This is a genomic window from Gordonibacter urolithinfaciens, from assembly GCF_900199375.1.
Taxonomy (GTDB): domain Bacteria; phylum Actinomycetota; class Coriobacteriia; order Coriobacteriales; family Eggerthellaceae; genus Gordonibacter; species Gordonibacter urolithinfaciens.
This window is the reverse complement of the sequence record NZ_LT900217.1, coordinates 1030882-1087586: the sequence shown is the minus strand read 5'-3', so window position 1 is coordinate 1087586 and position 56705 is coordinate 1030882. Positions and strand designations below refer to the sequence as shown.

The following is a 56705-nucleotide window of genomic DNA, read 5'->3' as shown; positions in this document are numbered from 1 at the left end:
AACGAGAAGTTCGGGCGCCACTACCTGCTCAAGGACAAGGTCGTGGACTGGGAGGGCCGCCCGGCCCGTTTCGAGGTGGCGTTCGACATGACCGCCGAGCAGGAGCAGCGCCGGGCGTTGGAGACGAAGCTGGGCCTGGAGACGCTGCTCGTGCGCTGCGCCATGAAGCTGCAGAACATAGACGGGTTCGCGGGCGACATGACGTCCGTGCTCCAGATGATAGGCGAGTTCATGGAGGCCGACCGCGTGTACCTCTTCCAGGTGTCGCCCGACGGCACCTCGTTCAGCAACTCGCACGAGTGGTGCGCCGAGGGCGTGGTGCCCCAGATCGACGAGCTGCAGAACATGGACCTGCATTTCGTGACGCAGTGGATGCCGCTGTTCCTGAAGCGCGAGACCATCGTCGTCAAGAACCTGGAGGATTTGCGCGAGACTTCGCCGAACGAGTACGAGATGCTCGCCCCGCAGGGCATAACCACCCTGGTGGACGCGCCGCTGCTCGTGGAGGGCGAGCTCATCGGCTCCATCGGCGTGGACAATCCGGCCGCTATCCACCTGGACCACTGCGGGGAGTTCTTCAGCAGCCTTTCCTACTTCCTGTCCATGGAGCTGGAGCGCTACCGCACGAAGGAGCGGTTCCGCCAGCTCAGCTTCACGGACACGCTCACCGGCCTGGGGAACCGCAACCGCTTCATCGCCGACGTGGAGGAGCTCGACGCCGCGGGCCCGCGCAACGGGTTCGGCGTGGTGTACGTGGACATGAACGGCCTGAAGGACATCAACGACCGCGACGGCCACGCAAGGGGCGACCGCGCGCTGATCGCGGCGGGCAGCGCGCTCGCAGACGCGCTCCCGGGGGCATACGTGTACCGCATGGGCGGCGACGAGTTCCTCGCCATCGTGAAGGACGTCTCCGCAGACGGCTTCGACGCGCTGGTGGAAACGGTGCGCGCCCGGCTGGCCGACGCCTCGTGCCCCATGGCCATGGGGCTGCACTACGCCGCGGAGCCTTGCCTTGTCGACGAGGCCGTCAGGTGGGCCGACGGTGCCATGTACGAGGACAAGCGGGCCTACTACAGCTCGCATGCCGCCTCCGCGCGCTACCGCGGCTGATGCGAGGCCAAAGGTGGCGGAATGGCGAGAAATAATCGTGGGGCCTTGTGAATAGTGGTTCTGGGGACGTTGCCTGTGTGATATACTAATGCGGCTTATCGGGAATCCTCCCGGAAGCGCACGTAACTGTAGGCCCCCGAGACATGTTTTTGTTGCACAGCTGAGCGAGCAAGCTTTTGCAGAGCGAACATGGTGTAAGCAATCAATCATGACGAAGGGTCCCCGACTTAAGTTTGAAAGGGGTCCGTTTTGACCGACATTAAGAACACGTCCGTCATCGACTTCAGCGACATCTCCGACGAGCAGATGAACGAGATGATCGACGGCACGCTGACCGAGTTCGACGAGGGCGACCTGGTCGACGGCACGGTCGTCAAGATCGAGCACGACGAGGTGCTCGTGGACATCGGCTTCAAGAGCGAGGGCGTCATCCCCTCCCGCGAGCTGTCCATCCGCAAGGACGCCGACCCGTCCGACATCGTGGAGCTGGGCGAGAAGATCGAAGCCCTCGTGCTCCAGAAGGAGGACAAGGACGGCCGCCTGATCCTTTCCAAGAAGCGTGCCGAGTACGAGCGTGCATGGATCCGCGTCGAAGAGAAGTTCAAGGCCGGCGAAGTGGTCACGGGCGAGGTCATCGAAGTCGTCAAGGGCGGCCTGATCCTCGACATCGGCCTGCGCGGCTTCCTGCCGGCGTCGCTGGTCGACCTCCGTCGCGTCAAGGACCTCGACATGTACCTCAACACCGAGATCGAGGCCCGCGTCATCGAGATGGACCGCAACCGCAACAACGTCGTCCTGTCCCGCCGCGTGCTGCTCGAGGAGGGCCGCAAGAACGAGCGCGCCGAGATCCTCGCGAAGCTCTCGAAGGGCATGCGCCTCAAGGGCACCGTCTCCTCGATCGTCGACTTCGGCGCGTTCGTCGACCTCGGCGGCATCGACGGCCTGGTGCACATCTCCGAGCTGTCCTGGAACCATGTCAACCATCCGTCCGAGGTCGTCAAGGTGGGCGACGAGGTCGAGGTGGAGGTCCTGGACGTCGATCTGCAGCGCGAGCGCATCTCGCTCGGCCTCAAGCAGACGACGGAGGATCCGTGGATCAAGCTCGTCGAGAGCTATCCGGTGGGCACCATCGTGGACGGCAAGGTGACGAAGATCGTGCCGTTCGGCGCGTTCATCGAGCTGGGCCAGTCCATCGAGGGCCTCGTGCACATCTCCGAGATGTCGCAGCGCCACATCGACACCCCCGCGCAGGTCGTGAAGGCCGGCGACGAGGTGAAGGTCAAGGTCATGGAGATCAACCCCGAGCGTCGCCGCATCTCCCTGTCCATGAAGGCCGCCGCCGAGGAGCTCGGCTTCGAGATCGAGGTGGACGAGTCCATCCAGGCCGAGGAGAAGCCGGCCAAGAAGAAGGCCGAGAAGAAGGAAGAGGCCGCCCCGGCTGCCGCTCCCGCCGAGGAGCCGGCTGCGGAGTAGCTTCCCCGCCGATTGTACGAGGGCCCCTCGAAAGAGGGGCCCTCTTTGCTTTATACGGAGTCGTTGGCGCAGCCGGCCCGTTCGGCCCTTGAGCTAAATGCTTAGCGCTCGATCGACCCGAGGAGGTCGCGGGATGCCGCGTCCAGCGCAGAGCGGTAAGCTCCCTCGATTTCAGCGAGAGCCAGGTCGATGGGGGTTTGCACGGCGGGCGCGGCAGCATCTTCGGCATGCTGCGGCAGGTAGCTGGCCACGGCATCGTGCACGAGGTCGATATAGACGCGCGCGCCCTCCTCGGTCAGATGGGTGCCGTCGCCGTCGAAGAGCTCGTCGCGTCCGGCGCTCGCGCCGAACCAGTCGATGAGATGGACGTTCCCATAGCGCTCGGCAGCGCCTGCCAGCACGTCGTTCGTGGAGGATACCCAGTCTTGCGGGCTGCGGGTGTTCACGAGCCAGAGCTGCTTGTCGGTTCCCACGTCGGCGACGATATCGTCCAGCTGCCCATCGGTAGCCGGCCCGTTCGTGCCCAGCGCCAGCACGACGATGCCGCCTACAAGGCCCTGGTCGCGATACGAGTCGTACACTTCCCTTCCCACGTAGATCTGGCGGTTCACGGCGGCGTCGATGGCGCCGTGGGGGAAGCGCTCTTGGAAATAGGGCACGGAGCGCACCGATACCGAGTCGCCTATCATGAGCACATCGAGCTTCGGTTGCTCGTCGGCGACGGGCGCGGAGCCTTCGGGCTCCTGCGGCGACTCCTCCGCCAACGGTTGCCCCGACGGATCTGCCTGGGCCTGGCCCGAGGGGCTCGTCTGGCCCTGCTCGGCCTGCTTCAGCAGGTCGCCGCCCTCCAAGGCCGAGGTGGGCGGCACGAGCGCCAGCCCGCCTGCGGCCACGATCACGAGCGCGCCGGCGCCCACGGCAGGCACGGCGTGCGTGCGCAGCCAGTCCGGCAGCGACGCCTCGCCCGAGCGTACCTTCCTCACCAGACGGCCGAAGGCCCCGTGGCGGAAGGGGTTCTCCACGAAGCGGTACGACAGCGCGGCGCAGCCGAACACGGCCGCCAGCTGCAGCAGGTAGAGCCACCAAGGCGTGTCGCCGATGCCGCCCGGGTCCATGAGCAGCAGCAACGGGTAGTGCCACAGGTAGATGCCGTAGCTGCGCTTGCCTATCCACACGAGCGGCCTCGCGCCCGCAACGCGCCCGATGATGCTGGCCGGATGCACCATGACCGCGATGACCAAGGCGGTGAGCATCGAGCACAGCACGAGCCCGCCCCGGTACAGGAAGGGCGAGAACCCGTTCGAGAACACCACCAGCAGCAGCAAGCCCGCGAGCGCCGCGGCCCCCACGCCGTCGAGCACGGAGCGCTCGCGCTTCGTCAGGCGCACGCCGCTTTTGGCGCCCAATAGGTGCGACGGCCACACGAACGCCAGCCATGCGCCGATGAGCAGCGAAAACGCCCGTGTGTCGGTGCCGTAGTACACGCGGCTCGGGTCGGCGGCGGGGTCGAACAGCAGCGCCATCTCCAGTGCGGAGAGCGCGGCCAGCACGAGCACGACGTTGCGCACCGTGCCCTTCCTCGCTCCCAGCTTCAGCGCGGCGAGCAGAGCCACGGGCCACACGAGGTAGAACTGCTCCTCGATGGCCAGCGACCAGAAGTGCGCAAGCGGCGACGGCGCGCCGAGCGCCTCGAAGTAGGACACGTCGTGGAATATCTGCCACCAGTTGTTGAAGAAGAGCAGAGACGGCAGGACGTCGGGGCGCATCTTCGTGAGCAGGGCGTGGTTGAACAGGGTGCAGAGCACGGCCGTGCAAACGACGACGAGCACGATGGCGGGCACGAGCCGACGGACGCGGCGCAGCCAGAAGCGCGGAAGGTCGATCGTGCCCGATTCGTCGTGCTCGATGAGCAGCAAGCTGGTTATAAGGTAGCCTGACAGCACGAAGAAGACGGTGACGCCCAGCAGGCCGCCGGGTGCCCAGGGCATGCGCATATGGTAGGCGATAACGGCGAGCACGGCGAAAGCTCGCAGGCCGTCGAGCGCCGGTATATAACGGGATTTCGAGCCCGACACGTGCGATCCCCCTTGTTGCGTTTGCGGTCGATGCGCGGGATGCGCAGGATCCAGTATAGCGCTCCGTCAAGCGCCGAGAGCGTATCATACCGCGCTGCGCTCCTTCTGCGTAGGCTCTTCACGTATAGTTGAAGCGCTGCGCTGCACGGGCATCGCTTCCTTTATACTGGCGACGAAAGAAGATGCAAAAGGAGGGAAGATGGCAACGGGCGAGAACGGCGCACGGCGCGTTGCGCTGGGTATGAGCGGCGGGGTGGATAGCGCGGTATCCGCCGCACTGCTTATGCGCGCAGGCTACGAAGTGGTAGGCGTCACCTGCCGCTTCACCGACGATGCGGCGGCCGACCGCGCCGCCGACGACGCGGCGGCGGTGTGCGCCCGGCTGGGCCTGCGCCATGTGGAGCGGGACTGCGCAGCCCTGTTCGAGAGCGCGGTGGTCCAGCCGTTCGTGGATGCCTACGCGGCAGGCCTCACGCCGAGCCCCTGCGTGGGCTGCAACGCCTGCTGCAAGCTGCCCTCCTTGCTGGACGCGGCCGACGAGCTGGGCTGCGACGTCGTGGCCACCGGCCATTACGCCCGCATCGCACAGCTTGCGGACAACGGACGTTACGTGGTGAAGTGCGCGCTCGACGCCCGCAAGGACCAGAGCTACATGCTGGCGCTGCTCTCGCAGGAGCAGCTGGCGCGCCTTGTGCTGCCGCTGGGCGGCACGACGAAGGCGGAGGTGCGCGTGCTGGCCGCCGACCTAGGGCTTCCCGTGGCCGAGAAGCCGGAGAGCCAGGATGTGTGCTTCATCGAGGGAGACTATCGTGCGTTTCTGCGCGAGCGGGGCGTAGACGATCCGCCGGGCGCCATCGTGGACTGCGCGGGTGCCGTGCTCGGCCGGCATGACGGGCTGTCAGGTTTCACCGTGGGGCAGCGCAAGGGCATCGGCGTGGCCGCGCGCGAGCCGTACTACGTAGTGGGCAAGCGGTCCGAAACGGGCGAGCTGGTGGTGGGGTTCGCCGACGAGGCCCGCATTGCGAACGTGCTCGTGGGCCCGGTGAGGTGGCAGGCCTTCGTGTGCCTGGACGAGCCGCGTGCCGCCAGCGTGAAACTGCGGTACCGTAGCCGGGCCGTTCCGTGTATCATAGAGCCCGAACCCGAAGGGCGCGTTCGCGCAGTGCTGCGCGAGCCGCAGCCGACCACGGCGCCGGGACAGTTCGCCGTCTTCTCCGTGGGCGACACCGTGCTCGGAGGCGGCATGATCGAGGAGGTAGCATCGGTATGAAGAAGCTGTTCATCATCGGCGGCATGGGCGCCGGGAAGTCGACTGCCCGCAAGGCCCTTGTGGATGCGGGCCTGCCGTACATCGACCTCGACAAGGTGGGCCACGACGTGCTCGCCTGGGACACGGTGAGGGAAGAGCTGGTGGACACGTTCGGCGTCGACATCATGGACGGCGACGAGGTGAACCGCAAGGCGCTCGCCCACAAGGCGTTCGTGAGTCCCGCCGAGACGCGCAAGCTCAACCGCATCACCGTGCCGCGCATCGAGGACGCCTACCGCGACAAGGTGGCCGAGCTGGAGGCCGCGGGCCATCCGGCCGTGGTGGTGGAGCATTCCGTGTTCAAGAACCGCACGTCCTCGCTCGCCTACGATGCCGATGTCGTTATCGCCGTGCTGGCACCGCTGGACGTGCGCATCGAGCGCGCCGTGGCGTCGGGCTTCGACGAGGCCGATGTGCGCCGCCGCATCGCCCGCCAGATCACCGATGCCGACCGCATCGAGGCCGCCGACGTGGTGTTCAACAACGACGGCACCCCCGAGGAACTGCACAACCAGGTGATAGCCTGGTGGGGAGAGTACGAGAAAGGCCTGTAAAGACTAGACGGCGAGGATGCCCCTTGGGCGGGCCCTTCCCGAGCTTTTAGTCGCGTCCGGCGTGGGCCAGCATCATGTTCGAAAAATTATATTAGAACATCCGTTTTATAAGTACGGATGTTCTTTTTTGTGCTACCATGTGATTTGTCGAAAAGAGCCAGTGCAAGCGCCTGCCCGATGCCGCAATGCGGGAGGGCGGCCCATAGATGGCGACGGTGTTCCGCGTCCGCCCGTACCACGCTTGCAAGATCCTCTCCAGCTTTCGGAACCGGAAGAGGGGTCTGCCATGGAAACCTTCATCTGAAAAACGACGAGAGGAAGTGCGGGTCGCTCTCCGTGCCCTGCCTTCCTTGACGCTGCGCCATTTACGTTTTACAATTTCGTTTAACAAAAAGGAATAGGTGATCGCCCGATGGAAGTGCTGGTTGATTTGCACGCGCTCAAGCATGGGTTGACCGAGGAAGAGATCCTGTATGCTTGGAAGAACTACGCGAGGAAGCAACATCGTAGGGCACCGAAAGAGGATCGTGTGGTAGCCCTTGGGTTTTGCAGCGATGGACGCCTCGTCCAGATGGTCGGCGTCGACAAATGGTACGGTGTGCTGATATACCATGCAATGACGCCGCCGACAGCGAGCGTTTTGGCAGAGTTCGGGCTGACAGGGAGGTAGAACGTGAAGACAGCGAAAGAGCTTGAGGAGATGTTCGGGGTCACCGCCGAGCAGCTTGATGAATGGGAGAAGGAAGCAGCGCAGGGCATCTTGCCTGGCGAGCAGGTGGGCGAGATCATTGTGGGGCGACCCCTCAAATTCGGGGAGCCGTTGCAGTTCGTCGGGTTTAAGGACACGCCGCAGAAGGTTGCGGCTATGGACGAGCGGGCGTCGAAGCTGGGCATGAGCCGGTCGGATTACCTGCGCAGCTTGGTTCGCAAGGATTTGGCAAGCGCCTAGGCAGCTCGACATCATCTCGAAAGATGGGGAAGATAACGGTTGAATCACGAACATATGTTCATTTTGCTTCTGCTGTGCTAGACTGAGTGGTCGATGAACCCTCTCGTCGGTGTCCTTCGGCATGCGGCGTTCTCTTCGGGAAGGAGCTTACGTGGCGCATCTTTCGAATATCGAGGGCCTCGAGATGGAGGGCAAGCTGCCGGAGGTGCGGCTGGCTACGACGCCCCTCAAGGTGGTGTCGCCCTACGAGCCGTCGGGCGACCAGCCGCAGGCCATCGAGAAGCTGGCCCGCGGGGTCGAGGACGGCCTGCGCTACCAGACGCTCCTGGGCGTGACGGGCTCGGGCAAGACGTTCACCATGGCCAAGACCATCGAGGCCGTGCAGAAGCCCACGCTGGTCATGGCGCCGAACAAGACGCTCGCGGCCCAGCTGGCCAGTGAGCTGAAGGAGTTCTTCCCGAACAACTCCGTGGTGTACTTCGTGTCGTATTACGACTACTACCAGCCCGAGGCCTACGTGCCCTCGTCCGACACGTTCATCGAGAAGGACGCCTCCATCAACGAGGAAGTGGAGAAGCTGCGCCATGCGGCCACTTCGGCCCTGCTTTCGCGGCGCGACTGCATCGTGGTGGCCTCGGTGTCGTGCATCTACGGCATCGGCTCGCCCATGGACTATGCCGGCATGGCGGTGTTCGTGGACAAGCAGAAGGAGATGGACCGCGACGACGTCATCCACGAGCTCATCGACATCCAGTACGACCGCAACGACTACGAGCTGAAGCGCGGCGCGTTCCGCGTGCGCGGCGACAACCTGGACGTGTTCCCGCCCTATGCGGACAACCCGTTGCGCATCGAGTTCTGGGGCGACGAGATAGAGCGCATTGCGGAAGTGGACAACGTCACGGGCGAGGTGGTGAACGAGTTCGAGGCGCTGCCCATCTGGCCCGCGTCGCACTACGTGGCCACGCGCCCGAAGATGGACCGCGCGCTCGGCACCATCCGCGACGAGCTGCGCGAGCGCCTGCAGCAGTTCAAGGAGGAGGGCAAGCTGCTCGAGGCGCAGCGTTTGGAGATGCGCACGAACTACGATCTGGAGATGATGGAGACAATGGGCTTCTGCTCCGGCATCGAGAACTACTCGCGCCACATCGACGGGCGCTCGCCGGGCGAGCCGCCCTACACGCTCATCGACTACTTCCCGAAGGACTTCCTCTGCATCATCGACGAGAGCCACGTGACGGTGCCGCAGATCCGCGGCATGCACGAGGGCGACCGCTCGCGCAAGATCACGCTGGCCGAGCACGGGTTCCGCCTGCCCAGCTGCCTGGACAACCGCCCCTTGCGCTTCGACGAGTTCGAAGAGCGCATTCCGCAGTTCGTGTACGTGTCGGCCACGCCGGGCGATTACGAGCAGAAGGTGTCGCAGCAGCAGGTGGAGCAGATCATCCGCCCGACCGGCCTACTGGACCCCGAGATCATCGTGCGCGGGAGCGCCTCCCAGATCGACGACATCATCGACGAGTCCAAGGACCGTGCCGCCCGCGACGAGCGCGTGCTCATTACCACCCTCACGAAGAAGATGGCGGAGGATCTGACCGACCACTTGCTTGACCAGGGCGTGAAGGCGCGTTACATGCACTCGGACATCGCCACGCTCGAACGCGTGGAGATCCTGCGCGAGCTGCGCCAGGGCAAGTTCGACGTGCTCGTGGGCATCAACCTGCTGCGCGAGGGCCTGGATTTGCCCGAGGTCTCGCTCGTGGCCATCCTCGATGCCGACAAGGAGGGGTTCCTGCGCAACCACCGCTCGCTCATCCAGACCATCGGCCGCGCCGCCCGCAACGTGTCGGGCCAGGTCATCATGTACGCCGACAAGATGACCGACTCCATGGCGCTTGCCATCGACGAGACGAAGCGCCGCCGCTCCATACAGATGCAGTACAACGAGGACCACGGCATAGAGCCGCAGACCATCCGCAAGGCCATCAACGACATCATGGACTACGTGACCGACGAGGTGGGCAACACCACGGCCGAGCAGGTGAACGCCGAGCTGGCCGCGCTCTCGCGCGAGGAGGTGCTGCGCATCATAGCCTCCATGGAGGACGAGATGGCCTCGGCGTCCCAGAGCATGGACTACGAGGAGGCGGCCCGCCTGCGCGACCAAGTGGTGAAGCTGCGCGCGAGCGTGGAAGGCGCGAGCGAGGAGGACGTGCTGAAGGACTTGAAGAAGGCCGCCCGCAAGGGCAGCGCCTTCGGCAACCGCAAGAACGCCGCCTACGGGTCGAGCCGCCGCTCGTAGGCGCGGGGCCGGCGACGGATGCGGGGGCATCGAAGGCCGGCGAGGAAAGGGGCAGGGGAAATGGGCGGGATATCGGTCATGGTCATGCTGTCGGTGATGGGCGCCGTGGCGTTCGTCATCTTGGGCGTGGTGGCGCTTGCGCTGGCGATGTTCGTGGCGGCAACCGTGGTGAGCATCGTGTTCGCGTGCCGAGCGAAGGCGCGGCGCGAGCAGGGCAAGCGGCTCAAAGGCCTTGCGGCCGTGCCCATCGTGCTGTACGCGGTGAGCGTCCCCGTGCTCATATGGTTCGCAGTCGTGTGGGTGGTGCCGCTCTCCACCGATAGAGAGGGTGACGAATTCGTCGACTTCTCCCAAGCCGTCACGCGGCACGATCCGGAGGCGTTGCAGGCATGCTTTGACGCCGATGAGTTCGCGTTCCCGGAGGAGGGCCCCGAGTCGCTTGCGGCTCTGCTGAAGATCGCGCGCGACTACGAGGACGAGGAATGCGCGTCCATCGTCATGCGCGAGGCAAGGGCAGAAGGCGTGTTCCTGGCGCATGACGGCCCGGTTTCCCTTGGTCTGCCGGAGTGGTCCGGGCCTGGGCAGGCGCCCGAAAAGGGATCATCGGACGCGGCCTGACCTAGCACCTGGACCGAACCGGGCGATGGGCTCCGCCTGCCCGGGCGCGCAGCACCAGGGCAGGCAAGCGCCGCTAGGCCTCGGCTTCCGCCGTCTGCCCGCCGGCCGTCTCCGGCTGGACGGCCGGCGCATGGTCGAGGGCGCGCACGCTCTTCGGCAGATACACCACGAGGCCCAATACCAGGCAGATGGCGCCGTCTACCACGAAGAACGGGGCAACTCCGATGCTCTCCGCCAACATGCCGCCAAGCGCGATGCCAATGGGCGATGCCAAGCCCATAGCCGCCATGGACAGTCCCAGCGCACGACCCGTCTTCTCCTCGGCCACGTTGCGCTGGATGAGCGTGATGAGCGGCCCGTTGAACCAGGCGCAGGCGATCGCCATGACGGCGCAGAGCGCAACGAACGCCCAGAACATGCTTGGTGCAAGGAAACCGCAGGCCATGGTGGTGGCGCCTACGATAAGGGCCGCCACGCCGATGAGCAGAGCGAGTCTCTTGTCGCCGCCCCAGGCCATGAGCACGATGGAGCCGCACACCATGCCGATGCCGAACGCGGCCTCCACGAGCGAGGCCGCGTAGCCGTCGCCGCCGAAGTGGTCGAACGTCATGAGCGGGAAGATGGCGCCCAGGGGCGCGAACGCCACCATGCCCACCGTCACGCCGGCTATGAGGATAACCAGGCCGCGGTTTGCCGACAGAGCGCGCCAGCCGTCGCGCAGGTTCGCCAGCACGTGCTGGTTCTCGGCCGCCTTGTCGATGACGGTGGGTATCTTCGCCAGGGCGAGGCCCGCCACGGCTGCGAGCGCGCCGAAGAAGTCCAGGAACATGACGGTATGGAAGCCGAGGGTGGTGTACAGGAAGATGCCGAACGCCGGAGCGCCGATGGACGCCACGCTCATGAGCAGCTGGTCGAGCGTGTTGATGCGCAGCAGATGCTTCTCGGGCACGAGCAGCGGCATGGCGGCCATCATGGCCGGCCCGTGGAACGCCTGGCCGATGCTGCGCACGACAACCAGTATCATGAGCAGGGCGAACGATACCTGGCCCAGGAGGATGGCCACGCCCAGCCCGAGCGACACCAAGCCGACTCCCAGGTCTGCCACGATCATGACGGTCTTGCGGTTGTGCTTGTCGGCGATGACGCCGCCGAACGGCGAGAGCAGGCCCTGCGGCAGGTAGGCGCAGATGGCGGCGGCAGACAGCATGAGGGCGCTGCCGGTGGTCTCGGTGATGTACCAGACCACCGCGTAGCCTGCGGCGTAGCTGGTTATCATGGACACGGCCTGGCCGATCCAGATGGTGGCGATGACGGCGAGCCAGCGCTTGGGAAGCGGATGGCCCGCGGCGCTCAGGGTCATGGCAGATTCGGTCATGGGAGAGAGCTCCTTCAAGGTCGATGTATTCGTCGGCCGCGCAACGGGTGTTGGACGGTGTGCATTTCAGTGTGGGGTTGCGAACGCGGCCGCGCCAGCCATTTCGGTTGGCAAAAGGGGTGCAACGGGAAGTTGCGACGAGGTTCGGCGCGCGTGGGCGTGCCGACTACTGAAATACGTAATACATCGAAACAGAGCTCCTTGGTTGGTTCCAGTCCGCACAGTCTACTGGCGCGTCTGGGCCCTGTCAAGTACGAATGTGCTGTTTTGGGGTTCGAAGCCGCGCTCGGCGAGGGCTGCAACCGATCGTTGCGGTTGGGATACGGCCGGCAGGCTTCGGGCGATGCGGCGTCAGCCTGCGGCGGCGAAGCGGATGTTCAGGTCCACACGGGTGGATATGCCGGCCACCGTGCCGGCGCTCGTGTACTGCCACATGACGAAGTCGAACTGCCCGGTGGGCACGGCCATGTTGTACTCGGCGAACCACACCGGACGGCCGTCGAGGTCATCGCCGCCGAACCGGGCGATGTCGCGCTTGTTGCCGTAAACGAGCGTGTCGTAGCCCGCCTGCTCGATGCGCTCGCAGAACGCGCGGGCGCAGGCGGCCAGCTCGGGGCCCGTGAGGCGGTTCGCGCGTCCGGCGTTGTCGGAGACGGGTTCGTGGTCGAAGGCGACGGGCAGGTCGAGGGGGCGGCCGGCCAAGAGCCCGAGCACGAAGTCGGCCTCCTCGCGGGCTTCGTCGGGCGTGACGGCCTGTGAGAAGAAGTAGACGCCCGTGGCCAGGCCTGCCGCCTTGGCGCCATCGACGTTCTCCGCGAAGCGCTCGTCGGCGTACAGCGCGCCCTCGGTGTAGCCGCGGTTGCCTGCACGCACGATGGCGAAGTCCACGCCATCGGCCGCCACGGCCGGCCAGTCGATGGCGCCCTGATGGCTGGAAACGTCCACGCCAAGGTCAGAACGCAGCGCGCCGTCCTCGTAGTAGGCGAGCCGGTCGCCGTTGCGCTCGAGGCCCGTCCAGTCGTAGGGGCTCACGTATGCGGCCGGCGCCGCGGCGTGCGGGGTGCCGGCGCACCGCCCGGCCAAAAGGCCCGCTGCGAGGGCGAGCAGAGCCAGGGCGAACAGCCCGATGACGACGCGCCGCGACGACGCACGTCTCTGCACCGGCCGCGGCCGGGGTGCATGCGCCCGCGCGGTGTCGCGGCGCGATGGTCGGGGCGAGAGGGTTTTGTTCGTGTTCATGCCGCCATCCTAGCAAACCGCTGCGCGCTGCCGCCCCCGCCCCCGCGCTTCCCATGCGAATACCAGAAGTCCCCGATTCTCGCCTTGGCGGGTACTCTTGCCGCCTCCCTACGCCCCCGTGCCCTGCGCGCCGATGCGGCGGGCGTCGGCCTCGTCGAGGTAGTCGTAGGCCACGAGCTTCTTCAGCACCTGGTATTGCCGCTGGCGGGCGAGGTCGGGGTTCTCGGAGAGCGCGTAGGCGCTCGGCGCGTTTGGTATGCCGGCCAGCAGCGTGCACTCGCCCGCATCGAGTTCCTGCGGCTCCTTGCCGAAGTAGCCTGCGCTGGCATTGCCGATGCCCTCGTAGCCGTCGCCGAAGTAGATGGAGTTCACGTAAAGCTCCAGTATCTCCCGCTTCGTGAAATGCTGTTCCATGGTCAGCGCCATGAACACCTCGGCCACCTTGCGCTCGATGGTCTGCTCCTGCGTGAAGTACTGGTTCTTCGCCAACTGCTGAGTGATGGTGCTGCCGCCCTCTACGATTGATCCGGCTTTGAAGTCGTTCACGAGAGCGCGGCCGGTGGCGATGGCATCGAAGCCCGGGTGGGCGTAGAACCGATGGTCTTCCACGGCCACGACCGCCTGCAGATACAGGTCGGGCAGCTCCTGGATGGGCGTGAAGCCGGATGCGCCCTCTATGCGCTGCTCCATCTCGTCCAGCGGGAGTGCGGCCAGGGCCTCGCGGTACTGGTTGAAGCCCCGTGCCACGAAGAACGTGGCGGCAAGCGCCACCAGGATGATAGCGAAGATAAGCAGGTTTCCGACAAGCCGTGCGACCGGCCGGTCCGGGGTGGTGCGCTGCATGCTCGGTGCCATGGCGGTGCCTTTCCCTTGCCTTGTTTCCCTACGCTTTCCGTTATACCAAGCCTTCCTTAACGCAACCTTACCGACCGCTTGCCCGGGCCTTACATTCCTGAAAGGAAGATCGGCGCGGATATGCTACCGATGCGCTATACTTACGGCGGTTGAACGGCTGCCCGCAGGTGGAGACGGGCGCGACGGAGCGGTGAGGACGGTGGCGGACATGATGATTTCGACGAAGGGGCGCTACGCCCTGCGGCTCATGATCGACATTGCCAGCCGCGGGCAGGACGGCTCACCCGTGACCATGCGCCAGGCGGCCGCGCGCGAGGACTTGTCCGTGAAGTACCTCGAGCAGCTGGGCGGTGCCTTGGTGAAGGCCGGCATCCTGAAGAGCATCCGAGGCGTGAGCGGCGGCTACCTGCTTGCCAAGCCCGCCGAGGACATCACCGCCGGCGATGTCTTGCGCGCCACTGAGGGCAGCTGCGCCCCCGTGGCCTGCCTCGAGGACGGCGCCGAAGCCTGCCCGCGCCGCAGCGAGTGCGTGGCCGTGAATTTCTGGCGAGGCCTGGACCGCACCATCGAGGGCTACGTGGACGGCGTCACCCTGGCCGACCTCGTGAAGATGGGCTAGCGAGGCCCCGGGCGCCCGCTTGACGCGCAATCCGACGGAGACGGCGGCCGAGTCGCGCAGACCGCCTTGCCCTGCATGGGCGCCCCTTCCCCGGTGCGGGGCTCTGGGAACCGGTGGCTTCGGCTAGAAATCGCGCCGGCGGTAGGCGGCGAGGCATGCGGCGCAGGATACGGCGTAGAGTGCGAAGGCGCTCGCCGCCAAGGCGCCCGCCACCGCGAGGAACGTCTCGGACGACGTGGCGAGCGAGACGAGTCCGCCGAGGAACGCGGGTGCCGCCTCCGGCCTGGCCCAGACGTTGACGATCGGGCTGATGGCAAGCACGGAAACCATCATGACCAGCGCCATCGCGTAGCGCGGGCCGTTTCCCATGCCGAAGCTGAAGAACGTGGGCAGCATGATCCCCCCGACCACGAATGCGAGCGCAAGCGACGCGGCAGCGGACCAGGCGAGCCCGATCGCGTCGAAGCCGCCCGGGCGGAGCACGAGCGCCGCATAGGCCGGCACCCCCTGCACGGCCAGCGTGGCAGCCAGGTAGACCGCCACGCCCATCAGCGTGCCCGCCGCGGCGACGGCCGCGAGGAACGCGTAGCGGCCGAGCACGACGCCCGTGCGGGTGAGCGGCATGGTCAGGCGGAACCGGCTCCAATCGCGCCGGTCGTCGTAGAGCGCGAGCGCCTGCGCGACCGAGACTACGGAAATCATGCCGAAATACGGGATGATGCCCGGATGGCTGCCCATCATGAGGGCGGCCGCGCCTCCCATGCCCAAAAGCAGCAGCAGGTAGCGCCGCAGCAGCTTCTTCACGGTGATGAAATCCATCAGGAACATCGCTTTCATGGGCTGGGCTTCCTTTCCCTTGGTCGGTGCGCTCCGGCGCCCGGCAGAAGCGCCGCCTGCTTGCCGGGGCGGTGCAGGCGGCGCGGGGGTGCTGCTTAGAACTCCCGCCTCTCGTACAGCTTCACGGAAAGCATGCACGAGAGCACGGTGAGCACGGCCATGACGGCCAGCACCGCGGCGACCAAGGCGACGGTGCCCGTCGGCGTGCTCGCCCAAGCGGCCAGGTCGAGGACGAATGCGGGCGGCGGGCCGGCTTTCTGCACGAGCACCGTCCCGATGGGCAGCAGGATGATGAACGCCAGCGGAAGGTAGCGCACGGCCTTCGTCATGCCGAAGCGCGCGACGAGCGGCAGGGCGACGAGCCAGAGGGCGAGCGAGAACGCGATGGAGGCTGCAACCATGCCCAGCACTATCTGCCAGTCCATGCCCTCGAAGAGGCCGGCAAACAGCTCGGTTTGCGGAAGAGCGAGCGACAATCCGTACACGATGGCGGTGACCGCCACGCCCAGCACGAGCCCGACCAGCGTCATGACGACGAACGTGGCGTAGCGGCCCTGCACGACGTTCGCACGCGAGAGGGGCAGCGTGAGGCGGAAGCGCTCCCAGTCGTTGCGCTCGTCGAAGGCCACCAGCGTGAAGCCCACCGAGTAGGCCAGCATGAGCGCCATGATGGGCATGATGCACAGGGCGGAGCCGGTGGATACCGTGAGGACCAGGGCCACCACCACGCCCAGCAGCAGCTGCGACCGTGCGAGCTTCTTGGCCGTCAACAGGTCGAACATGAGCATGGTCTTCATCGGGCCTCTCCTTTCAGCATGAGCGACATGTACGATTCGATGTCGGCCCGCTCCAATACGATGTGGGGGAACCTCGCTGCGAACGCCTGGCGGTCGGGAACGAGGACGGTGGTGCCGTAGGTGCTGCGTTCGTAGCGCATCCCGCCGCGGGGGAAGAAGCCGCTGTCCACGATGGCGTCGAACTCGTCCGCGCGGCACTGCGCCACGCCGGCCACATCGGTGATGACGTCCTTCTCCACCGAGAACACGATGCGGCCCGCATCGATGCACACGATGTAGTCCGCGATCTTCTCCAGGTCGCTGGTGATGTGGCTGGACATGAGGATGCCGCGGCCCTCGTGGCCCATGTACAGGCGCAGCGTGTCGAGCGCCTCCTCGCGGGCCATAGGGTCGAGGCCGGCCGTGGCCTCGTCGAGCACGAGCAGGTCGGGGTTGTGGGCCAGCGCGCACGCCAGCGACAGCTTCATGCCCATGCCGCGCGACAGTTCCTTCACCGTCTTGTCCTGGGGCAGCTGGAACGCGTGGGCGAACGTGCGGAACGCGCCGGGGTTCCAGTCCTTGTAGCTTTGGGCCATGAGCTTGCTCACCGTGTCCACCGTGAGCTCCTCGGGGAACGAGCACGTGTCGAACACCACGCCGATGCGTTGCTTGAGTTGGGCGAGGCGCTTCTCGGGCGCGCCGGTGACCTCCTCGCCGAAGAGCGAGATGGAGCCGCCGTCGGGGCGGATGAGCCCGAGTATCGCCTTGATGGTGGTGGTCTTGCCGGCGCCGTTGGAGCCGATGAAGCCCACGACGCTGCCGGCCGGCACGCTTAGGGAGATGCCTTCCAGATCGAAGTCGTCGTAGTGCTTTTCCAGATTCTGTATGCGCAAAAGGTCGCTCATCAGTCGTCACTTTCTTCCGTGGTCGAACGGTTTGGGGATGGTGCCCGGCGGGCGCCTTCCCCGGTCAGTCCTCCATGAGGAGGTCGAGCATGTCGTGGAGCTCGCCCGGCGCGACGCCCGCGCTGCGGGCCTCCTCCACCGCGCGTGCCATCAGGTCCTCGATGTGCTTCAAGCGCTCCTCGCGCAGAAGCTCCATGTTGCCGCCGGCGACGAAGCTGCCCTTGCCCTGCACCGTCTCGATGAACCCTTGGGCCTCGAGGTCGGCGTAGGCGCGCTTGGTGGTGATGACGCTGATGCGCAGGTCGTTCGCCAACGCGCGCATCGAGGGAAGCTGGGCGCCCTCCGCGAGCGTGCCGTTCAGGATGAGGTTCTTCATCTGGGCGGTGATCTGCTCGTAGATGGGCTTGTCGCTTGCGTTCGAGATGATGATGTCCAACGGTGCTCCTCGTCTTGTCCCTTGAGGGGGCGCCCGGCGTCCCAAGCGCTCCCGGCGGCGGAGCCGCGACGTCTCGCCGCTTCGCCCGACGGCCGGGAAACACGTTCTTCCCCCGCCGCCCCGAGGGTTCCCCGCCTTGCACCCCGCCTCGCGACAGTGTGCAAAGTGTATATACCCTCTATGCACACTATAAACACCATGCATGCACACTGTCAAGGGATGGCAGGGAGATTTCACGGGTATTGAAAGTACGGCTGCATTACGTTATAACGAGGTGTCGGAGCGGCCTTGTCTGCTTGCGCATGCCGCCCCTGTCCCTAGATGAGTCCTCCAGCTGCTTGGAAAAGGACAGCGGACTCGTTTACGGCATTGCCTATCTTGTGGAAATCCGGTAAGGGAAAGAGGTTCTTATATGGCTAGCGTGCTGTTCTTGGAGTACCCGAAGTGCTCCACCTGCAAGAAGGCGAAGGCATGGCTCGATGCGCACGGCGTGGCGTATGCCGACCGGCACATCGTGGAGGACAACCCGACGGCCGACGAGCTGGCGGTGTGGCATGCGATGAGCGGGCTGCCGTTGCGGCGCTTCTTCAACACGAGCGGCATGGTGTACCGCGAGCGCAACGTGAAGGCGCTCCTCGATGCGGGCATGGGCGACGAGGAGGCGTACGCGCTGCTTGCGGAGGACGGCATGCTGGTGAAGCGGCCGCTCGTGGTGGGCGAGGGCTTCGTGCTCGTGGGCTTCAAGGAAGCGGAATGGGAGCAGGCGCTGCTGGGCTAGCGGGCAGTCTGGCGGCGTCGGCGCTTGCGGCGCCGGGCCGGATATATCATGGGACGGCAAGGCGCGCGCCGGAAAGCTACCTTTTTGGCAGATTTCGAAGGTTATTCGTCATCGACGGCCGCCCGGCTAGCCCCTGTGTCGCGTTCCGACGGCGACAGGCTGCGTTTCCCCAGTTCAAATGAGGTTCGTCTGCGATGTGTTCTCGGAGCCTGTCCAAGCGACGACGAATAACCTTCGATTTCTACCACGAACGATGGCTTTCCTCGCCCAACGAGTTTTCTTGCTCGCGGCTCGGCGATGCACGACGGGCTTGTGCGCATCAGAGCTCGTCGGTGTCGAGCCAGAGCGTGAAGGGGCCGTCGTTCACCAGGGACACGTCCATGTACGCGCCGAAGCGGCCCGTTTCCACGCGGGCCACGTCGCGTCGGGCGCGCTCGGCGAACCACTCGTAGAGGCGGTTCGCCTCGCCGGGCGCGCCCGCTGCGGTGAACGAGGGGCGGTTGCCCTTCCTGCAGCTGGCGTACAGCGTGAACTGCGACACCACCAGCACCTCGCCCCCGACGTCGGCCAGCGACAGGTTCGTCTTGCCGTCGTCGTCCTCGAAGATGCGCAGGCGCGCGATCTTGCTCCACAGGCGCTCGGCCTGCTCCTCGCCGTCGCCATGGCCCACGCCCAGCAGGATGAGCAGGCCGTGCCCGATGCTGCCAACCGTCTCGCCGTCGATGTCCACCTGCGCGCTGCTCACACGCTGAATGACTGCCCGCATGGATGCTCCCTTTCCTAAGCCTGCTTCTTTGCTGCGGCGCAGGGGCGCGCTTGGCGCGTTGCCGCGAGGTGCGCTGCCATCGCAGGATCCGGCGCCGCTGCGCCTACTTCGCCCTGCCGCCGCTTTCGCTTGGTGCCTGCGATGCTGTTGTTTTGCCGTTCGGTTCAGTATAGCGGGGTTTACATGGATGCCGGGCGGGCGTATAACGATCTGCATCCGAACAGCGGCGGCACTTGCGCCGCCGCCCCGACGTAAGGAGCGAAGCCTATGACGTACGCGATCGTCTACGACAGCAGGACCGGCAACACCGAGGAGCTCGCGCGCGCCGTGGCCGAGGCACTGCCCGCCCAAGGGCGCCTGGCGTTCGGGCGCGTGGGCGAGGTGGACGCCGCCTCCGTGGCGCAGGCCGACCGCGTGTACGCGGGCTTCTGGACGAACCGGGGCGACTGCACCGACGAGATGGGGGAGCTGCTGGCCGGCTTGGCGGGCAAGGAGGTGTTCCTGTTCGGCACGTGCGGGTTCGGCGCCGACGAGACGTACTTTGCCGGCGTGGCGGCCCGAGCGGCCGCGCATCTGCCAGAGTCGGCGCAGCTCATAGGCACGTTCATGTGCCAGGGCCGCATGCCTTCGAGCGTGCGCCGCCGCTACGAGCGCACGGCCGAGGCGAATCCCGTGCAAGCCGCGCGTATGGCGCAGCTCATCGAGAACTTCGACGAGGCGGCCGCGCATCCGAGCGACGACGACCTTGCGCGCCTGCGCGCCAAGGTGCAGGCCTCGCTGCCAGCTTGAGGCTTCGGGGCTAGCGGCCCCGCGCGCACGTGCGGACTGCTATCGTCACAGCGAGAAACGGAGAATATCATGGCGAACCTCACCGATCTGCCGAACATCGGCCCCCATGCAGCCGAGCAGCTTGCCCAGGTGGGCATCGCGACGCCCGATGACCTGATAGCCGCAGGGGCCGAGCAGGCATGGCTCAAAGTGCAGGCCATCGACCCCGGCGTGTGCCTGCACATGCTCTACGGCTTGGAGGGCGCGGTGCAGGGCATCCCGAAGAAGGAGCTCGACCCCGCCCGCAAGCAGGAGCTCAAGGCGTTCATGGACGCGAACAGGCCGGCGTAGGGGACGCGGCGCGGGAAGGAGCGCGGCAGGCGCGGCGGGGCACCGGTGGAAACGTCGTGCTGATTGTCGCACGACAAAATGGTATGCTGTGCAGGAACGCGTCCCGGCGGGCGCGGCGGACGGCGGAGACGGCGAGAGGGGGAGCGGTGGTCTTCGGCGAGCTCATCGTGTGGTACCTGTTCCTCGGCGGCACCGCTGCCGGGAGCTTCGCGGTGCTCTCCGCCATCGACCTGTACACGGCCTTCTCGCATGCGAACGACCCGCACCTCGCCCGCACGCCCCGCGGGTACCGCGGCCGTCGCGCGCGCTCGATGACGCAGCGGCGCATCGCGCGGACGGGCTACGCCGCCGCCTTCGTCCTGCTGGTGGCGGGCATGCTGTGCCTGCTGGCGGATCTCGGCCGGCCGGAGGCGTTCTACCTGCTGTTCCTCTATCCCACCGGCAGCTTCGTGTCCGTGGGGACGTTCGCCCTCACGCTGTTCGGGGCCTGCCTCGTCGTGGCGCTCGCTGAATCCGTGCTCACGCTGGGCCCTGCGTGGGAGAGGGCCGCGCTCGTCGCGAAAGCGCTCGGGGCGGTGCTGGCCGTCGTCGTGATGGTGTACACGGGGCTGCTCCTGAAGAGCGTCGTTGCCGTGGACCTGTGGCAGTCGGCGTGGCTGCCCGTGCTGTTCCTGTTCTCGGCGCTCTCGTGCGGCTGTGGTGTCGTGCTCTTGAGCACCTGCTTCTGCGTAGCCTCCCCGGGCGTGCTCGCGTGGATCCGCGGGCTGGCCATCGCGGACGCCGTGTTCATCGTGCTCGAGGCGCTCTCGGCGGCAGCATGCGCGGTGACGGTGAACGCCGCGAGCGCCGGCCGGCCGTTCGACGCGCTGCTTGCGGGGGAGCAGTCCTGCGTGTTTTGGCTCGGCTTCGTAGGATGCGGTATACTGGCGCCTCTGGCTATCGAAGCATCTGCGTTGGCCGCCCGACGCAGCCATCGGAGCAGCGTCGTCGCCGTGTTGGCGGTGCTCGTCCTGGTCGGTGGCCTGAGCCTGCGGTTCGTGCTCGTGAACGCCGGCGTCCAAACCGCAGTGTGAGAAACGACGGGACCGATGGCAACGAAGGACATACCCCCCTTTACCTTGAGCGACCAGAGCGACCTGCCGTTGTGGGTGCAGCTGCGCGACCGTATGGCGTACCTCATAAACTCGGGGTTCTACCAGCCGGGCGAGAAGCTGCCCACCGTGCGCAAATACGCCGCCGACCTGCATATAGCCTACAACACGGTGAGCAAGGCCTACATGGGCCTGGAGCGCGACGGCTACGTGACCACGGTTCGCGGCAGCGGCGTGTTCGTGAGCGACCCGGGCGCGTTCCCCCGGGAGGGCGGCCAGGCGGACCTGCTGGTCGAGGAGTTCGTGAAAAGCTGCCTTGAAGAGGGGATGGCCTACGACGACATTCCCAAGCTCGTGTCGAAGCACATACGGAAGATGAAGAGGGAGCATGAAGAGAAGTAGCAAAGAGCGCATCGCGCGGGACGAGCGGGACTCCTATCGCCGTTCGGAGATGGAGTTCGGCGTCGCCGCCGACGCCTATCGTTCCGATCCCAGCAGGAAGGCCACGCGCAACGGGGCCGTGATGGTGACGGTGGTGCTCGCGCTGGCCGCCTTCCTCGCGGTGCTGGCGCTGTGGTACGCGGTTGCGGGCGGCTTGAGCCTTGTCGGCATCGCCGTCGCGCTCATCGTGGGACTCGGGGTGCTGTCCTCGGTCCACGTGTGCCTCGAATGGGAGCGCGCGGTGATCATGCGCCTGGGCCGGTTCAACCGCCTGGCGGGCCCCGGCATCTTTTTCAGCATCCCGCTCATCGAGTTCAGCACGCTGCGCGTCGACCAGCGCACGACGGCCACCCCTTTCGGGGCGGAGGAGGCGCTGACCAGCGACCTGGTGCCGCTCGACGTGGATGCCGTGCTGTTCTGGATGATATGGGACCCCGAGAAGGCCTGCATGGAGGTGGAGGACTGCCGCTTCGCCGTGGCGCTGACCGCCCAGACGGCGCTGCGCGACGCCATCGGCCGCGCGTCGGTGTCCAACGTGGTGATGCGGCGCCACCAGCTTGACCAGGAGCTGCAGGAGGCGGTGGAGGCGAAGGTCACCGATTGGGGCATCGCGGTGCTCTCGGTGGAGATCCGCGACATCATCATCCCGAAGGAGCTGCAGGGGGTCATGTCCCTCGAGGCCCAGGCCGAATGCCGCAAGAACGCGCGCATCACGCTCATGGAGGCCGAGCGCGACGTGTCCGCCATCTTGCAGGAGGTCGCGGAAACCTACTCCCACGACGAGATAGCGCTCTCGCTGCGCAAGATCCACCTGGTGTACGAGGGCATGCAGGACAACGAGGGAACCGTCGTGGTGCCGAGTGCCTACAGCGAGGGCTTCACGCTCGACCCGAACAAGGACGCCCCGAAGGCTAACGGAAACCCCGCGACTTAGTTATACCTAAAATAGTATAAAGACAGCAAAAATTGTCGTGCGACACTCTTGATTGTCGCACGACAATTTTCCATAATAGGCGACAGAGGGATCGGCCGATTTCCTGCAAACACGCATCCGAGCGATCGCTGCGCCCACGCCCCCTTCCCAGGAGGCGGTGCGCCCGAGAGGCTTGGGCGAGGCGTGCGCCATCGCGGCGCGCGCCGCTAAGCGGACGCCTGCAGAGGGCAGGCGTATGGGAAGAGGAGGCTTGAGTATGGGGCTTGAATCTTTGTATCTGTTCACTATGCTGGGGGGTATGGCCGCCGGCGCGTACGCGTTCGACGCCGGTCTGCGCCGCACGCGCGAGGGCAGCCGTCCCTGGCTGGTTCCCCTGGTCGTCGTGGCGCTGTTCGCCGTGGGCATGATTGCGGCAACCACGCACGTGCACAGCATCCCGCGTGCGGTCGAATCGGTGTTCGGCGGCACGGTCAACTTCGGGTCCGGCATGATCCAGGAGGTCGCCGTAGCCGGGTGCTTCTTCGTGCTGGCGATCATCGACCTGGTGGTCACGCTGGTTCGGAAGGGCAGCCCCTACGCGCTGCGCGTTGTGGGCGCCGTGGTGGGCGTGATCTGCCTGGTCATTATGGGCGTTGCCTATATCGATGTCTACGGGAACCCTGTCTGGTGCAACGCGCCGGCGACCATCCTCGCGTTCGTCGCGGGCGACCTGGCCATGGGCCTGGCGCTGTTCGCCCTGCTGGCCTCGGCAGACTACGCGGGCAAGCCGTTGCGCTTGGCGGCCTACATCGTGAACGCCGTGCTGGCCGTGGGCCTCGTGCTGGAGGCCGTCGCGTTCTCGGGCGAGGGCTTCAGCCCGATCACCCAGATCGCGGGACTCGTAATCGCACCGGTCGTCTCCGTCGTGCTCGTGGCGCTGTCGTCGAAGATCAACAACAAGAAGGCGCTTGCGATTGCCATCTGCGTCGCCTCGATCGTCGGCGTCGCCATCGCGCGCTACGCGTTTTACGCAACCTGCACGGTGGCGTAGGGAAGCAAAGGGGGATTCATCGTGAGCATTCAATCCAAGAACATTTCTCGTCGCGGCTTTCTGGGGGCCTCGGCGGCGGTGGCGGCGAGCGCTGCCCTGCTGTCGGCCACGGGCTGCTCCGCGGAGGCGAGCCTCGACGCCGCCGACAAGCACGAGCTGCCCGTCGACCCGGCTGAAGGCGGCGAGTGGGTGGCGGCCGCGTGCTGGCACAACTGCGGCGGGCGCTGCATGAACAAGGTCATGGTCAAGGATGGCGCCGTCGTGCGCCAGAAGACCGACGACACGCACGAGGACTCGCCGGACTACCCGCAGCAGCGCGGCTGCGTGCGCGGCAAGGCCCAGCAACAGCAGTGCTTCGGGGCGGATCGCGTTCTCTATCCGCTCAAGCGAAAGGGCTGGAAGCCGGGCGGTGGAGAGAATTCGAACGGGCAGATGCGCGGTAAGGACGAGTGGGAGCGCATCAGCTGGGACGAAGCCATCGACCTGGCATGCCAGGAGATCAAGCGGATCAGCGACGAGTACGGCCCGACTGGCTTTTACTGCAAGTCTCCGGATGCCAGCATCAACGTCATGTGCGGCTGCGTGCGCGGATGGGATACCACTTCGCACGGAACCTACACGCTGGGATGCGACATGATCGGCCTTCCGCCGACCGATTGCGGCAAGGCGAACGACCGCTTCGATCTGAAAAATGCCGACTACATCATCCTTTACTCGTCGAATCCCACGTGGTCGGCAGCCGGTACGCCGACGTATTACTTCATCCAGGCCAAGGAGGCGGGCGTAAAGTTCGTGACCGTCGACCCGCTGTACAATGCAACGGCGCAGACGCTCGACGCCGACTGGGTTCCGGTGCGAAACGGCACCGATATGTCCTTCATGCTTGCCGTGGCTTACGAGATGCTGCGCCTCGACAAAGAAGAAGGCGATATCGTCGACTGGGATTTCATCCACAAGTACACGGTGGGCTTTGACGCAGAGAGCATGCCTGCGGATGCAAAGCTCAACGAGAATCTTATGGACTACCTGCTGGGCGTCTACGACGGGGTTCCGAAAACACCCGAGTGGGCCGAGCCCTTCTGCGGTGTTCCGCCCGAGCAGGTAACGGAGTTCGCGCGCATCTTGGGCAAAAACAACAAGACCATGCTTTTGCACAACTACGGAATGGTGCGCTGCAACGGGTCCGAGATGATCCCCCAGATGCTCATGACGCTGGGTGCAATGGGCGGCCATATGGGCAAGTCGGGGCATGCCTGCGGCGGCAACTACCATGCCAACGCGGGCAACTACGGGCCCAACCTGGTGACCGCAGGGAAAGCCAAGACCCCCAAAACGAAGAATCCCTGCTCGACGGGCGTGCGCCAACCGCAGCTCTACGACATCATCCTCAACGGCGGCGGGTCCTTCTACGACGTGTCGAATTCTTACGGGAGCTTTCACGAGCCTATTCCGACGACACTCGGTCCCATCAAGGGCATCTTCCATGTGACCGATGCAACGCTGCAGACTTCGCTGCACCAGAAGGCGGGTATCGAGGCCCATCGCGCCGTGGACTTCGTGCTTACGCGCGCCCAGTTCATGACGACGAACGCCCTCTTCTCGGACATCGTCCTGCCCGTCACGACCGAGTGGGAGCGCGTCGGTTCGGTGACATCGTGCAACCGCGAGTTCGTGTACTGCTACTCGCAGGTGACCGAACCGCTCGGTGAGGCGAAGACCGACCAGGAGATCGGCACGCTGCTGCTCGAGGGCATGGGAATGGATCCGACGCTTGCCTACGATACCTCGGAAAAGCAGCAGTTCTTCGAGCAGATTTCCGGTTGCAAGGTAATGGGCGACAACGGCAAGATGGGCCCCCTCGTTACCATCACCGATTCCGATATCTCGGAATGGGGGGTGAACGGAACACCCCAGAAAGGCGTGATCTCGCTTGCTGATTTCATCGAGAACGGCGGGTACCAGTTCGAGCGCAAGCCCGATGATGGGCACGGCTTTATCGGCTACGAGGATTTCGTAACCGATCCAGTTGCCAATCCGCTCTCGAGCGCGAGCGGTAAGCTCGAGATCTACTGCCAGGCTCGATACGACCTTATGGCGTCGTTCGAATACGATGGCATCGAGCAGTTTAAGCCGTACCCCACATACGTCGTTCCGTGCGTTGGGTACGAATCCACGTTCAAGGACGAGAAGGTGGGCGGCGAGAAGGGCGAGTATCCTTACCTTATGTACAACCCTCACTATCTGCGCCGCTCCCATACCGTGTTCGACAACTGCCCTTGGCTGCGCGAGGCGTGGCCGAACCCGGTGTTCCTTAGCCGCCAGGATGCGGAAGAGAAGGGTATCGAGGAAGGGGACACGGTTCTCATCAGCACCCCCGCCGGGAAAGGCTTGCGCAAAGCGGCGGTAATGGACATCCTTATGCCGGGAATCGTCGGTGTGCCGCACGGTGCATGGGTCGATGTCGACGAGGAAACGGGAATTGATCGTGCCGGTTCGGATAACTACCTGATCGGTGCTGAGTACGGTGGCATGGGCGTGTCGGGCTACAACAACCAGATATGCAACATCGAGAAGTACGACGAAGAGCAGCTGGTACCCGATTGCGAACTGCCGCCTCGTTGGAGCAAGAACTAGGGCTGCGGATAAGGAGGTTGGATCATGAGCGTTGGATTCTATTTGGATCAGAACCGCTGCACGGGTTGCCGTGCGTGCCAGGTTGCGTGCAAGGATAAGAATCGCCTGGAAGTGGGATTGCTGTATCGGGAAGCGCATACGTATTCTGTTGGGGAGTTCCCGAAGTCGAAGGCGTACAGCTACTCGTTCGGCTGCAACCATTGCGAGGAGCCTATCTGCTTGAAGAACTGCCCGACGGGGGCCATCTACCGGGCGCCCGACGGGACGGTCGTGCAGGACCAGAGCAAGTGCATCGGGTGCCGCATGTGCGTCATGTCGTGCCCGTACGGCCAGCCGAAGTACTTCCCGGACGAGGGCGTGTCCGGTAAGTGCGACGGCTGCTACGGCCTGCGCGAGGCCGGCGGCGAGCCGGCGTGCGTGGCGGGATGCCCCAACCGCGCGCTCAAGTTCGGCGAGATGGACGAGCTGCGCGCCGAGTTCGGCCCCGACTTGAACGAGGGCAGCATCGCCGTGCTGCCGTCCCCGGACGAGACGCACCCGAACATCCTCATCAAGGCGAAGGACTGCGCCCAAGATGCAGGATACCGGGAGCTTACCTGGTAACCTACCCCCTTTCTTGCCGCGTCGCAGATCCCTCCCTGCGGCGCGGCAACCATGTTTGCCGGAGCACCCGCCAACCTGCCCGCGGGCTGCCACGAGAGACGGGAGACCGCTATGCCGAACGAGGAGCGCGAGAGCGCGCTAGCGATGGGGCTGGCCCGTCGCACGTACCTGTACCGCCTGTTCCATGTGGTGTTCGGAAGCCGCCCGACCGGCGAGGGCGTCGCGAAGGTGCTCGGCGGCGAGACGCCGGCCCTGCTCGGCTCTGTGGGCGAGGCGCTGGCCCGGGACGGCTTCGCCGATCTGGCGGGCCGGACGCTCGGCCCGTCCGGGCGCAGCCTTGCCGCCTGCGCCGAAGACGCCCGTGCCTGGGCCGAGCGGGCGCAGGGCGAAGCGGGCGACCCGGAGCGCGCCGAGGCCCTTGCCGCGCGCCTGCGCGCCTCCTACGACCGGCTGTTCCAGGTGCCCGGCGAGCATTACGTGCATCCCTGGGAATCGCCGTACACGGGCAAGGAGTCCGTGGTGTTCCAGGAGAGCACGCTCGACGTCCGGTCGTTCTACCATGCGGCAGGGTTCAAGCTGCGAGCGGAGAAGCGATTCCCCGACGACCACATCGCTGCTATGATGGACTACCTGGGCGCTTTGAGCCAGCGTGCGTACGAGGCGTTCGCCGACGGCCGCGACGACGAGGCGGCCCGGACGCTCGCGACGCAGCGGCAGTTCGTCGACCGGCACCTGCTGAACTGGGTCGACCAATTCGCAGCCAAGGTCATCGAGCACGATGCGCAGGGGTGCTATGGTGCACTCGCGGGCGGCATGGCGGCGTTCGCCACGCTCGACCGCGTGCTGTCCGAGCAGGTCGAGGCAGAGCTGGCCGAGCCGGAGTAGGCGGGGCCGATAGAGTCGGCCGCCCGCGCAGCAGGGCCGACGTTTCTACAGGAGGGTACCGTGGATCTTCAGGGCTACAGGCAGGCGTTCGACGAGGCGGAGCGCGACTTCGAGGCTGCGGTGGAGGAGTACGGCCTGGCGTTCGAGCGCGAGGAGACCTCCCCGCGCGAGGCGCGCGTGCGCACGGCGGCATCGTGCGGGTGCCGCTGCGAGAACGGCGCCTCGTCGCTGTGGCGCAACTGGATATCGCCCGCGTGCCTGGCCTGCCGCACCGGCGACGAGACGGCCACGTTCTTCGTCGATTTGCGGTGCGTGAAGAAGTGCTATTTCTGCTTCAACCCGAACCAGGACCACTACGAGCACTTCCTCTCCCATGAGCGCGACATCGTGGCGGAGCTCGAGCAGGCGCATGCCATGGGCGCGCGGTTCCGCTGCCTGGCCATCACGGGCGGCGAGCCGCTGCTGCACCCCGAGCAGGTGAACGCCTTCCTTCAGCGAGCCGCCCAGCTCTACCCGGACGCCCACACGCGCCTGTACACGTGCGGCGACCTGCTTGACGAGCGCAGCCTGCAGGAGCTTGCCGAAAGCGGCCTGGACGAGATCCGCTTCAGCATCAAGCCGCCCGACGCGGGCGACGGCCAGGACCGCGTGTACGAGCTCATGGAGCAGGCGGTGGGCACGATTCCGGCCGTGGTGGTGGAGGTGCCCGTGATACCGGGCTCGCTCGATCAGATGAAGGACCTGCTGGTGCGGTCGGACGCCCTCGGCATCAGCGGGGTCAACCTGCTGGAGTTCTGCTTTCCGCTGCACAACGCCGCAGAGTTCGCGAAACGCGGCTTCCAGCTGCGCAAGCATCCCTTCAAGTATCTCTACAACTACTGGTACGGCGGCGGGGTGCCGGTGGCCGGCAGCGAGGCCGAGGCCTTGGAGCTGCTGGCGTTCGCCGAGCGCGAGGGCCTGCGGCTGGGAATCCACTACTGCAGCTCGGACAACAAGAACACCGGCCAGATATACCAGCAGAACAAGGCGTTCTTCGCGGACCCGGCGCTGCGGGACGCGCACCCGTGGATGCGTGCGGACGAGGAAGACCGGTTCCTGAAGTGCGCGAAGGCCTTCGGGGAGGATGCGCGCTGGGCGAGGGAATGGGCCGAGGGCGCCGGCGTGGTTTGCGGCTACGACCCGGACGTGCCGAGCCTTGCGCTTGCGGACGACGACGCCGCGGCGCTGGAGGAGGCCTGCCCGTCCATCGTCCTGGCCGAGAGCGTGAACGTGGTGGAGGAGCGCGAGCCGGACGGCGCGCCCAGGGCGGGACGCGCCGGCGCGCGCCCCGCCCTCTACCTGCGGGAGGTGGCCGTCGAGCCTAGAGCTTGACGTGCCCGAACGTGACGATGGAGTAGACGAGCCCGGCTATGCCCAGCGCCACCACCACGGCCACGATGACCTTGTCCGAGGTCTTGGCGAACAGCTTCGCCTTGGGGTCGTGCTGGCGCACGCCCACGATGTAGAGCGGCAGGCCGACGGCGTACACGATGCACGCCACCATGAGGTAGTTCAGCCCGGCGGCGTAGATGAGCCACAGGCCGTAGAGCGAGCCGGCCGCGCCGGTGAACACCGCCATGTTCCGGCTGGCGAAGATGCCCTCCGGGTATTCTTTCTTGATGGCGATCTTGAAAAGGAAGAGCGTGCAGAACAGGTAGCACGGCAGCGCCATGACGCTGGTGATGCTGATCATGGTGGTCCAGGCGTTGCTGCCGATGAAGAACGAGATAACGAGCACGATCTGCACGATGATGGTGGTCCACAGCAGCGCGGTGGACGGCGAGCCCTTCTTGTTCTCCTTCACGAACGCCTTGGGGAAGATGCCGCTCTTCGAGGCGGCCAGCGGCATCTCGCCCAGCATGAGCATCCACACGAGCCAGGAGCTCAGCACCGACACGATGACGCCGGCGTTCACCAGGATCTCGCCCCATTTCCCGAACTTGTCCAACATGATGGCGGCCATGGAAGGGTCGGCCATGGCGCCGACGTCGGCCTGCGAGTACACGCCGAGCGGCAGCAGCGACACGATGATGTAGAGCGCGAGCGTGACCAGAAAGCCGATGGTCGTGGCCTTGCGCACGGCGGCCTGCGACTTCGCCTTGCCCGACACCACGACGGCGCCCTCGATGCCCAAGAACAGCCACAGTGTGACGAGCATCGTGGCCTGCACCTGCGGCATGACGTTGTCCCAGCTGAACGTCAGGTCGATGGTGCCCTTCATGCCCCAGAAGCCCTCCATGAACACCGAGAACTTGAACACGGTGGCCACCGCGATGATGAAGATGGCCACGGGCAGCAGCTTGCCGATGGTGCCGATGATGTTCAGGAAGCTCGTGGACTTCGCGCCCTGCAGGGCCAGCAGGTACATGATCCACGTGATGATGGAGCCGCCGATGATGGACGGGATGTTGTTGCCGCCCGAGAAGTCGGGCACGAAGTAGTCGAGCGTGGCCATGACCAGCACCGAGTACGCCACGAGGGCGAAACAGTTGCAGATCCAGTAGCCGTAGGCCACGAAGAAGCCGATGAGCTTGCCGAAGCCCTTCTCGGCGTACGTGTACAGGCCGTTCGTGAGCTCCGGGCGCGCGGCCGAGAGGATGCGGAACGTGTTCGCGATGAACCAGATGCCGATGCCCGTGACCACCCAGGCGATGATGATGGCTCCAGCGGAGGCGTCCGCGGCCATGTTCTGGGGGAGGTTGTAGATGCCTCCGCCGATCATGGCGCTGATGACGATGCCGACGAGGCCGATCAGCCCTACCTTCTTCGAGCTGTCGGATGCCTTGGCGGCGCTTCCGCTGGAACCGGTCGAGGTATTGTCTGCCATGATTCCAGTCCTTGTCATGAGAGGCGCGCCCGCTGGGAGGCGGGCGCGCGGCGATCTTCGTTGCGGCGGGGGCAACGGGCGCCCGCCGTCATGCGATAGGGGAGCTCCGCGCTACTTCGCGAGGTTCGTGAGCGACTCGAAGTCCATTTCCTTCAGCCAGTCGGAGAGGTTGAGGTCGTTCAGCGACGTGAATCCCGTGGTGGGCACGGCGTTGCGGGCCAGCGTGACGTAGGGGCCCACGGTGATGGCGTTGCCGATCTCGCCCGGCTTCATCATGCGGTGCGCGAAGCCCACGTACGTGCGGTCGAACAGCACGTTGGAGTCGCGGCCGCACTCCACCACGGACCAGACGATCTCCTTGCGGTGCTGCTCGAGGAAGGCCATCATGTCGTCCTCGTTGTCGTTTTCGGTCCATACGCCGGCGTCCTCGATGAACAGGTCGGCAGAGAAGTCGCGGTCGGCGGACAGCGAGATGGCGATGAACGACCAGATGCCGTAGGCCTCGCCGGCCTTGAGCGGGCGGTCCTCCTTCGGGCGGTAGGCGGTGACGCCCTTGTTGGCGCAGATGGTGTGCGCGCCGGGGATGGGATGGTAGCGGCGGTTGTTCTCGGTGCCGAACAGCTCGACGCCGGCGTTCAGCAGCGGGGCGGCGTCGAACACCTTGAGCTCGGAGCCGTCGAACTGCTTCTCGGTGAACAGCGGCTGGCTCTTGCCCGACGTGATGTCGTCGTGACGGGCCAGGTCGTAGCCCCACACCTGGCCGGCCATGCCGCAGAACGAGGAAGCCGTGAGCATGTTGATCTGGCCGATGTAGGCATCGGCCGTCTCCGCCTTGTCGTAGGTGACGATGGTGTCGATGAGCGCGTCGTTGGTCTTCTCCACCGTGCCGGCCGACACCTTCAGCACGGACACGTAGCCGTTGCCGTAGGCGCCCGGCATGCCGTAACCGTCGCAGTAATCGTCATAAGGGCTGATGGCCGTCTTGTCGATGTGCGGCGCACGCATGCTCGCGTGGTAGTTCGCCTCGCGGGCGATGGTGCGGTTGCGGCGTTCCTCGATGTTCTTCAAAACAGGTCTCCTTTCGCAGGTGTTCGATTCAGCGCCGATTGTAGGGCCCGAGACTCGCGTTTGATTTCGCATAACGGTTCCGAAAGGGAGCCGTGCCTTTCCCGATGGCGGATCGTTGGGGAGGTGAAACGAGGGCGTTTCCAAAGGGGCCCCGTTCCCCCCGATGGGCGTCCTGCCCCGCCTCTTCCCTTGACCGGCGGGCGCGGGGGTGATATATTACAACTGTCATATAACATATGTTATGTTAGGGGGGGCGGCCATGCCGGAGCAGCGGGTGGGCAGGGAGCAGGTGCTCGACGCGGCGCTTGCCGTCGTGCGCGAGCAGGGCGAGGCGGCGCTGAGCGCGCGGTCGGTGGCGCAGCGGGCGGGGTGCTCGGTGCAGCCGATCTACAGCCTGTTCGGCGACATGGGGGAGCTGGTGCGGCAGTTGTACGACCACGCCCGGGCGTGGGTTGCGGCATACAACCGCGAGCATGAGCACGACGGGTGCAACGCCTTCGAGTCCAACGGCCTTTCGCACCTGCGGCTTGCGCGCGAGGAGCGGCCGCTGTTCCACTTCCTGTACCTGTCGCCCCATATGGAAGCGACGGGCTTCGAAGGCGTGTACGAGAGCGTCGCCATCGATGGCGTGCAGCAGTGCATCGAGGAGCTGGGGCATCTGTCGCCCGAGGCGGCGCGCGAGCTGTACCTCGACATGATCGTCTTCGTGCACGGCATGGCGGCGATGCTGGCCACGGGCGCGCAGTTCTCCGACGAGGAGCTGCACGCGCGCACGGATCGTGCGTTCAAGGGGTTCGTCTCGCTGGTGCGCGCGTGAGGGGCCGGATGCCAAGCAGCCTCGCATGAGGTGCTTGGACATCGAGAAAGGATGTCACGGCTTCCTTTTCCCCGTAAAGCAGGACGCGGCTGCGGCCTGCAGGGGAAGCCGCCACGACCGGGCGATCGAAAAACGTAGAAAGGCTTTGCAATGAGGGAGACGATCTCGCGGGGGCAGAAGCGCCAACGGATACGGCGGCTGATGCTGCTCGCAACGTTCTTGCTGTTCCCCATAATAATCTTTTACTTCTCGCCGGTGCTCATCATCGAGGGTGCGCTCTCGGGCGTCGTGGCGGCCAGCATGCTCGTGTTCGGCCTGCAGTTCCTGACGGCCATCGTGTTGCGCCGCGCATGGTGCGGATGGCTGTGCGCGGCGGGCGGGTTGCAGGAGCTTGCGGCCACCGCCGTGGGCAAGCCGTCGAGGCCCGCCTGGCTCAAGCGCGTGAAGTACGCCATCTGGGTGCCGTGGGTGCTCTCCATCGTCGCTTGCGCCTGGGTGGCGGGCGGCTTCACGGTGGTGGACCCGCTGTACGGCATCCCGGGCGGCGTGTCGATGAACAACCCGCTGGGCCTGCCCATCTACTTCGGCATCGTGGCGCTGTTCTTCGTCCCCAACCTCGTTCTGGGACGGCGCGCCATGTGCCACGGCATCTGCTGGATGGCGCCGTTCATGGTGTTGGGCGAGAAGCTGGGGAGCGCGCTGCGCGTCCCGCAGCTGCACGTGAGCGCCGAGGCCGACCGCTGCATCGGCTGCGGGAAGTGCGACCGCGCCTGCCCGATGAGCCTGCCGGTGGAGCAGCTGGCGAAGGGCAGCGCGATCGTTGATGCCGAGTGCATCCAGTGCGCGGCGTGCGCCGACGCCTGCCCGAAGGGCGTGCTCAAGCTGCGGGTGGGGAGGCTGCGATGAGCGGGCTGCTCGCGTAGCAACCAGGCTGCGCGCGGGTTATTCCGGCAGGTCGACGAGGGCGTAGGTGTCAATGTCCTGGCGCTGATGGAGAATGCGGTACACCGTCAGTGCCGTGTCGTCGCAGCGGTAGTACACCGTGTACGGGCTTGCCAGCACCGTTCGATATTCCCGATGGTGAAGCCCGTCTATTGCGAAGCGCCCGCCTGCATCGGGAAATGAGCGCGCATGTTCGATTGCAGCGTCGACGCGCTGGATCGCCGCAAGGGCGGCTTGCGGGTTTTTGCATTCAAGTCCCAGGTAGATGGCGATCGACTCCCGATCGAGGTGGGCGCGCGGTCTCCAAGCGAGTTCGAGCATGATCAGTCCCCGTTCGAAGGGTAGTCGAGGTTCCAGAGCGCGAAGATCTCGCGCATCTTCGCTTCGGAATCGTCGGCGTTGAGGGTTTCGGGACGGTATTTCTCTTCGATTTCCGCCTCGCGGAGCGCCAGGTAAACACGGTTGCGCCGTTCGGTCGTTTCGTACGCGTTGCTGTCCATGAGCACGAAGGAAGCCACGCCGTTCTTCGTGAGCACGATGGGCTCTTGCAGCTCGGTCGCCTGGGTGCACACATCGTTGAGTTGCGTGCGCAGGTCGGTAATGGGCCTGATGACGGGTAGCGGTGCGGCGAGAGCGGACATGATGCTCCTTTCCATGTTCTTTATTCAGTACATAATAGCATATATAATAAGGTATATGAAGGGTTGCAAGAGGACAGAGCATGTTCGCGCTTGACTCTGACGTTGCGTGAGGGTGTAGGCTGTCGATGCGATCGCGAAAGGAAGGAGGCGCCCATGGAGTGCGAGCGGGCGGAGCGCGGCTACACGGTGCACGAGCTGGCGGCGTTGTCGGGGTGCACGGTGCGCACGTTGCACCATTACGACGAGCTGGGGCTGGTGCGGGCCGGGCGCGCGGCGAACGGCTACCGACGCTACGGGCCCGCCGAGGTAGACCGGCTGCAGCAGGTGCTGCTGTACCGCGAGGCCGAGATGCCGCTGGCGGACATCAAGCGGCTGCTGGACGACCCGGCGTTCGACGCGCGCGATGCGCTAGCCGGGCATCTGCGCGAGCTGCACGCGCGCAAGGAGCGCCTTGACGGACTGATCGCGAGCGTGGAGAAGACGCTCGCCAGCATGGAAGGAGATGGCCCGATGAAGGACGAGGAGAAGTTCGAGGCGTTCAAGCAAGGCCTCGTGGACGAGAACGAGAAGAAGTACGGCAAGGAGGTGCGCGAGCGCTGGGGCGACGATGCCGCCGACGCGAGCAACGCGAAGCTCATGGGCATGACCGAGGAACAGTACCGCGCTACGCAGGAGCTGGAGCGGGAGATCAGGGACGTCCTCGTGGCGGCGATGGAGACGGGCGACCCGGCAAGCGAGGAAGCGCGCCATGCGGCCGATCTGCACCGTCAATGGCTGTGCGCTTTCTGGAAGGACGGTACGTACTCCAAGGCCGCGCATCGGGGCCTCGCCGAGATGTACGTTGCCGACGAGCGCTTCAAGGCCTACTACGAGGCATGGGCCCCTGGCGCCGCCGAGTTCCTCCGCGACGCCATCAAGGCTTTCTAAGGCAACCTGCGGCCCATTCGTTGCTTGTGCCTGCAGGCGGGCCATCCTACACTGCTGCCCATGAGCAGAATCGCAACGTCCATGAAGTCCGTGCTGCACACCTCGGCGCGCCGTCTCGCCGCTTGGGTGCGCGCGCCGTTCGCCAGCCTGTACCGGGTTGCGGCGGCGGTCCTCGCCGCGGGGGCGGTGGGCCTCGCGCTGCCGCCCTGGGTCGGTTTGCTGCTGTTCGCCCCGGTGGCGGCGACCGTCGGGACGAAGGTCGCGCATGCCGTGCGCGCCATCGCCTCGCTGTGCTACGTGGGCGTGGCGAAGAACCGCGAGGGACACCCGACGCTCGACGTGCGCCGCGATCTGCTGCAGCGCTCCCGGGCGCTCGGCACGGCCTCGCTCGCTGCGGGCGTGGCCGTGCTGCTCGCCGCGCGGGCGGCCCTGACCCTGTTCCCGAGCCATGCCGAGGACGGCGTGCTCGCCCCCTACCTGGTGTTCACGGCGGTGCTGCTGGGCGGCTTTCTGCTGTTCTACACGCTGGCGCTGCGGTTCGACTCGTCGGTGCTGCGGGGTCTCACCAGCATCGCCGTCACGCTGCCGGTGTTCTTCATCGTGGTGGCGGTGGCCAGCATCCTGCTGTCGTGGGCCATGGGCGTGCTGGCGGGCTTCGGCGTGCCGGTCGAGGGCCTGCTGCAAGGCGGGTTCGCCTGGCTCTACGAGATGCAGCGCCTCCTGGGTGCGGCCGTCGGCTACTTCCTGCGGCAGGATACCCTCATCGTCGGCGTGTCCATCGTGGCAGCCGCGCTGCTGTTGCTGCTGTATGCCTACTCGGTGCCGCTCTACTGGCTGCGCAGCGTGTCGCGCTGGCTCAAGGGCATCGGCGTGGCCGCGGCCGCTTTCGGCGCGGCGGTCATCGTGTTCGCGGGCGTGTGGCTGGCCGACGTGCAGCATCTGGCCGAGCAGGCAGCGGCGGGGCGTCTGGGCACGGGTCTCGACGCCGGGGTGGCCAGCAGCCAGGCGCAGGCCGTCGCGCAATACCGCTCGGACGACCTCGTTGCGCTCATCAAGGCGTTCGTGTTGCCCTACACGGTGGGCGTGTTCGTGGCGAACGGCGTGGTGGCGTGGCGCAAGGGCCGCGCCAAGCAGGCGGCCGACGGCATCCTCGACGACTTCGCCGCCGCGGGCCACGTGGACGAGGCGGCGCTTCCCGAGCAACGCAAGCGCTACCTCTACTGCGGCGGCAGCCCCACGCTCTGGGATATTGCCCTGCGCTCCATCGGCCATGACGTGCCTCTTCCCCATCCCTTCGCCCCGCGCAGGCTCACGCTCAAGGAGCGCCTGACCGGCGTGCTGGAGGATCCGCCGCCCGAGAGGGCGCCCGAGCAGCCGCCCGACCCGCCGGCCGAGCAGCCGGCTTCGTCCGCTTCTGCCGGCTTGCCAGACGAAGTCGGCATGCGCACCGACTCCAAGGCCGGTCATGCCGAGGGCTGCACCAAGAGGAATGAGCCAAGACAGGCTCTGCAATAAGAGGGGAGGGAGGACAAGGGGCCAGGTCCTTGTCTCGTGCGTCGCGACGCCAGGGTTCGTCGGGGAATCCGTGGGCGTGACGGCCCCTGCTGCTTCGCGCTTGGGCGCGGGCGAGCATCGGTGATGCGGCGAACCGATGGCTATTGTGCGTGCAGAAGCGCCCGGATGCACAGTTTTTACCAGATTATTGCAGAAGGAGGAGTTCGAGGGGCGATTTGTATGCCTCGACGGCATCGCGGTGCCTTTTATCGGCGGTGTTTTCCCTGATCGCGATAAGGCCGACGATGCAAAAGCCCCCGCAAGCGCTCCAAGCATGCAGAAAACTGGTAAAAACTGTGCAGAAAAGTCCGTGGGGGCCCGAATTTGAAGAACCTGCGCGGGCTGTTCGCTTCCGGCATGCCGGTGCCGTATGATGTGTTTCTTGTCTGACGGGACGGCAACGCGCCCGCCTCGCCTCGCGCCTTGCCGTTGCCGTTTTGTATAGTGGCCCCATGAAGAAATCCGAAGCGCTCAAAACCCTGGGGCTGGCCGACGGCGCCACCGACGACGAGGTCAAGCAGGCCCACCGCAAGCTGGTGATCGCGCATCACCCGGACAAGTTCGCCCTGGACTCGCCGGAGCGCGCCGAGGCCGAGGAGCTCACGAAGCGCATCAACGAGGCCCGCGACGTGCTGCTGAACCGTTCGTGGACCCCCGAGTTCGACCCCCGCCGCGACCCGCGTCCCTACGCGAACAACCCCTACGCGCACCCCGGTCGCCCCGGATCGTCCGCCGCGCCGGGCGGACCGGCCGGCCAGGATCCTTTCGCCGGCTGGCCCTTCGCGGGAGGCCAGGGCTCGCCGTTCGGCCAGGGCCAGGGCACGGGCCCCGCACCCGGCCGCACCACCTACGTGTGGACTTCCTGGGATGGCACCCGCACGGCCGGCGGCGATCCGGGCGTCGGCGGGCCCTTCGACCCGTTCGACCCCTTCGCGCCCTTCCGCGCCGCCGAGCCGCGCAAGACCCCGCAGCAGGTGCTGGCCGAGGCCGTGCGCTCGCTGCGCAGCGAGGCGCTCGCCGTGGCGGGCAAGGCGGCCGTGCTCGCTGTGGCCGCGCTGCTGGGCTCGGTGGCCACCGGCCTGTTCTTCTACGTGATGATATCGCTCGTCTGGGGCCTGTGGAAGCGGCTGGGCAGCTGCCTCATCGGCTTCATCGTGCCCATCGCGCTTCTGGGCGCCCCCTTCGTGTTCCTCATCGCGCCGCGCCAGGGCGCCGTGACCGTCGGCTTGGCCGTCTTCTTCCTCGCGGCCGTGCTGTTCGACGCCGTGAACCTGCGCAACGCCCTGCGTGCCTACCGTGCCGCCAAACGCGCCGCCCGGCCGTAGGGCCTCCCCTCCACGACCTCGTGCTATACTAGCCGCTTTAGGAAACGTTCGCGGGAAGGGTCCGGTTGAAGAAAGCGCTGCTGCTCGTTATCGGCATCGTCGCGGTGTGCTTCCTCATCGCGAACGCCGACTACCTGGCGAGCTTCCTCGCCACCCTCCAGACCGGCGCGCTCGTGCCGCTCGTGGTGGCGTGCGTGCTCATGCTGGCCCGCCACCTGGTGCAAGCGGCCTCCTACGACGCGGCGTTCGAGGCCGTCGGGCATAAAACCGGTTTCTGGCACAACGTCGTGCTCATCTTCTCGCTCGTGTTCATCAATACGTTCTGCCTGTTCTCGGGCGCGACGGGCGTGGCGTTCATCATCGACGACGCGCACCGGAGGGGCTGTGACGCCGGCCAGGCCACCTCGGGCGCCATCCTCTCGCAGATCGGCTACTTCGCCGCCATCCTCGTGATCTCGGTCATCGGTTTCGTCACCATGCTCGTGTCCGGCTCCATGAACACGCTCTTCCTCGTGGGGGGCCTTGCGCTTGCGGCCGTGCTGGCCGTGCTGTCAAGCATGTTCGTGGCGGGCTACCGCAAGCCGCGCATCCTGTTCCGGCTGTTTTTGGGCCTCGAGTCGCTCATCAACAAGCTGCTCGGCCTGCTGAAAAGGCACCTCAAGCCCGGTTGGGGCCGCAAGACGGCCGGCTCGTTCATCTCGTCGGCGTCCATCTTGGCGAAGAACCCGCAGGGCACGCTCGTCACCGTGGCCTATGCGTCGTTCTCGGCCATCCTCAACATGGCGTGCCTCGTGGCCATCGGCTACGCGTTCGGCTTCACCCACGTCACCGCGCTCGTGGCGGCGTTCGCGGTGGCAGCCATCTCGGTGATACTGAGCCCCACGCCGCAGGGCGTCGGCGTGGTGGAGGCCGCCATCGCGGCCATCCTCACGGCCCATGGGTGCTCGCTCGCCACGGCCACGGCCATCGCGCTCGTGTACCGCGGCATCATGTTCTGGATGCCCTTCTGCATCGGCGCCGTGCTGCTGTCCCAGTCCGGCTTCTTCGCCGACAAGAAGAACCCCTCCGAGGAGCAGCGCGCGAAGGACCTCGCCTGGATATCCGGCACGCTCGTGCTGGTGGTGGGCCTGGTGAACCTGGGCCTGGCCCTCATCCCCAAGTCGTTCGAGCCGTTCACCGTGCTCACGGAGTGGGTGAACATCGGCGGCGTGCTCATCGGACCGGCGCTCATCGTGGGAAGCGCGGTGCTCGTCGTGCTGGCGGTGGGCCTCATCCTGCGCTTCCGCACGGCGTGGGCGCTCACCATCGGCGCCCTCGTGCTGCTGGCCGGTGCCGAGTTCCTTTACGTGAACACGTGGCAGGTGGCCGTGGCTGCCGTCGTGCTGGTGGTGTGGCTGTTCTGGAAGCGCTCCGCGTTCGACCGGCCCGTGGTGCTGAAGGGCGACGCGGCGCGCATCGCCCGCGAGTTCGGCGATAACGTGGCCCGGTTCCGCCGTTGGCGCGCCGAGCGCCGCGCCCGCCGCGACGCCTCGTCCGGCGCGCCGATTGCCGGATCGGACGACCTCGACGAGCTTGCCGGCGCCCGAGCCGGTGCACCGGCCGGCCCCGGGTCTCGCCTGCGCACCGCCGCGCCCGCCGGGCATCGCGCGCGCGGCACGAGGGCGGCCGAGCCCCCGCGCAAAACAAGTTGGGAACAGCAGGCCGAAAAGGGCGCGCTGCTCATGCGGCAGGTGGAGCAGGAGGGTATACTGGCAGACGAACCATCTGCGAAGGAGGAGCAACGCCCATGATAGTGCTCGACGAGCCGTACGTGTCCGAACCCCTGGTCGATTGGCTGGAGCAGTCGCAGCATCCCGTGCTGGACAACGATGTGGCCGCCGCGCTCGCCGCGGGGGGCCGCCGTCTCAACCTGGTGGGAGAGGACGAGGCCGCCCGCCGTATCGATGCGGGCGAGCGCGTGTACACGAACTCCGAGAACGCGCTGGCATGGATCGCGGACCATACGGCCAACACGTCCCTCGCGCGTGCCATCGACCTGTTCAAGGACAAGGCGGCCATGCGGCGCGCGCTGGCCGGCCTCGATCCCGACCTGTTCTTCAAGACGTGCTCCATCGACGAGCTGTTCAAGTTGGATTTCTCCCGCCTGCCCTCTCCGTTCGTGCTCAAGCCCTCCGTGGGCTTCTGCAGCGTGGGCGTGTACGCCGTGGCAGACCGCGAGGACTGGGAGCGTGCGCTGGCCGATATCCAGAAGAACGCCGCGAGCTGGCACGACCTCTATCCCGAGAGCGTCATCGGCACGGGATCGTTCATCTTGGAGGGCTACATCGACGGCACGGAATACGCGCTCGACGCCTACTTCGACGAGCAGGGCCGCGCGCGCATCCTGAACGTGCTGCGCCACGACTTCGCCTCGGCCGAGGACACGTCCGACCGCATGTACGTGACGAGCGCCGCCATCGTGCGCGACAACGCCCCGGCGTTCGCCGCCTGGCTCGACCGGGTGAACGCGCTCGTGGGCGCCCGCAACTTCCCCGTGCACGTGGAGGTGCGCGTGGACGAGGGCCACGTGTGCCCCATCGAGTTCAACCCCCTGCGCTTCGCAGGCCTGGGAGGCACGGACGTCAGCTGGTATGCGTACGGCTACCGCACCTACGAGGCGTTCCTCGAGGGCGTCCAGCCCGACTTCGGCGCGGCGTTCGCCGGCAAGGAGGACAAGGTCTACTCCATGTCGCTGCTCAACGCGCCTGCCGGTACGAAAGGCAACGAGCGCTTCGACTACGATGCGCTGCGCAGCCGCTTCTCGCACGTGCTCGAGCTGCGCCCGTTCGACGTGGGCCGCGTGGGCAACTACGGCTTCCTGTTCCTGGAAACGGATGCCGAGACGGCCGGCGAGCTCGATTTCCTTAAAAACACGGACTTGAAAGAGTTCCTCCGCTAGCGGCGGGGGCGTTATGGGACGGAACGGGGGCAGGCCTTGAAGCTGAGCGTGCGCAACCTGCTCATCGGGCTCGTCATCGTCATCGTGCTCGCCGTGGTGCTGCTGCGCGGCGACCAGCTGGTGGAACTCGTGGAGACCATCAAGAAGGGGTCGGTGATCCCGCTCGTCGCCGCCCTGTGCACGCAGCTGGGCAAGTACTTCGCGCAGAGCTTCGCCTACTCGTTCGCGTTCGAGGCCGTGGGCGAGCGCATGGACCCGCGTTCCACGCTGCCGCTCGTGTTCGGCACGTTCTTCATGAACACCATCGCCCCCTCGCTCAACCTCGCCGGCACCACGCTCGTGGTGGACGACGCGCGCCGCCGCGGCATCCCGCCGGGGCGCGCCACGAGCGCAGCCCTGCTCATGCAGATCACCGTGGACTCGGGCTTCGCCACCATCATGCTCGTGGGCTTCGCCATCCTCGCGTTCACCGTGGGGCTCTCGCCGCTGTGGTTCCTCCTGGGCCTGCTGGTCATCGCGCTCGTCACGGTCATGGTTCTCATCCTGGTGCTCGGCCGCAAGCGCCCGGCGCTCGTGCTGCGCGCGCTGCGCCCCATCGAGCGCTTGGTGGACCGCATCCGCGTGCGCTTCAAGAAGCCGCCGCTGGACTCGTGGGTCGAGCGCACGGTGGGCTCGTTCTCCGACGCGGCCGGCCTCATCGCCCACAACCCGAAGGCCACCGCCAAGGCGTTCGGCTGCTCCGTGGTGGCCTCCCTGTGCGAGCTCGCGTGCTTCTCGCTTGTGGGCGTGGGCTTCGGCGTGACCGTGCCCGAGGCGCTCATCTGCGGCTACGTAGTGGCCACACTGTTCGCCATGATATCGATCACCCCGCAGGGCGTGGGCGTGGTGGAGGCTGCCGTGGTGGTGGCGTTCACGTCGTTCGGCGAGTCGAGCGCGGCGGGCCTGTCCATTGCGCTCGTGTACCGCGGCATCGTGTTCTGGTTCCCGTTCTTGGTGGGCGCCATCCTCATCCAGACCACGAAGTCCTTCAAGCAGGAAGCGAAGAAGACCGTGCGCACCGCCCGCAAGTCCGACCGCATGCGCACCGTCGAAGGACAGGCCAGGCGCCTGGACGAGGCGAAGGCGCAGGGCGCGCCTGTCTCGGGCAAGGCACGGCCCGCCGCCCGCTCGCCGCAGGAGCAGGCCGCTGGCGCGCCGCCTGCTTCCTCCGAGCCGCGCGGCCGCTGACCGTCCGCGGCGCGCTGTACGTTTTCCAACCTCAAAAACTACGACAATCGGGGGTTTACGCCATGCGCGGGTTCGCCATGCTATAGAATAGCGGGATGGTAGCATATCGCGGGCCGCAGGCCCGCTTGCAGAACGGGGGCAGTATGGAACGTGGGAAGCTTTTCGGCGCCGTCGCAACGTTCGCGCTGGCGGGGATCTTGGCCTGTGCCGGATGCGCTGGGGGTGGGCAGGGCGCGGCGGGCGAAGCCGGCAAGGCGTCGGTGCTCGACCCGGCCGACCCCGTGCAGGTGGAGCTCTGGACGTACTACAACGGCACGCAGCAGCAGGCGTTCGAGGATCTGGTCAAGGAGTTCAACGCGGGTCGCGGCAAGGATACGGGCGTCGTGGTAACCAGCTCCAGCCAGGGAGGCGTGAACGACCTGGCCGCCGCCGTCACCGACTCGGCGCAGGAGCTCGTGGGCTCCGAGGCCATGCCCGATGCGTTCCTCTCGTACTCCGACACCGCCTCGGTCATCGACGGGCTCGGCCGCGTGGCCGACCTGTCGGCCTACCTGACCGACGGCGAGTTGGCCCAGTACGTTGACAGCTTCATCGAAGAGGGCGACATCAACGGCGACGGCAGCCTCAAGGTGTTCCCGGTGGGCAAGTCCACCGAGACGCTGCAGGTCAACTTGACCGACTGGCAGAAGTTCGCCGATGCCACCGGCTCGACGCTCGAGGAGCTCTCCACCATCGAGGGCGTGACGACCGTGGCGCAGCGCTACTACGAGTGGACCGACGCCCAGACGCCGGACGTCGCGGGCGACGGACGTCCTTTCTTCGGGCGCGACGCCATGGCGAACTACCTGATCACCGGCTCGCGCCAGCTGGGCCATGACGTGTTCGACATCGACGGCGGCGTGTGCACGCTCGACCTCGATCGCGCCACCATGAAGAAGCTCTGGGACAACTACTACGTGCCCATGGTGCAGGGCTGGTTCTCCGCCGAGGGCAAGTTCCGCTCCGATGCCGTCAAGACGGGCGACCTCGTCTGCTATGTGGGCTCGTCCTCCTCGGTGGTGTACTTCCCGAAGACCGTGACGGTCGACGACAATACGAGCTATCCCATAGAGCTGGCCGCGTTGGCGAACCCCACGTTCAAGGACGGCAAGCCGTGCGCGCCCCAGCAGGGCGCCGGCTTCGTGGTGACGAAGTCCGACGAGAAGAAGGAAGCCGCCTGCGTCGAGTTCCTGAAGTGGTTCACCGACAAGGAGCAGAACACGGCCTTCTCCATCAGCGCCGGCTACGTGCCCGTGAAGAAGGACGCGCTCACGCTCGACAACCTGCAGAAGGCTGCCGAGTCCGTCGAGGGCGCATCCGAGAACTACCTGGTGAACCTGCCGGCCACGCTCGATACCATCGAGGCGGGCGTGTACGCCAACCCGCCGTTCAAGGGCGGTGTGGAGGCGCGCGCCGTGCTGGAGAAGGCGCTGTCCAGCAAGGCCGTGGCCGACCGCGCGGCCGTGACGGCCGCCATCGAGGGCGGCGCGGCGCCCGAGGAGGCCGTGGCGCCGTACCTGGAGGATGCGGTGTTCGACTCCTGGCTGGCCGACCTGACCGCATCGCTCGAAGCGGCAATGGCCTAGCCAGAACGCCTTCGGCGAGGGCCGGGGAAGGGAAAACGACGGCGGCATGGGCCTGGAAACGGGAAAAAGGCGGGGCGCGCGGCGCGGACTGACGTTCAAGGTCCTCGTCGTGGTGCCCTTCTGCATAGCCCTCGCCATCCAGGGCGTCATGTGCGTGGCCGTGCTCGCGGGCAGCGAAACGCTCGAGCAGATGGAGGCAGACGCCTACGACCTGTTCTCCGAGCGCGTTTCCAGCCGGGCAGGCTATCTTGAGAACGACATGATATTCCGCTGGTCGGATTTCGACGTGGTCGTGGACGATGTGGGCGACGACATCGATTCCGCCCTCGCCGCGCACGGTGCGTCGGCGACCGACATCGCCACGGGATCCGACCTCTCGCTTGCCGTCATCGACGCATCGGCCGACGACCTGCTGTCGTTCGCCCGCCGTGCCGAGGTGGACGGCGTTTACCTCGTGCTCGCGGACGGCGCGGTCGACCCCTCCTCCGAGGGGGACGGTCATCCGGCGCTCTACATCCGCGACGCGAACCCCAAAGTGGACGTGGCGAATGGCTCCGACCTTCAGCTGGCGGCGTGCCCCATCAGCGTGGCCCGCCGGCTCGATATCGCGCTCGACAGCCAGTGGTCGGCCGCGTTTCCGCTCGCCGCCGAGGGCGAGGGTCAGAGCGCTTTCTACTATCGTCCCCTGCGTGCCGCCCAACAGTACCCCGATGCCGACACGAGCGACCTGGGTTACTGGGGACGGCCCGTCGACCTGGGATGGACGGGCACGCAGTCCGTCACGTACAGCAAGCCGGTGAGGGACGCCGCAGGCAATGTCGTTGGCGTGCTGGGAGTGGAGGTACGGCTCGACCGCATAGCCTCCTTCTTCCCGTACCTCGACCTCAACGAGGGAGGCAACGGCTCTTATCTGCTGGCCGTCACGGGGGAGGACGGTGGTTTCGCGCGCGACGGCGGCGTGTCGCCGGCAACCGGGCAACCACGCACCTACGAAGTGCTCACGGCCACGGGTGCATCGCAGAGCCTCTACGTGGAGGACGGCTCGTTCGAATCGTCCCTCGACGAGAAGGGGCGCATGACGGTGGAGCCGTCGGAGGCCGCGTCGTCGGCCGCGCGTGCCGCCGCCAGCGCGGCCGAGATCAAGCTCTACGACAGCACGTCGCCGTTCGCCTCCGAGCATTGGGCTCTCGTGGGGCTCGAGCGCGAGGACGACCTGTTCTCCGCCGCGCACCTTCTGTCCGAGAACCTCATGAAGGTGTTCGCGGCCTCCATCGTGGTGGGCATCGTTGTTGCCGTGCTCACGGCATGGCTGTCGTCGTCCCGCCTGCGCCACCTGATGGGGGAGGTGCGTGCCGCAAGTCCCGAACAGCCTATCTCGTTCACGCCCACCGGCATCGTGGAGGTGGACGAGCTGTCCGAGTCCATTGAGCTGCTGGGCTCCGAGGTGGCCTCGGCAGCCTCGCGCCTGTCCCAGATACTCAAGCTGTCCGATCGCTCCATTGCCGCGTTCGAGTGCAATTTCACGTCGTCCGTCGCCACGTATACGGATGGCTTCTTCGATGCGATGGGGCTCGTGCTCCCGTCGGGCTCGGGCGAGCAGGGCTCCGCGCATGAGGGCTCTCTCGGCGGCGCCGTGCCGCTCGGAGCATTCGAACGGCTTTTCCAGTCGCTTCGCCCGCGCTACGAGCAAGAGTCCGACGGTCGCTGGATCGTCTCGGATGTCGACGGCCGGCGCTGGGTTCGCATCGTCACGTTGGAGAGCGATGACGGAACGCGGGTGTTCGGCCTGGTGGAGGATGTGACCGACGAGATAGCCACACGCCGCCGCATAGAGCACGAGCGCGACCACGACGTGCTCACGGGCCTCTTGAACCGCCGTGCTTTCGAGCAGGCCGTCACGGAGCGCCTGGCCGGCATCCCGCCGGCGTTCGGCGCCATGCTCATGCTCGACTTGGACAATCTGAAGTACATCAACGACACGTACGGCCACGATTGGGGCGACCACTACATCAAGGCCGCGGCCAGCGTCATCGAGCGCACGTTCGAGGGCGAGGGCTTCTTCGCGCGCATCTCGGGCGACGAGTTCCTCGTGTTCGTCGACCGCTGCGCTGACGCCGATGGGGCGTACCGCCTGTTCGACTCGTTCATGCGCGCGCTCGACACGAGCGTGCTCGAGGCACCCGACGCCACGGTGCTCAAGGTGCGCGCATCCGTGGGCGTGGCGTTCTATCCCGAGGACGCCGTGGATTTCTCCCACCTGCGCGAATATGCCGACTTCGCCATGTACGAGGCCAAGAACCACCGCAAGGGCGCGCTCCTGCGGTTCGACCGCAAGAGCCACGAGCGGGGGGCGTTCATCCTCAACAACAAGGAGGACCTGAACCGCCTGCTCGACGAGAACCTCATCGACTACCACTTCCAGCCCATCGTGGACGCCCGCATGGGCGAGGCGGTGGCCTACGAGGCGCTCATGCGGCCGCAGCTTCCCTCCATCGCCACGCCGGACCGCGTGCTGCTGCTCGCGCGCTCGCAGTCGAAGCTCTACCGGGTGGAGCATCTCACGTTCTTCGGCGCCCTGGAGGCGTTCGCCAAGCACGGGGACGCCGCTCGCGGGGCCACCTTGTTCGTGAACAGCATTGCCACGCAGCGCCTGTCCTCCGATGACGAGGTGGAGCTGCAGAAGCGGTTCGGGCCCCTGCTCAAGCACCTGGTCATCGAGATCACGGAGAGCGACTACAGCCGCGAGATGTCGCTGTACAAGGAGGGCCTCGCACGGCGCTGGGGTGCGCGGCTCGCTATCGACGATTTCGGCAGCGGCTACAACGGCGAGACGTCGCTGCTCGACTACCACGCCGACTTCGTGAAGCTGGACATGGGCATCGTAAGCGGCATCGACGTTGCGCGCGACCACCAGGACATCGCCCGCAATCTCATAGGCTACGCGCATGACCGCGGCATACGCGTGATAGCCGAGGGCGTGGAGACGCCCTCCGAGCTCAAGGCCGTCATCGGGCTGGGCGTGGACTACCTGCAGGGCTACCTCATAGGCAAGCCCGCTGCCACGCCGCCGGCCGTGCCCGCCGATATCCAGGAGCTCATCCGCACGCTGGCCGGCACGTCCTGCTAGAAGGGAGCACCATGACCCTCACCGACACGCTGCATATCGAGACCGTCTCCGCTGGCAAGCGCCACGTGGAGGCGTTCATGCCCATCACCCCCGACGTGCTCCAGCCGCACGGCTACCTGCATGGCGGCGCAACCATCGCGCTCTTGGAGACGGTGGCCAGCATCGGCGCCGAGCAGGGCACCGATTTCGAACGTGAACGCCCTTTCGGCGTCGATGTGCGGGTGCGCCATCGCAAGGGTGGCAGGAAGGGCATGCTGCGCGGCGTGGCCGACCTCGACTGCGAGGAGGTCTCGGAGCGCACCGGTGCCGTGAAGCAGTACTGGAACGTGGCGGCGTACGACGACGCGGGCGACGTGGTGTCCGACGGCGTGGTCATGACCAAGATCGTGCCCCTCGCGTACCTGGAGGCGAAAGGCGAGGGAGGCGCGTGAGGCGTCGCCTTTCGTCTCCCTCCTTGCCCAAGACGGGTGCGCTTTGTCGCCCAGGGCGCATCCATCGGCCTCTCCTACGGGGGAGGGAGCGGCTTCGAGCGGCCTCGACCACCGGTGAAGAAGACGTGGAGGGGGAAATATTGCCACATTTTCTTTTACCTTCGATTACATTGTGCTATCATAACCGTCGCTGCAACAAGCAGCTTACGGGTTGTGGCTCAGCTTGGTAGAGCGCTGCGTTCGGGACGCAGAGGCCGCAGGTTCAAATCCTGTCAACCCGACCAGGGAGCTAAAGGGATGTAACTTTCAAGGAGCATCCCTTTTTTGCATAGTGTGTGCTACTCTGACGGCGTTGGAGTGGGCGGGGCGCGCTGCGGTGGCGGCCCGTAAGACAAGCTTGGAGGAACGTATGAAAATCCTGGGTATGGGCATGCCGGAGCTGCTGATCATCTTGGCAGTCATCCTGCTGATCTTCGGGCCGAAGAACCTCCCGAAGCTCGGCGGCGCGATCGGCAAGACCGTCAAGAACCTGCGCGAGGGCATGGGCGGCGGCAAGGCCATCGAGGAAGCCGAGGACGAGGACGAGGAAGTCGTCGAAGAGGTTGAGGAAGAGAAACCGGCCCCCAAGAAGGCTACCACGACTGCGAAGAGGACCACGGCGGCGAAGAAGAAGGCCGAATAGCCTGGCGCTAGCGAATCGGTTCGCGGTATGTGCAGACGGCTCGGCCGGGCACATACCGCTTTTTTGTATATCGGCCGACACTCCGTCGGAGCACTCACGTACAGAGATAAAAAGCCGCACGTCCGACAACCGGGCGTGCCTGTTGTAGGTATCGGACAGGTGAGAAGCATGGCAAACGACAACTTCATCCTCACGCAGGAGGGCAAGGAAAAGCTCGAGGAGGAACTGCACTACCTCGAGACCGAGAAGCGCGCCGAGATCGGCGAGCGCATCAAGGTGGCGCGCGAGTTCGGCGATATCTCGGAGAACTCCGAGTACGACGATGCCAAGAACGAGCAGGGCATGATGGAGGCGCGCATCGCCGAGATCAGCCGCATCCTGTCCGAGGCCACCGTCGTGAGCACGCCGAAGCGTTCCAGCAAGGTGAACATCGGCTCCATGGTCACGGTGGACATGGGGGGCAAGGAGCGCGTCTTCACCATCGTGGGCGGTGCCGAGAGCGACGCGGCTGCCGGCAAGATCAGCAACGAGTCGCCGGTGGGTGCAGCGCTCTTGGGCCACAAGAAGGGTGACAAGGTGGAGACTACGGGCCCGACCGGCCGCGACATCTCCATGGTGATTCTGAAGATCGAGCATTAGGAAGTTCCGTCGGCTTGGCGGCCGCCGGAACTCGCCGACGACTGCGGTTCCGGTTCCGTCGGCCTGGCGGCCGCCGGAACCCGCCGACGCTGCGGCCCGCCCTCGCACCCGATCTTCGCGCGATGTCGCGGGCTTGCGTACCGAAGTACGCGGCGCCCGCGCCATCCCCCGAATCTCGGGCACGAGGGCGGGCCTCGCTGACTTACTACGCCAACCTGCGCGGTTGGTTTTCGCGCTTCGCGCGAAGGGCCCGGCCCTGGTGGGCGAGCCCGCTCTGCGAGCTGAACGAGATTGAGGGGCACTGAACTATGAGCGACACCAACGACACGACGGATACCGGGCAGGTCATCGAGGACGATCCCATCGCGGTGCGCCGCGCCAAGCGCGAGGCGCTGCTGGCGGCGGGGCGCGACCCATACGGCCATGCGTTCGCTTACTCGCACCACTTGGCCGACCTTGCCTCCCAGTACGAGGGTCTCGAGGACGGCGCGTCCACCGAGGACGAGGTGCAGGTGGCAGGCCGCATCATGGCCAAGCGCGACCAGGGCAAGCTCGCTTTTCTCGAGCTGCGCGACTCCTCGGGCGACATGCAGCTGTTCTGCCGCATCAACGCGCTGGGCGAGGAATCGTTCTCCGAGCTCAAGGACCTCGACGTGGGCGACTGGATCGGCGTCGTCGGCACCATGATGCGCACGAAGCGCGGCCAGCTCTCCGTGGCGGTCGAGTCCTTCGAGCTGCTGTCCAAGAGCCTGCGCCCCCTGCCCGAGAAGTTCCACGGCCTGGCCGACAAGGAGACGCGCTACCGCCAGCGCTACGTCGACCTGGTAATGAACCCCGAGGTGAAGGACACGTTCACGAAGCGCTTCAAAATCGTGGCAGCCATCCGCCGCTTTATGGAAGACCACGGCTACTTCGAGGTGGAGACGCCCATCCTGCACCCCATCCTCGGCGGCGCGAACGCGCGCCCCTTCGTCACGCATCACAACGCGCTCGACAAGGACTTCTACCTGCGCATCGCCACCGAGCTGCACCTCAAGCGCCTCATCGTGGGCGGCTTCGAGAAGGTGTTCGAGATCGGCCGGCAGTTCCGCAACGAGGGCATGGACCCCTACCACAACCCCGAGTTCACCACCATGGAGTTCTACCAGGCGTTCTCCGACCTGGAGGGCATGATGGAGCTCACGCAGGGCGTCGTGCAGGCCGCGGCGCTGGCCGCATGCGGCACCACGCAGGTTGAGTACCAGGGCCAGCAGGTGGACCTGGGCGGCACGTGGCGCCGCGCCACCATGATCGAGCTGGCCAGCGAGGGCGCGGGGGAGGACGTGAGCTTCGCGCGCACCCGCGAGGAGCTGGTGGCCATCCTCGAGCGCAACGGCGGCCATGCCGAGGACGCGTGGGGCAAGGGCAAGCTCATCGCCGAGATCTTCGAGGCGGTTGCCGAGGAGAAGCTCATCCAGCCCACGTTCGTGACGGAGCATCCCCTGGAGGTGTCGCCGCTCGCCAAGAAGAAGGCTGGCGAGCCCGAGCTCACCGAGCGCTTCGAGCTGTTCATCTGCGGCCACGAGTACGCCAACGCCTTCGGCGAGCTGAACGACCCGGTGGACCAGGCCGAGCGCTTCCGCAAGCAGGTGGAGGCGAAGGACCTGGGCGACGACGAGGCCATGGGCTACGACGACGACTACGTGCGCGCGCTCGAGTACGGCATGCCCCCGGCGGGCGGCTGCGGCATCGGCATCGACCGCCTGGTCATGCTGCTCACCGACGCCCCGTCCATCCGCGACGTGTTGCTGTTCCCCCACATGAGGGATGAGGCCCCTGCAGGCGGGCGCTCGCGCGCTGCCGCGCCGGTTGCGGCCGCGCCGACGGCTGTCGCCGACGCTCCTGCGGCCGCGCCCATCGACTTCTCGAAGGTGGTCGTGGAGCCGCTGTTCGAGGACGAGGTCGATTTCGACACGTTCAGCAAGTCGGACTTCCGCGCCGTGAAGGTGAAGGAGTGCGCAGCCGTTCCCAAGAGCAAGAAGCTGCTGCAGTTCACGCTCGATGACGGCACGGGCGCCGACCGCGTCATCCTGTCCGGCATCCACGCCTACTACGAGCCGGAGGAGCTGGTGGGCCGCACGCTCATCGCCATCACCAACCTCCCGCCGCGCAAGATGATGGGCGTCGAATCGTGCGGCATGCTGCTCTCCGCCATCCACGAGGAGCCCGGCAAGGACGGCCAGCCCGAGGAGCGCCTGAACCTGCTCATGGTGGACGACCGCATCCCCGCCGGCGCGAAGCTGTACTAGCGTCCCGGCAAAAGCACGCTTCCAACGAAGGCCGCCCTCGCACCCGCTCGGGCGGCCTTCTTGCGTCTAAGACGCCCCAGCGCACGGGAAACCCGGTTTCGTGGCAGGTTTTGACGATAGTTGATCATTCGAGATGCCGGAAGCCGGCTGCTGAAGGCTCCTTCTCGAAGGGCATTCGCAAAGGGCCAGGTCATGTTCATGTCTCTCAAACCGGTGTGCCTGACCGAAAAAGCCGATGATAAACTAGCGCCATTTTCTGCCACGAGCGTGGCGAATCGCCGCGCGCGAGGCGGATTGCGCTCAGCCGAGCAGCTCCCTTCGGAGGGCGAGCTGGCGCGCGGGGTATTCGGAGCAGACGGGCCTGGCCCTCGTGCCGAGGTGCTTCGCCAGCGCCTTGGCGAACCGGTTGTACTCCTGGTAGTTTTCCACCTGTTTCCAGGTGGCGGTCACCACCGTGAATCCGAGTGCCTCGAGCGCATCCTTGCGGGCGGCGTCCTCGGCGATGCGCTCGGCTCCGGTGTGGCAGAGCGTGCTGTCGTACTCCACGGCCACACGCTCATCGGGCCAGATAAGGTCGCAGCGCAAATGCGAGCGGCCGGTGACCCAGCGGCTGCGCTCGGGTATGGGGACGACAGCGTTCATCAAGGGGTGCTTGATGCCGCTTCCTCCGCGCAGACAGGGAAGGGTCACGAGCTCGGCCAGCGTTGATTCGCGCGGCGAGGCCGAGCCCTCCATGATGTGGGGGAGGGCTGTGCGCAGGGCTTTCGCTCCTCGAACGCCGTCGAGTTTTCGCAGGCAGGACGCTATTTTCTCCGGCGAGGTGAGCGGCTTCCTGGCCCCTGATCCGTAGGGGCGGCTCTCGTCGGGCGCGAACGTGCCGCAGAACTCGTATCCGAGGTGGGCGGTTCGTGGGAGGCTCGAGCAGCGGCAGCCGGACATCGCGAGGTGCGCTCCTGCGAAAAACCCCGCACGTGTCAGAACCTCGTCAGAAGTGAGCACTTTTGGAGGCATCGGGGGGCACGGCAGCGCGCAGCCGGAGGTCGTGATAGGATGAACGGGTCGCCGCCGCCTGCGCTTGTGGAGCGAGCGTGTGCGGCCATATGCGGCATTGGCACTCTCAATACAAGAGTGCTAAGATGGCACGGAACCATACGATAGACTCTGCGAGAATAGAGGCTAGCATGTCATTTGAGAAGTTTACGGACAAAGCGCGCAAGGTGCTCGTCCTGGCGCAGGATGAGGCCCGCTCGCTCCACCAGCCCTACGTGGGCACCGAGCACATCCTGCTCGGCCTTATACAAGAGAAGGACGGACTGGCCGCCCAGGCCCTCGACCGCAAGGGCGTGAAGTACGACGCCGTGGTGCAGGCTATCCGCCAGGTGGTGGCCATCGACGAGGACACCGACGTGTCCGGGCATCTCTCCTTCACGCCCCGCGTCAAGCGCGTGCTGGAGAACAGCCTGCGCGAGGCCATGCAGATGGGCCAATCCTACATATCCACCGAGCATCTGCTGCTCGGCATCGTGCGCGAGGGCGACGGTACCGCGCTCGAGGTGCTCACGCGCCTGGGCATCTCCGGCGACGACGTGCGCAGCGCGCTGAACGACCTCGTGGGGCAGAGCCCCGTGTACGCCGGGCGCAACGCGTTCGACCCCCAAGGCCAAGGCTCCGACAGCGTGCTCAAGGAGTTCGGCACCGACCTCACGCAGAAGGCGCGCGACGGCAAGCTGGACCCGGTCATCGGCCGCGCGGGCGAGATCGAGCGCGTCATGCAGGTGCTCTCGCGCCGCCAGAAGAACAACCCGCTGCTCATCGGCGAGCCGGGCGTGGGCAAGACCGCCGTGGCCGAGGGCCTGGCGCAGCTCATCGTGTCGAACCAGGTGCCGGACATCCTGCGCGACAAGCGCCTGTTCACGCTCGACGTGAGCGCGCTCGTGGCCGGGTCGAAGTACCGCGGCGAGTTCGAAGAGCGCCTGAAGAAGTGCATCAAGGAGGTCATGGACGCGGGCGACATCATCCTGTTCATCGACGAGATGCACACGCTCATCGGCGCGGGATCGGCCGAGGGCTCCATCGACGCGGCCGCCATCCTGAAGCCGCCGCTGTCGCGCGGCGAGATCCAGGTCATCGGCGCCACCACCATCGACGAGTACCGCAAGCACCTGGAGAAGGACTCCGCGCTGGAGCGCCGCTTCCAGCCCATCACCGTGGGCGAGCCGAACGAGGAGCAGGCGCTGCGCATCATGGAGGGCCTGCGCGACCGCTACGAGGCGCATCACCAGGTACACTTCACCGACGAGGCGCTGCAGGCGGCCGTGACGCTGGCCGACCGCTACATCCAGGACCGCTTCCTGCCCGACAAGGCCATCGACGTGCTCGACGAGGCCGGCGCCCGCATGCGCATCCGCAACATGACGCTGCCGAAGGAGCTGCGCGACCTGGACGAGGACCTGCGCAAGCTCCGCGCCGAGAAGGACGGTGCCATCGCCGCCCAGGACTTCGAGCGCGCCGCCCAGCTGCGCGACGAGGAGGCCCAGCTCAAGGACAAGCGCGCCCAGGCCGAGAAGGACTGGGAGGAGAATGCCCAGAAGACCATCCAGCAGGTGACGGTGGAGGACATCGCCGACGTGGTGTCCATGACCACGGGCGTGCCGGTATCGAACCTCACCGAGGCCGAGACCGAGAAGCTGCTGCGCATGGAGAGCGTGCTGCACGAGCGCGTCGTGGGCCAGGAAGAGGCCGTCACGGCGCTGTCGAAGGCCATCCGCCGCTCGCGCTCGGGCCTCAAGGATCCGAAGCGGCCCGCCGGCTCGTTCATCTTCCTGGGCCCCTCGGGCGTGGGCAAGACGGAGCTCTCGAAGGCGCTGGCCGAGTTCCTGTTCAACTCCGAGGATGCGCTCCTGTCCTTCGACATGTCCGAGTACATGGAGAAGCACAGCGTGTCCCGCCTGGTCGGCAGCCCTCCGGGCTACGTGGGCTTCGACGAGGGCGGCCAGCTGACGAAGGCCGTTCGCCAGCGCCCCTACTCGGTGGTGCTGTTCGACGAGATCGAGAAGGCGCACCCCGACGTGTTCAACATCCTGCTCCAGATCTTGGAGGAGGGCCGCTTGACGGACGCGCAGGGTCGCACGGTCGACTTCCGCAACACGGTCATCATCATGACGTCGAACGTGGGCGCGCGCGAGATCGCGCAGCCGACGACGCTCGGCTTCTCCACCGAGGAGCACGCGGGCCTCTCCGACAAGGAGATAAAGAGCCGCGTCATGTCCGAGATGAAGAAGCTGTTCCGTCCCGAGTTCCTGAACCGCATCGACGAGATCATCGTGTTCAAGAGCCTGAACGACGAGCAGATCGCCGAGATCGTGAAGCTCATGGTGGCCGACCTGCGCGAGCGCCTGATCGCGCAGAACATGTCCATCAACCTGACCGACACGGCGTGCAAGCTCATCGCCAAGGAGGGCACCGATGCCACGTTCGGCGCGCGCCCGCTGCGCCGTGCTATCCAGCGCTTGCTGGAGGACCCGCTGTCCGAGGAGATACTCGAGGGCAAGTGGTCCACGGGGTCGATCATCGACGTGGATGCAGTGGACGGCGAGCTTGTGTTCACCCAGGGCTCGGGCGTTGTCCCGGAGCCGCGGAAGCGCGACAGCATCGCGCGTGATGCCGAGCTGCTGCTGACGAACTACGACCTTGGCCATGCCGGCGTGCGTGGCGGCGGGTCGATGTCGGGCGGCGCGGCAGACTAGCGCTCCCCCTGAAAAGCTCCCCTGTTCCCTGGGCTCGCATCTGGCGCCCGGGGAGCAGGGGTTTCTTGCGTTCTGGACCCGCATTTGTCGTATACTGGGGAAACGCTGATTGCTGCATCGTTCGGCCCGTTTGCAGGGCATGGGCTCTGCCCTTGCCGACGACCTGCGACGGGCCGCCTGTTGGGCGGCAAGGGCAGAGCCCATGCCCTGCGGCGCCTATGCGAGCTTCGCTCAACCGACCGACTACAGGAGGTTCTATGTTCGGAGACAACCTCGATCGCATCGTGAAGGGCATCGAGAAGAACTACGAGGCCGACGAGATATTCTTCACGAAACCGGGGCGGCAGTTTCCCAGCCGCTCGGCCGTGAAGGGGGTTCTCAAGGACTTGCGGCGGGTGCTGTTTCCGGGCTATTTCGGCGACGAGATGCTCACGCCGTCCACGAGTCCGGAGTACTTCATCGGCGAGACGCTCATCCAGATCGAGCGGGCGCTGCGCGAGCAGATCGTCCTCGCCCTCGCCTACACGTCCGACGACCGCGACGCCGAGGAGGCCGATCCGGCCCGCTCGCTGTGCGGCGGGACTCCCGAGCGCATCTGCGATCGCGCCTCGGAGGTGTGCACGGTGTTTTTCGACGAGCTTCCCAGCATCCAGCGGGTGCTGCTCACCGATGTTCAGGCGCTCTACGACGGAGATCCGGCCGCCGGCTCGAAGGAGGAGGTCATCTTCTCGTATCCAGGCCTGTACGCCATCTACGTGTACCGTATCGCGCACGTGCTCTACCAGCAGAACGTGCCCATCATCCCGCGCATCATGACCGAGCTCGCGCACAGCGGCACGGGCATCGACATCGGCGCGGGGGCCGAGATCGGCGAGTACTTCTTCATCGACCACGGCACGGGCGTGGTGATAGGCGAGACCACCGTCATCGGCGACCACGTGAAGCTCTACCAAGGCGTGACGCTCGGCGCGCTGTCCACGCGCGGCGGGCAGCGGCTCGCGGGGGTGCGGCGCCATCCCACCATCGAGGACGACGTGACCATCTACTCCAACGCCTCGGTGCTCGGCGGCGAGACGGTGATCGGGAAGGGGTCGGTCATCGCCGGTTCCGCGTTCGTCACCTCGTCGATCCCGCCGCATTCCCGCGTGTCGCTGAAGGCGCAGGAGATCACCGTGCGCCAACCGGGCGAGCGGGACTAAGTCCGCGGGCGCAGCGGGCGGGGCGGAAACGGAACAGCGCAAGGCGGAGAGGAAGATCCCATGACCAAGACAATCGATCCCGTGTTCTCGTCGGAGGTGCTGCGCGCGCCTGAGCTGGCGTGCGACAGCTTGGACATCGACACGATCGCGCAGTCGCTGCACGGGCTGAAGGGCGAGGTCGACAAGAACCCGCAGACCGCGGCCATCATACTGGCCGGCGGCACGGGGGAGCGCTTCGGCAAGGAGGGCGGCAAGCAGCTCGTGGAGATAGCGGGCAAGCCCATCCTCACCTGGTCGGCCGAGGCCTTCGACGCTGTGGGCGACATCGGGCTCATCGTCATCGTGTGCCCCGAGGACCGCTGCGACGAGTACCTCAAGCGCGCCATCGACCCGTTCCCGTTCGTCACGCCCATCGTGGTGGCGCCCTCGGGCCCCAGCCGCCAGGAATCGGCGTTCTCGGGCCTGGAGTTCGTGCCGGACGACTACGAGTACGTCATCCTGCACGACGGCGCCCGCCCGCTCATCTCGCCCGACCTCATCGCGCACACCATCGCCACGCTCAAGGGCAACATCGACTGCGACGGCGCCGTGGTGGCGCACCCGGCGGTGGACACCTTGAAGGTGGTGGAGAACGGCGTGATCGTGGGCACGCCCGATCGCCGCGTGTTCTGGAACGCGCAGACCCCGCAGGTGTTCCGCGCCGGCATCTACCGCCGCGCGCACGCCTCGGCGCTCTCCGACGGCTTCATGGGCACCGACGACTCCTCGCTCATCGAGCGCTTGGGCGGCCGCGTGCTCGTGGTGGAGGGCAAGCGCGACAACATCAAGCTCACCGTGCCTGAGGACTACCTCATGCTGGCCGCCGCCGTGCGCACCAACTACATGAAGGGGGCAGAGGAATGACGGGCTCGTTCGATCCGGCCTCCCTGCGCATCGGGCAGGGCTAC

At 66.2% G+C, this 56705-nt stretch carries 52 protein-coding genes and 1 tRNA gene (2 of these 53 only partly in view); 39 read left to right on the top strand and 14 right to left on the bottom strand.

The window, feature by feature from the left end; all coding sequences use genetic code 11:
- Together BN3560_RS04775 and rpsA are read left to right on the top strand one after the other, a co-directional pair.
- A protein-coding gene (locus tag BN3560_RS04775; protein WP_096227204.1) for a sensor domain-containing diguanylate cyclase crosses the window boundary here: on the top strand, nt 1–1113 show its 3' portion. It extends 222 nt beyond the left edge of the window; 1113 of the gene's 1335 nt are visible here — the last part of the coding sequence; the start codon falls outside the window, past its left edge; it ends in the stop codon at nt 1111–1113.
- A gap of 249 nt (nt 1114–1362) precedes the next feature.
- Nucleotides 1363–2586 carry a 30S ribosomal protein S1 gene (gene rpsA, locus BN3560_RS04770; RefSeq protein WP_087191426.1) on the top strand — a complete coding sequence of 408 codons (1224 nt, stop codon included), beginning with the start codon at nt 1363–1365 and terminating at the stop codon, nt 2584–2586.
- A 101-nt stretch (nt 2587–2687) separates the two neighbouring features.
- On the opposite strand, the gene BN3560_RS04765 is transcribed toward rpsA, so the two are convergent.
- Nucleotides 2688–4661, bottom strand: a complete 1974-nt coding sequence (locus BN3560_RS04765) for an acyltransferase family protein (RefSeq protein ID WP_096227203.1) — start codon at nt 4659–4661, stop codon at nt 2688–2690.
- A gap of 199 nt (nt 4662–4860) precedes the next feature.
- Here BN3560_RS04765 and mnmA point away from each other — a divergent pair, with 199 nt between their 5' ends.
- The 6 genes from mnmA (at nt 4861) to BN3560_RS04735 (ending at nt 10393) form a co-directional block, all read left to right on the top strand.
- Nucleotides 4861–5931 carry a tRNA 2-thiouridine(34) synthase MnmA gene (mnmA, locus tag BN3560_RS04760; RefSeq protein ID WP_123649875.1) on the top strand — a complete coding sequence of 357 codons (1071 nt, stop codon included), beginning with the start codon at nt 4861–4863 and terminating at the stop codon, nt 5929–5931.
- On the top strand, nt 5928–6524 hold the full coding sequence (gene coaE, locus BN3560_RS04755) for a dephospho-CoA kinase (protein WP_096227202.1): 597 nt from the start codon (nt 5928–5930) through the stop codon (nt 6522–6524). Before mnmA ends, coaE begins: the two co-directional genes overlap by 4 nt.
- A gap of 412 nt (nt 6525–6936) precedes the next feature.
- Nucleotides 6937–7194 carry a hypothetical protein gene (locus BN3560_RS04750; RefSeq protein WP_096227201.1) on the top strand — a complete coding sequence of 86 codons (258 nt, stop codon included), beginning with the start codon at nt 6937–6939 and terminating at the stop codon, nt 7192–7194.
- A gap of 3 nt (nt 7195–7197) precedes the next feature.
- Complete coding sequence (locus BN3560_RS04745; RefSeq protein WP_123649876.1) at nt 7198–7473, top strand: antitoxin; 276 nt, start codon at nt 7198–7200, stop codon at nt 7471–7473.
- A 151-nt stretch (nt 7474–7624) separates the two neighbouring features.
- Nucleotides 7625–9775, top strand: coding sequence for an excinuclease ABC subunit UvrB (uvrB, locus tag BN3560_RS04740; RefSeq protein WP_096227199.1), 2151 nt, complete (start codon nt 7625–7627; stop codon nt 9773–9775).
- Between the two features lie 60 nt (nt 9776–9835).
- Nucleotides 9836–10393 carry a hypothetical protein gene (locus BN3560_RS04735; protein ID WP_096227198.1) on the top strand — a complete coding sequence of 186 codons (558 nt, stop codon included), beginning with the start codon at nt 9836–9838 and terminating at the stop codon, nt 10391–10393.
- Between the two features lie 73 nt (nt 10394–10466).
- On the opposite strand, the gene BN3560_RS04730 is transcribed toward BN3560_RS04735, so the two are convergent.
- The 3 genes from BN3560_RS04730 to BN3560_RS04720 form a co-directional block, all read right to left on the bottom strand.
- Entirely contained in the window at nt 10467–11768 is a 1302-nt protein-coding gene (locus BN3560_RS04730; protein WP_096227197.1) for an MFS transporter, read from the bottom strand.
- 351 nt (nt 11769–12119) lie between these two features.
- On the bottom strand, nt 12120–13007 hold the full coding sequence (locus tag BN3560_RS04725; RefSeq protein ID WP_096227196.1) for a glycoside hydrolase family 25 protein: 888 nt from the start codon (nt 13005–13007) through the stop codon (nt 12120–12122).
- A gap of 108 nt (nt 13008–13115) precedes the next feature.
- Nucleotides 13116–13862 (bottom strand): biosynthetic peptidoglycan transglycosylase, encoded by a 747-nt coding sequence (locus tag BN3560_RS04720; protein WP_096227195.1) that lies wholly within the window; start codon nt 13860–13862, stop codon nt 13116–13118.
- Between the two features lie 208 nt (nt 13863–14070).
- Between BN3560_RS04720 and BN3560_RS04715 the strand changes: the two genes are divergently transcribed.
- The gene (locus BN3560_RS04715; RefSeq protein WP_096227194.1) at nt 14071–14481 is read left to right on the top strand and encodes an RrF2 family transcriptional regulator; all 411 of its coding nucleotides are present in this window, start codon (nt 14071–14073) and stop codon (nt 14479–14481) included.
- A 123-nt stretch (nt 14482–14604) separates the two neighbouring features.
- Here the strand turns inward: BN3560_RS04715 and BN3560_RS04710 are convergent, their stop codons facing one another.
- The 4 genes from BN3560_RS04710 to BN3560_RS04695 all read right to left on the bottom strand — a co-directional run bounded on the left by BN3560_RS04710 (nt 14605) and on the right by BN3560_RS04695 (nt 17435).
- The gene (locus tag BN3560_RS04710; protein WP_096227193.1) at nt 14605–15318 is read right to left on the bottom strand and encodes an ABC-2 transporter permease; all 714 of its coding nucleotides are present in this window, start codon (nt 15316–15318) and stop codon (nt 14605–14607) included.
- A gap of 95 nt (nt 15319–15413) precedes the next feature.
- Nucleotides 15414–16115 (bottom strand): ABC-2 transporter permease, encoded by a 702-nt coding sequence (locus BN3560_RS04705; protein WP_096227192.1) that lies wholly within the window; start codon nt 16113–16115, stop codon nt 15414–15416.
- On the bottom strand, nt 16112–16999 hold the full coding sequence (locus tag BN3560_RS04700) for an ABC transporter ATP-binding protein (RefSeq protein ID WP_096227191.1): 888 nt from the start codon (nt 16997–16999) through the stop codon (nt 16112–16114). Before BN3560_RS04700 ends, BN3560_RS04705 begins: the two co-directional genes overlap by 4 nt.
- Nucleotides 17000–17063: 64 nt before the next feature.
- Nucleotides 17064–17435: a GntR family transcriptional regulator gene (locus BN3560_RS04695; RefSeq protein ID WP_041238960.1), complete on the bottom strand. Its 372-nt coding sequence runs from the start codon at nt 17433–17435 to the stop codon at nt 17064–17066.
- Nucleotides 17436–17847: 412 nt separating this feature from the next.
- On the opposite strand from BN3560_RS04695, the gene BN3560_RS04690 reads away from it, so the two are divergent.
- Entirely contained in the window at nt 17848–18213 is a 366-nt protein-coding gene (locus BN3560_RS04690; RefSeq protein WP_096227190.1) for an arsenate reductase family protein, read from the top strand.
- 319 nt (nt 18214–18532) lie between these two features.
- Here BN3560_RS04690 and dtd read toward each other — a convergent pair whose 3' ends face one another.
- Nucleotides 18533–18979, bottom strand: coding sequence for a D-aminoacyl-tRNA deacylase (gene dtd / locus BN3560_RS04685; RefSeq protein ID WP_096227189.1), 447 nt, complete (start codon nt 18977–18979; stop codon nt 18533–18535).
- A gap of 267 nt (nt 18980–19246) precedes the next feature.
- On the opposite strand from dtd, the gene bilS reads away from it, so the two are divergent.
- The 10 genes from bilS to BN3560_RS04635 all read left to right on the top strand — a co-directional run bounded on the left by bilS (nt 19247) and on the right by BN3560_RS04635 (nt 29087).
- Nucleotides 19247–19768 (top strand): flavodoxin family protein BilS, encoded by a 522-nt coding sequence (gene bilS, locus BN3560_RS04680; protein WP_096227188.1) that lies wholly within the window; start codon nt 19247–19249, stop codon nt 19766–19768.
- 69 nt (nt 19769–19837) lie between these two features.
- Nucleotides 19838–20098, top strand: coding sequence for a TfoX/Sxy family protein (locus BN3560_RS04675; RefSeq protein WP_096227187.1), 261 nt, complete (start codon nt 19838–19840; stop codon nt 20096–20098).
- A gap of 146 nt (nt 20099–20244) precedes the next feature.
- The gene (gene nrfD, locus BN3560_RS04670; RefSeq protein ID WP_157780544.1) at nt 20245–21171 is read left to right on the top strand and encodes an NrfD/PsrC family molybdoenzyme membrane anchor subunit; all 927 of its coding nucleotides are present in this window, start codon (nt 20245–20247) and stop codon (nt 21169–21171) included.
- Nucleotides 21172–21186: 15 nt separating this feature from the next.
- A complete protein-coding gene (locus tag BN3560_RS04665) occupies nt 21187–21591 on the top strand; it encodes a GntR family transcriptional regulator (protein ID WP_015538945.1) in 405 nt (134 codons plus the stop codon).
- Nucleotides 21578–22564: an SPFH domain-containing protein gene (locus BN3560_RS04660; protein WP_227155513.1), complete on the top strand. Its 987-nt coding sequence runs from the start codon at nt 21578–21580 to the stop codon at nt 22562–22564. Before BN3560_RS04665 ends, BN3560_RS04660 begins: the two co-directional genes overlap by 14 nt.
- Before the next feature lie 256 nt (nt 22565–22820).
- Nucleotides 22821–23594: a DmsC/YnfH family molybdoenzyme membrane anchor subunit gene (locus BN3560_RS04655; RefSeq protein WP_123649877.1), complete on the top strand. Its 774-nt coding sequence runs from the start codon at nt 22821–22823 to the stop codon at nt 23592–23594.
- Between the two features lie 21 nt (nt 23595–23615).
- Nucleotides 23616–26228: a molybdopterin-dependent oxidoreductase gene (locus BN3560_RS04650; RefSeq protein WP_197702173.1), complete on the top strand. Its 2613-nt coding sequence runs from the start codon at nt 23616–23618 to the stop codon at nt 26226–26228.
- A gap of 24 nt (nt 26229–26252) precedes the next feature.
- Complete coding sequence (locus BN3560_RS04645) at nt 26253–26831, top strand: 4Fe-4S dicluster domain-containing protein (RefSeq protein WP_096227183.1); 579 nt, start codon at nt 26253–26255, stop codon at nt 26829–26831.
- 111 nt (nt 26832–26942) lie between these two features.
- Entirely contained in the window at nt 26943–27716 is a 774-nt protein-coding gene (locus BN3560_RS04640; RefSeq protein ID WP_123673707.1) for a TorD/DmsD family molecular chaperone, read from the top strand.
- A 60-nt stretch (nt 27717–27776) separates the two neighbouring features.
- Nucleotides 27777–29087 carry a radical SAM protein gene (locus BN3560_RS04635; RefSeq protein ID WP_096227181.1) on the top strand — a complete coding sequence of 437 codons (1311 nt, stop codon included), beginning with the start codon at nt 27777–27779 and terminating at the stop codon, nt 29085–29087.
- Here the strand turns inward: BN3560_RS04635 and BN3560_RS04630 are convergent.
- Nucleotides 29077–30582 carry a basic amino acid/polyamine antiporter gene (locus BN3560_RS04630; RefSeq protein ID WP_096227180.1) on the bottom strand — a complete coding sequence of 502 codons (1506 nt, stop codon included), beginning with the start codon at nt 30580–30582 and terminating at the stop codon, nt 29077–29079. The two genes, BN3560_RS04635 and BN3560_RS04630, sit on opposite strands and share 11 nt — an antisense overlap.
- 111 nt (nt 30583–30693) lie before the next feature.
- Nucleotides 30694–31650 (bottom strand): histidine decarboxylase, pyruvoyl type, encoded by a 957-nt coding sequence (hdcA, locus tag BN3560_RS04625; RefSeq protein WP_096227179.1) that lies wholly within the window; start codon nt 31648–31650, stop codon nt 30694–30696.
- A 259-nt stretch (nt 31651–31909) separates the two neighbouring features.
- On the opposite strand from hdcA, the gene BN3560_RS04620 reads away from it, so the two are divergent.
- Nucleotides 31910–32467 (top strand): TetR/AcrR family transcriptional regulator, encoded by a 558-nt coding sequence (locus BN3560_RS04620; RefSeq protein WP_096227178.1) that lies wholly within the window; start codon nt 31910–31912, stop codon nt 32465–32467.
- A gap of 150 nt (nt 32468–32617) precedes the next feature.
- On the top strand, nt 32618–33373 hold the full coding sequence (locus BN3560_RS04615) for a 4Fe-4S binding protein (protein WP_096227177.1): 756 nt from the start codon (nt 32618–32620) through the stop codon (nt 33371–33373).
- A gap of 36 nt (nt 33374–33409) precedes the next feature.
- Here BN3560_RS04615 and BN3560_RS04610 read toward each other — a convergent pair whose 3' ends face one another.
- Nucleotides 33410–33730, bottom strand: coding sequence for a type II toxin-antitoxin system RelE/ParE family toxin (locus tag BN3560_RS04610; RefSeq protein WP_096227176.1), 321 nt, complete (start codon nt 33728–33730; stop codon nt 33410–33412).
- Between the two features lie 2 nt (nt 33731–33732).
- Nucleotides 33733–34050 carry a type II toxin-antitoxin system prevent-host-death family antitoxin gene (locus tag BN3560_RS04605; protein WP_096227175.1) on the bottom strand — a complete coding sequence of 106 codons (318 nt, stop codon included), beginning with the start codon at nt 34048–34050 and terminating at the stop codon, nt 33733–33735.
- A 153-nt stretch (nt 34051–34203) separates the two neighbouring features.
- Here BN3560_RS04605 and BN3560_RS04600 point away from each other — a divergent pair, with 153 nt between their 5' ends.
- From BN3560_RS04600 to lysS, 13 genes are all read left to right on the top strand, one after another.
- Nucleotides 34204–34977, top strand: a complete 774-nt coding sequence (locus BN3560_RS04600; RefSeq protein WP_096227174.1) for a MerR family transcriptional regulator — start codon at nt 34204–34206, stop codon at nt 34975–34977.
- Between the two features lie 60 nt (nt 34978–35037).
- Nucleotides 35038–36492 (top strand): hypothetical protein, encoded by a 1455-nt coding sequence (locus BN3560_RS04595; RefSeq protein ID WP_231897344.1) that lies wholly within the window; start codon nt 35038–35040, stop codon nt 36490–36492.
- Nucleotides 36493–36983: 491 nt separating this feature from the next.
- Entirely contained in the window at nt 36984–37856 is an 873-nt protein-coding gene (locus BN3560_RS04590) for a J domain-containing protein (RefSeq protein WP_096227172.1), read from the top strand.
- Nucleotides 37857–37921: 65 nt separating this feature from the next.
- Nucleotides 37922–39646: a lysylphosphatidylglycerol synthase transmembrane domain-containing protein gene (locus BN3560_RS04585; RefSeq protein WP_227115045.1), complete on the top strand. Its 1725-nt coding sequence runs from the start codon at nt 37922–37924 to the stop codon at nt 39644–39646.
- Nucleotides 39643–40794, top strand: coding sequence for an ATP-grasp domain-containing protein (locus BN3560_RS04580; protein WP_096227171.1), 1152 nt, complete (start codon nt 39643–39645; stop codon nt 40792–40794). Before BN3560_RS04585 ends, BN3560_RS04580 begins: the two co-directional genes overlap by 4 nt.
- Nucleotides 40795–40830: 36 nt before the next feature.
- Nucleotides 40831–42021: a lysylphosphatidylglycerol synthase transmembrane domain-containing protein gene (locus BN3560_RS04575; RefSeq protein ID WP_087191543.1), complete on the top strand. Its 1191-nt coding sequence runs from the start codon at nt 40831–40833 to the stop codon at nt 42019–42021.
- 143 nt (nt 42022–42164) lie between these two features.
- Nucleotides 42165–43646, top strand: coding sequence for an extracellular solute-binding protein (locus BN3560_RS04570; protein WP_096227170.1), 1482 nt, complete (start codon nt 42165–42167; stop codon nt 43644–43646).
- A 46-nt stretch (nt 43647–43692) separates the two neighbouring features.
- A complete protein-coding gene (locus BN3560_RS04565; RefSeq protein ID WP_154270486.1) occupies nt 43693–46773 on the top strand; it encodes a bifunctional diguanylate cyclase/phosphodiesterase in 3081 nt (1026 codons plus the stop codon).
- A gap of 11 nt (nt 46774–46784) precedes the next feature.
- Nucleotides 46785–47204 carry a PaaI family thioesterase gene (locus BN3560_RS04560; protein WP_096227169.1) on the top strand — a complete coding sequence of 140 codons (420 nt, stop codon included), beginning with the start codon at nt 46785–46787 and terminating at the stop codon, nt 47202–47204.
- Between the two features lie 207 nt (nt 47205–47411).
- Nucleotides 47412–47488 (top strand) — tRNA-Pro (locus BN3560_RS04555).
- 125 nt (nt 47489–47613) lie between these two features.
- Nucleotides 47614–47886: a twin-arginine translocase TatA/TatE family subunit gene (gene tatA, locus BN3560_RS04550; protein ID WP_096227168.1), complete on the top strand. Its 273-nt coding sequence runs from the start codon at nt 47614–47616 to the stop codon at nt 47884–47886.
- A gap of 168 nt (nt 47887–48054) precedes the next feature.
- Nucleotides 48055–48525, top strand: coding sequence for a transcription elongation factor GreA (gene greA / locus BN3560_RS04545; RefSeq protein ID WP_087191547.1), 471 nt, complete (start codon nt 48055–48057; stop codon nt 48523–48525).
- A gap of 308 nt (nt 48526–48833) precedes the next feature.
- Entirely contained in the window at nt 48834–50813 is a 1980-nt protein-coding gene (lysS, locus tag BN3560_RS04540) for a lysine--tRNA ligase (protein ID WP_096227167.1), read from the top strand.
- A 300-nt stretch (nt 50814–51113) separates the two neighbouring features.
- Here lysS and BN3560_RS14670 read toward each other — a convergent pair whose 3' ends face one another.
- Nucleotides 51114–51455 (bottom strand): hypothetical protein, encoded by a 342-nt coding sequence (locus BN3560_RS14670; protein ID WP_231897343.1) that lies wholly within the window; start codon nt 51453–51455, stop codon nt 51114–51116.
- 539 nt (nt 51456–51994) lie between these two features.
- On the opposite strand from BN3560_RS14670, the gene BN3560_RS04530 reads away from it, so the two are divergent.
- The 4 genes from BN3560_RS04530 to ispF form a co-directional block, all read left to right on the top strand.
- Nucleotides 51995–54559: an ATP-dependent Clp protease ATP-binding subunit gene (locus BN3560_RS04530; RefSeq protein WP_096227166.1), complete on the top strand. Its 2565-nt coding sequence runs from the start codon at nt 51995–51997 to the stop codon at nt 54557–54559.
- A gap of 257 nt (nt 54560–54816) precedes the next feature.
- Nucleotides 54817–55758, top strand: a complete 942-nt coding sequence (locus tag BN3560_RS04525) for a serine O-acetyltransferase (RefSeq protein ID WP_087191550.1) — start codon at nt 54817–54819, stop codon at nt 55756–55758.
- A gap of 60 nt (nt 55759–55818) precedes the next feature.
- On the top strand, nt 55819–56661 hold the full coding sequence (gene ispD, locus BN3560_RS04520) for a 2-C-methyl-D-erythritol 4-phosphate cytidylyltransferase (protein ID WP_087191551.1): 843 nt from the start codon (nt 55819–55821) through the stop codon (nt 56659–56661).
- Nucleotides 56658–56705: the 5' end (the start) of a 2-C-methyl-D-erythritol 2,4-cyclodiphosphate synthase gene (gene ispF, locus BN3560_RS04515; RefSeq protein WP_096227165.1), read on the top strand. It continues 456 nt past the right edge of the window; 48 of the gene's 504 nt are visible here — the first part of the coding sequence; its start codon is at nt 56658–56660; its stop codon lies off the right edge, out of view. Before ispD ends, ispF begins: the two co-directional genes overlap by 4 nt.

Excerpts from the sequence above, each read along its gene's own strand:
- mnmA (WP_123649875.1), top strand. The coding sequence starts at position 4,861 with ATGGCAACGGGCGAGAACGGCGCACGGCGCGTTGCGCTGGGTATGAGC.
- coaE (WP_096227202.1), top strand. The coding sequence starts at position 5,928 with ATGAAGAAGCTGTTCATCATCGGCGGCATGGGCGCCGGGAAGTCGACT.
- BN3560_RS04750 (WP_096227201.1), top strand. The coding sequence starts at position 6,937 with ATGGAAGTGCTGGTTGATTTGCACGCGCTCAAGCATGGGTTGACCGAG.
- BN3560_RS04735 (WP_096227198.1), top strand. The coding sequence starts at position 9,836 with ATGGGCGGGATATCGGTCATGGTCATGCTGTCGGTGATGGGCGCCGTG.
- BN3560_RS04730 (WP_096227197.1), bottom strand. The coding sequence starts at position 11,768 with ATGACCGAATCTGCCATGACCCTGAGCGCCGCGGGCCATCCGCTTCCC.
- BN3560_RS04725 (WP_096227196.1), bottom strand. The coding sequence starts at position 13,007 with ATGAACACGAACAAAACCCTCTCGCCCCGACCATCGCGCCGCGACACC.
- BN3560_RS04720 (WP_096227195.1), bottom strand. The coding sequence starts at position 13,862 with ATGGCACCGAGCATGCAGCGCACCACCCCGGACCGGCCGGTCGCACGG.
- BN3560_RS04715 (WP_096227194.1), top strand. The coding sequence starts at position 14,071 with ATGATGATTTCGACGAAGGGGCGCTACGCCCTGCGGCTCATGATCGAC.
- BN3560_RS04710 (WP_096227193.1), bottom strand. The coding sequence starts at position 15,318 with ATGAAAGCGATGTTCCTGATGGATTTCATCACCGTGAAGAAGCTGCTG.
- BN3560_RS04705 (WP_096227192.1), bottom strand. The coding sequence starts at position 16,115 with ATGAAGACCATGCTCATGTTCGACCTGTTGACGGCCAAGAAGCTCGCA.
- BN3560_RS04700 (WP_096227191.1), bottom strand. The coding sequence starts at position 16,999 with ATGAGCGACCTTTTGCGCATACAGAATCTGGAAAAGCACTACGACGAC.
- BN3560_RS04690 (WP_096227190.1), top strand. The coding sequence starts at position 17,848 with ATGGCTAGCGTGCTGTTCTTGGAGTACCCGAAGTGCTCCACCTGCAAG.
- dtd (WP_096227189.1), bottom strand. The coding sequence starts at position 18,979 with ATGCGGGCAGTCATTCAGCGTGTGAGCAGCGCGCAGGTGGACATCGAC.
- bilS (WP_096227188.1), top strand. The coding sequence starts at position 19,247 with ATGACGTACGCGATCGTCTACGACAGCAGGACCGGCAACACCGAGGAG.
- BN3560_RS04675 (WP_096227187.1), top strand. The coding sequence starts at position 19,838 with ATGGCGAACCTCACCGATCTGCCGAACATCGGCCCCCATGCAGCCGAG.
- BN3560_RS04665 (WP_015538945.1), top strand. The coding sequence starts at position 21,187 with ATGGCAACGAAGGACATACCCCCCTTTACCTTGAGCGACCAGAGCGAC.
- BN3560_RS04660 (WP_227155513.1), top strand. The coding sequence starts at position 21,578 with ATGAAGAGAAGTAGCAAAGAGCGCATCGCGCGGGACGAGCGGGACTCC.
- BN3560_RS04655 (WP_123649877.1), top strand. The coding sequence starts at position 22,821 with ATGGGGCTTGAATCTTTGTATCTGTTCACTATGCTGGGGGGTATGGCC.
- BN3560_RS04645 (WP_096227183.1), top strand. The coding sequence starts at position 26,253 with ATGAGCGTTGGATTCTATTTGGATCAGAACCGCTGCACGGGTTGCCGT.
- BN3560_RS04640 (WP_123673707.1), top strand. The coding sequence starts at position 26,943 with ATGCCGAACGAGGAGCGCGAGAGCGCGCTAGCGATGGGGCTGGCCCGT.
- BN3560_RS04630 (WP_096227180.1), bottom strand. The coding sequence starts at position 30,582 with ATGGCAGACAATACCTCGACCGGTTCCAGCGGAAGCGCCGCCAAGGCA.
- BN3560_RS04620 (WP_096227178.1), top strand. The coding sequence starts at position 31,910 with ATGCCGGAGCAGCGGGTGGGCAGGGAGCAGGTGCTCGACGCGGCGCTT.
- BN3560_RS04615 (WP_096227177.1), top strand. The coding sequence starts at position 32,618 with ATGAGGGAGACGATCTCGCGGGGGCAGAAGCGCCAACGGATACGGCGG.
- BN3560_RS04610 (WP_096227176.1), bottom strand. The coding sequence starts at position 33,730 with ATGCTCGAACTCGCTTGGAGACCGCGCGCCCACCTCGATCGGGAGTCG.
- BN3560_RS04605 (WP_096227175.1), bottom strand. The coding sequence starts at position 34,050 with ATGTCCGCTCTCGCCGCACCGCTACCCGTCATCAGGCCCATTACCGAC.
- BN3560_RS04600 (WP_096227174.1), top strand. The coding sequence starts at position 34,204 with ATGGAGTGCGAGCGGGCGGAGCGCGGCTACACGGTGCACGAGCTGGCG.
- BN3560_RS04595 (WP_231897344.1), top strand. The coding sequence starts at position 35,038 with ATGAGCAGAATCGCAACGTCCATGAAGTCCGTGCTGCACACCTCGGCG.
- BN3560_RS04590 (WP_096227172.1), top strand. The coding sequence starts at position 36,984 with ATGAAGAAATCCGAAGCGCTCAAAACCCTGGGGCTGGCCGACGGCGCC.
- BN3560_RS04580 (WP_096227171.1), top strand. The coding sequence starts at position 39,643 with ATGATAGTGCTCGACGAGCCGTACGTGTCCGAACCCCTGGTCGATTGG.
- BN3560_RS04570 (WP_096227170.1), top strand. The coding sequence starts at position 42,165 with ATGGAACGTGGGAAGCTTTTCGGCGCCGTCGCAACGTTCGCGCTGGCG.
- BN3560_RS04565 (WP_154270486.1), top strand. The coding sequence starts at position 43,693 with ATGGGCCTGGAAACGGGAAAAAGGCGGGGCGCGCGGCGCGGACTGACG.
- BN3560_RS04560 (WP_096227169.1), top strand. The coding sequence starts at position 46,785 with ATGACCCTCACCGACACGCTGCATATCGAGACCGTCTCCGCTGGCAAG.
- tatA (WP_096227168.1), top strand. The coding sequence starts at position 47,614 with ATGAAAATCCTGGGTATGGGCATGCCGGAGCTGCTGATCATCTTGGCA.
- greA (WP_087191547.1), top strand. The coding sequence starts at position 48,055 with ATGGCAAACGACAACTTCATCCTCACGCAGGAGGGCAAGGAAAAGCTC.
- lysS (WP_096227167.1), top strand. The coding sequence starts at position 48,834 with ATGAGCGACACCAACGACACGACGGATACCGGGCAGGTCATCGAGGAC.
- BN3560_RS14670 (WP_231897343.1), bottom strand. The coding sequence starts at position 51,455 with ATGAACGCTGTCGTCCCCATACCCGAGCGCAGCCGCTGGGTCACCGGC.
- BN3560_RS04530 (WP_096227166.1), top strand. The coding sequence starts at position 51,995 with ATGTCATTTGAGAAGTTTACGGACAAAGCGCGCAAGGTGCTCGTCCTG.
- BN3560_RS04525 (WP_087191550.1), top strand. The coding sequence starts at position 54,817 with ATGTTCGGAGACAACCTCGATCGCATCGTGAAGGGCATCGAGAAGAAC.
- ispD (WP_087191551.1), top strand. The coding sequence starts at position 55,819 with ATGACCAAGACAATCGATCCCGTGTTCTCGTCGGAGGTGCTGCGCGCG.